Raw genomic sequence first — 55,638 nt, forward strand, 5'->3', positions numbered from 1 at the left:
GATCTTCGGGCCGACCGGGCGGATGGAGAACGGCCAGCGCCTCGTCCTCCTCAAGCAGATCCAGGCCTGGCGCGGCGACACCCACACGAGCGTGACGATCAAGCCCGTCATCGACCTCAACACCCCGTTGACCGCGCAGGGCTACGACATTCCCGACCGCATCCGCGAACAAGTGATCCTGCGCGACCGCACCTGCGTCTTCCCTGATTGCAGCCGACCCGCCCGGGGCTGCGACATCGATCATGTCGTCCCGTGGGACGAACACGCCGAAGCAGAGGGCAGACCCCAGCCCGGGCCGACCACGACGAGCAACCTCGCCGCGCTGTGCCGGTTCCACCACCGCCTCAAGACCCACTCTCCCTGGCGCTACGCCATGGTCGCGCCCGGGGTGTTCGAGTGGACGGCTCCCCACGGCCACCGCTACCGACGCGACCACACCGGCACCACCGAGCTCGACCCACCCGATCCACCCGGCATCCCACACCCCCGCCGACGATGACCCCGCCCCACACCCCGCCAGTCCCCACGATGGCGGGGACACAGGCGCGTCCTGCGCGCGGGCTCTCCCGTGCGGCAGACTCGGCGCATGTCCGCACAGCGACGCATCAGCAAGGCAGCATCCGGCAGACGCCAGCCGTGGCTGACCTTCTGGGGCGCGTCCGCGTGCGTCCTTGCCGTCTGTTTCCTCGCGGTGCTCCGGACGAGCGGCACCACCAGCGCCGGCCTGGTCCTACTGGGCGGCCCGATCGTCCTCGGCATCGCGGCGGCACTCTTCCACTCCACCCTGTCGCCAGTGCGCGACTCGGTCGCAGGAGCCGGCGACACGCGAGGCGCCTTCGAGAGTGGGGGCGTCGGCGACGCTGACGGCGGCGCCGGCGGCGGTGACAGCGCAGGGTGACGAGCACCCGGCGAGCGGCGGGGACGCGCGCCACCTCCGTGCGCAACGGCACATGGTCTAGACCACGACTAGGGTGCTGCCCATGGCGACCTCGACCTCGACCTCGGCAGAGCAGACCACCGTCCCCCGCTGGCGCATCATCGGCCCCGGACTCGTCGTCGCGGCGACAGGTGTCGGTGCCGCCGACCTGGTGGCGACGCTCATCGCGGGACAGAAGTTCGGCTACACCCTGCTGTGGTGCGTGGTCGTCGGCTGCCTGATGAAGATCGTGCTCGTCGAGGGCGCGGGACGCTACTCGCTCTCCACCGGGCGCACGATCTTCGAGGGCTGGCGCTCGCTCGGAGCGTGGACGACCTGGTACTTCGCGCCGTACATCGTGATCTGGGGCTTCGTCTACGGCGCCGCCGCGATGGCCGGGACGGGGCTCGCGCTCCAAGGGCTCCTCGGCGGGCTGTCGACGACCTGGTGGGGAATCTCCTCCGGCCTCCTCGGACTCGTGCTGGTGTGGAGCGGGCGCTACAACGTCTTCGAGAAGGTGCTCGCCGCCCTCGTCGGGATCATGTTCGTCACGATGGTCGGCGCGGCGCTGCTGACCACCCCCAACCTCGGCGAGGTGCTGACCGGCCTCGCCCCGCGCATCCCCGAGGACGGCCTCGTCAACACCCTCGCCCTCGCCGGCGGCGTCGGCGGCACGATCACCCTCGCCGCGTACGGCTACTGGTTGCGGGAGAAGGGCTGGAGCACCCCGCGCTACATGCGGGTCATGCGGATCGACAACTCCGTGGCCTACGTCGTCACCGGCATCTTCGTGCTCGCCACCCTGGTGGTCGGCGCCGAGCTGCTCTACTCCACCAGCGTCGCGATCGAGAGCGGCGACGCCGGCCTCCTCGACCTCGGCGCGGTGCTGCAGGACCGCTACGGACAGTGGGCCGGCAAGCTGTTCCTGCTGGGCTTCTGGGCCGCCGCGATGTCGTCGCTGGTCGGAGTCTGGAACGGCGTCAGCCTGATGTTCGCCGACTTCATGACCAACGTGACCGGCGGGGACGCGGCCGACGCCCGCGCCGGCGGCAAGTGGTACAGGGCCTACATCCTGTGGCTCACCTTCCCGCCGATGGTGATGATGTTCCTCGGCAAGCCGGTCTGGCTGATCCTCGCCTACGGCGTGCTCGGCGCATTCTTCATGCCGTTCCTCGCAGTCACCCTGCTCTGGCTGCTCAACACCGACCGCACCCCGGCGGAGTGGCGCAACAAGATCCACTCCAACGTGCTGATGGCGATCATCGCGCTCGCCTTCCTCGCGCTCTGCGTCAACGAGGTCCGCAAGGCCCTCGGCGGCGCCTGATCCTCACGCGCCCGTGGGGTGCCGGACCCACACGTTGGGCTCGACGTACGTCGCGGTCCCGTGCTCGGCGTCGCACATCACCGGCGCCAGCGCGCCCGGCACGACGACCGGGCCGGTCGTGTCGAACGGCAGCCCGGTCCACTCACGCCACTCCTCGACCGTCCCGGGGATGACCATCGAGCGGGGGCACACGCGGTCGATGCGGCCACCCGCACGCACGTGCACCCGCAGCCACGGGTCGACGGGCAGCCCGTCGTCGCGGGTGCGTCCGGCGTACGTCGCCATCGGCTCGTGGACGTCGCCCTTGCCGTTGGGCCGCACCGGCGCGAGCAGCTCGGAGAAACCGAGCCGTCCCGCGTTGTCGCGCAGCGCGGCGACGACCGTGCCCGACAGACCGGTCCCCTGCAGCCGCGGCTCGATGGCGATCTCCACCGCCGAGCAGGCGTCGGGCTGCCCACCCTGCAGCCTGGTCAGCAGGCCGCTGCGGATCGCGAAGTCCCACCCCGCGTCGGGCAGCTCGCCCTCAGGCAGCACGAACGGCACCGAGTGCGCCTTCGCGACCATCCGCCCCGACTCGTCGAGGCCGACCAGGACGTACTCGGCGAACTCCTCCAGCGAGGCGTAGTAGGAGTTGCCGATCGGGTCGTGCTTCATGAATTCCGGCCAGGTCGTCTCCATGTCCCAGAAGACGTCGATCAGCTTCGGTCGCTCCGCCAGCGTGACGAACTCCAGCTCCATGACGACCATTGTCGTCGGGGCTGCAACGGGTTTCAGAGCCGCTCGGCCACCCGCCGGGCCGCGACCTGCAGCACGTCCCACGCCGTCGCGAACGGAGGCGCGTAGGCGAGGTCCATCCAGGCGAGGTCGTCGACCGTGCCGCCGTGCCACAGCACGGCGGCCGCGGCGTCGATCCGCTTGCCGGCACCACGCCCGCCCACCACCTGCACCCCGAGCAGGCGCCGCGTGGTCCGGTCGGCCATCACCCAGAGGGTGATCGGCTCCGCCTCCGGCATGTAGCCGCTGGCCGTGCTGCCGTCGGTGACCACCACGACCGGCTCGAGCCCGGCCGCCTCGGCGTCGGCGCGCGAGAGCCCGGTCCGGGCGACCTCGAGGTGCACCTCGTCGTGGGAGAACCGCGTGATGGAGGTGTCGACCATGCCGTCGAAGGTCAGCGTGCCGCCGGCCAGGGAGTCGCCGAGCGCGCGGCCGTGCTTGGTGGCGTACGTCCCGAGCGGGCGGAACACCCACTGGTCGTCGAGGCGCCGGCGCACCTCGCAGCAGTCGCCCGCCGCCCACACGTGCTCGGCGACCCGCCCGTGCGGGTCGGGCCGCAGGGCGCCGTTGTCAGCCATCTCGAGACCGGAGCCGCGGAGGAACCCGGTGGCCGGACGCACACCGATCGCCAGCACCACGAGGTCGGCCTCCCGGCTGCCGCCGTCCCACCGCACTCCCGTCACGCGGTCGCCGTCGGTGTCGAGGCCGGTGACCTCCACGCCCAGGACGACCTCGGCGCCGGCGTCGCACAGCGCGAGGTCGACCCGCTCGGCCATCTCGTCCTCGAGCATCGACATGCCGCGCCCGCGCGTCAGCACCGTGACGCCGAACCCGTGGCGCATCGCCGCCTCGGCGACCTCGACGCCGACGTAGCCCGCGCCCACGACCACGACGTGGGCGCCGTCACCGGCCTCGGCGAACCGCTCGACCCAGGCCGCGCCGTCGTCGAGCGTCTTCACGACCCCGACCCCGGCGTACGTCGTGCCGTCCGGCCGCAGCGCCCAGTCGGGCACCACCGCGGGCGCGCCCGTGGCCACGACCAGCTCGTCGTAGTCGATCGTCTCGCCGTCGGCGGTGGTGACCGTACGCCCGGGCAGGTCGGCGGCGACGACCTCCACCCCGAGCCGCAGGTCGATCCCGGCCTCCCGGTGCGCCTCCGCGCTGCGGGCGACGAGCTCGTCGCCGCCGTCGACGTCGCCCGCCATCCAGTAGGGGATGCCGCAGGCGCTGTAGGACGTGTGGGTGCCGCGGTCGAGCACCGTGATCGCGAGCTCGCGCCCCGTGCGCCGCGCGGTCCGCAGCGCCTGGTGCGCCGCCGACATGCCGGCGGCGTCCGCGCCGACGACCACGACCCTGGTCACCGTGCCGGGCCCGCTCACTCCTCGGTCTGCTTCGCCCACAGGTTGACCCCCGAGTCCACGGCGTGGCGGTCGATCTCGGCGAGCTCGTCGTCGGTCAGCGGTGGACCGGAGAGGGCGTCGAGGTTCGTGTCGAGCTGCTCCACGCTCGAGGCACCGATCACCGCGCTGGTCACGCGCTCGTCGCGCAGCACCCACTGGAGGGCGAGCTGCGCGAGCTCCTGCCCGCGCGCCTCGGCGACGCGGTTCAGCGCCCGCACCCGCTCCAGCGTCTCGTCGTCGAGTCCGGCGAGCGTGGAGTCGGCGCGCGCGGCGCGCGAGTCCTGCGGCACGCCGGCGAGGTAGCGGTCGGTCAGCAGGCCCTGCGCGAGCGCGGTGAACGCGATGCAGCCCATCCCCTGCTGCTCGAGCTCGTCGAGCAGCCCGCCCTCGATCCACCGGTTGAGCATCGAGTAGGACGGTTGGTGGATCAGCAGCGGTGTGCCGAGGTCGCGCGCGATGTCGGCCGCCTGCCGGGTCCGCTCCGGGGAGTAGGACGAGATGCCGACGTAGAGCGCGCGTCCCGACCGCACCGCTGTGTCGAGCGCCCCCATCGTCTCCTCGAGCGGCGTGTCGGGGTCGAAGCGGTGGCTGTAGAAGATGTCGACGTAGTCGAGGCCGAGGCGCTCGAGCGACTGGTCGAGGGAGGCCAGGACGTACTTCCGCGACCCGCCGCCCTGCCCGTACGGTCCGGGCCACATGTCGTAGCCCGCCTTGGTCGAGATGACGAGCTCGTCCCGGTGCGGCTTGAAGTCGTCCGCGAGGTAGCGGCCGAAGTTCTCCTCGGCGCGGCCGTAGGGCGGCCCGTAGTTGTTGGCGAGGTCGAAGTGGGTGACCCCCCGGTCGAAGGCGCGCCGCAGGATCGCGCGCTGCGTCTCCTCGGGCCGGTCGGTGCCGAAGTTCTGCCAGAGCCCCAGCGACAGCGCGGGGAGCCGGAGCCCGCTGCGGCCGCAGGTCCGGTAGTGCATGCCCGTCCCGGCGTCGTACCTGTTCTCAGCTGCTGCGTAGGCCATGGCCCCCATCCTGCCCGGTCCGCGGTGGGCGGCGGTGGGCGGCGGTGGGGACCGGTGCGTACGGTGGACGGGTGGCAGGTCGCGTCGTCGTCGCACTGGCCGCGGCACTGGCCGCGGTGGCGACGGCCTGCGCCGCTGAGCAGCCGCCCCGGGCGGAGCCGGCGGCCGCGCCCGTCGAACGCCGGACGACCGACGCCCCCGCCGCGGCCGAGCCCACCGAGTCGGTGACCCCGGAGCCGGCGGCCCCCGAGCCGCGACGCTCGTTCGTCACCATCCCGGCGATCGGGCTGCGCGACTTTCCCGTGGTCCGCTACCGCGGGTCGCCCGACGACGCGCCGGGCACCGCGCTGCAGAACGCCGGCGACATGGCCTCGCCCCGAGGGCCGGGCGGCGGCGTCGGGCCCGGGGAGGTCGGCAACCACATCGTCACCGGTCACCGCCTGACCGGCACCGCCCCGTTGCGCGACTCCCCGTCGCTGCGTCGCGGCGACCGCATCCAGGTGCGCACGGGAGGCACCGTGTACGTCTACGAGGTGCGCCGCACCCGCTGGACGTCCTTCCGGCAGCCGGCGTCGCTGCGCGCCCAGAGCGCCGAGGTGCCCGGCCGCCCGGGCCGGACCGCCACGCGGGCGATGATCACCCTGTCGACCTGCGCGACGCCCGAGGACCACGCCGACGGCAACTACTGGTCGGACGAGTTCGACAACCCCGAGCACCGCATCGACAAGATCGGCGTGCTCGTCGCGACGCGTCCGGCCTGAGCCGCGCCGTACGTCCGGGCTCAGGCGCGGCGCGTCTCCAGCACCCGGAAGCCCTTGCTGCTCGCGAGTCGCTCGGTGGGCCAGCCCTGCTCCCCCAGCCAGCGCTGGAGCGAGTCGGCGCCGAGGTTCTTGCCGACCACCATCACCATCCGCCCGCCCGGGGCGAGCCGCGGCAGCCAGGTGAGCAGCAGCTCGTGCAGCGCCTCCTTGCCGATCCGGATCGGCGGGTTGGACCAGATCTCGTCGAAGACCTGGTCGCTGGGCACCTGCTCGGGCAGGCACGCCACGAAGCGTGAGCCGACGCCCGCGGCCCGGGCGTTGTCGTTGGCGAGCAGCAGGGCGCGCTCGTTGACGTCGACCGCCGTCACGTTGGACAGCGGGACCGCCTTCGCGATGGCGAGCCCGATCACGCCGTAGCCACACCCGAGGTCGAGGAACTGGCCCTGCACCGGGGGCTCCAGCTCCTTGAACAGCACGGCCGTCGCGTGGTCGAGGTGCCCGCGGCTGAACACGCCCGACCCGGTCTCGAGGCGCAGCTCGTGTCCCCACAGGTCAGCGGTGAACGACTCGCGCTCGAAGGGGACGGCGGGGTCGGCGGAGAAGTAGTGCTCAGGCATCGATCGCCTCTCGTCGGGCTCGGGCTCGCTCGGCCTGCGCGGCCAGCTCGTCGTCGTCGGGGTAGCCGACCTCCTCCAGGGTGAGGCCGTGGGCGTGCACGACCCGCACGCCCTGGTCGCGTCGCCGCCCGGCCATGACCTCGGCCGGCCAGGACGTCGGCCGACGCCCCTCGCCGACCGCGATCAGGCAGCCGACGAGCGCGCGCACCATGTTGTGGCAGAACGCGTCGGCGCGCACCGTGCCGACGACCAGCCCCGCGTCGTCGCGCCTCCACGCGAGGTCGAGCAGCGTGCGGACGGTGGTCGCGCCCTCGCGCTGCTTGCAGAAGGACGCGAAGTCCTGGAGACCCACCAGCGGCGCCGACGCCTCGTTCATCGCCGCGAGGTCGAGACGGCGTGGCCAGGTGAGGACGTGGCCGCGCACGAGCGGGTCGGCCAGCTCCTGGGCGTCCGCGATCCGGTAGGCGTAGCGCCGCCAGGTCGCCGAGAAGCGGGCGTCGAACCCGGCTGGCGCCTCGACCACGCGGCGTACGCGCACGTCGGGCGGCAGGATCCCGTCGACGCGGCGGGCCAGGGCGTCCAGCGGGGGGTCGCTGGACCGGCCGGCCGACGCCGCCACGACCTCGGCGTCCACGTCGAGGTGCGCGACCTGCCCCCGCGCGTGCACGCCCGCGTCCGTACGCCCGGCGACCGTCACCCGCACCTCGGGCAGCCGCAGCGCGGTGGCCAGCGCCGCCTCGATCGTGCCCTGCACCGTGCGGCGGCCTGGCTGCGCTGCCCAGCCGGAGAAGTCGGCGCCGTCGTAGGCACAGTCGATCCGCAGGCGCACGCAGCGATCCTAGGCGCACGCATTGTTCAACCAGATGGTTGACAAGACGGACGCACGCGACCTAGGTTGATCAACCAATCAGTTGAAGAAGGTGCACTCCGTGACCGACCAGCTCTCCCGGGTCTTCGCCGCTCTCGCCGACCCGACCCGCCGCGACATGGTCGCGCGCCTCACCGAGGCCGACCACACGGTCAACGAGCTGGCGGCCCCGTACGACGTCAGCGTCCAGGCCGTCTCCAAGCACGTGAAGGTGCTCGAGGAGGCCGGGCTGGTGTCGCGGAGCCGGGAGGCGCAGCGTCGCCCCGTGCACCTGGAAGCCGAGGTGTTCGACCTCATGACGAAGTGGATCGAGCGCTACCGCCGCCGGGCCGAGGAGCGCTACGCGGCGCTCGACGCCGTGCTCGCGCGGATGCAGGACGAGGACGGCCCCAGCCGCACCGACCAGGAAGGAACCGCATCATGACCACCACGCAGGACCCGCAGACCCGCTACCCCGAGGCCGCGATCATCGCCGACGACCGCGTGCCCGCCATCCACATCTGGCGCGACTTCACCGCCAGCCCCGCCCAGGTCTTCCGGGCGCACACCGACCCCGACCTGTTCGCCCAGTGGATCGGTCCCGACGGCATCGGGGCCGAGGTCACCCACTGGGACGCCCGCGACGGCGGCAGCTGGAGCTACACCGCGCGTGGCACCGACGGGCGCGAGGACTTCGAGACCTCGTTCCGCGGCTGTTTCCACACCGTGCGGCAGGACCGCATCGTCCAGACCTTCACCTGGGACGGGATGCCCGACGGGGTGGCGCTGGAGACCCTGACCTTCGAGGACCTCGGCGACGGGCACACCCGGCTGCACGCGGTCAGCCTCTGCGACTCGTTCGAGGACCGCGACGCCTGGCTGCGCAGCGGGATGGAGGACGGCATCAACGACGGCTACGCGGCGATCGACCGGATGGTCGCCGACGGCACGATCCGATGACCCTCCCCGACGACCCGGGCGCTCGCCACCGCGAGGTCGCCGGCGAGATGTCCCGGCTCGTCGCCGGAACGCCGGACTGGTCGGCACCCACCCCCGTCGCGGGCTGGACCGCGCGCGACGTCGTCGACCACCTCGTCACCTGGTTCCCCGGGTTCCTGTCCGCCGGGGGCGTCCACCTCGCCCCGGGCGTGCCCGCCGCCGAGGACCCCGTCGCCGCCTGGCAGCACCAGGCCGACGCCGTCCAGTCCCTCGTCGAGGACCGCGGCGCTGAGGACTTCACCCACCCCCACCTCGGCACCCAGCCCCTCGCGACGGCCGTCGACCGGTTCTACACCTCCGACGTCTTCATGCACTCCTGGGACCTCGCCCGAGCGGGCGGGCAGGAGCCCCGGCTCGACGAGGACCTCGCCGCCGACCTGCTCCGCGGGATGACGGCGATGGAGGACGCCCTGCGCGGCTCGGGGCACTACGGCCCCGCCGTGCCCGTGGCCGCCGACGCCCCCGTCGTCGACCGGCTGATGGGCTTCATCGGACGCGATACCGCCTGGCGACCTGTGCCCTGAGCCATGTCCCTCGAGGCGGCTACGGTGGCTCGATGAGGTACGTGGTGTACGGAGCGGGCGCGGTCGGCGGAGTCATCGGGGCCCACCTGCACGGCGCCGGCAGCCCCGTGACCCTCGTCGCCCGCGGCGCGCACCTCGCCGCCATCCGGGAGCACGGTCTGACGCTCGACGCGGGCGATGGCCGGCACCGCATCGACGCTGCGGCCACCGACAGCGCCGGAGACATCGACTGGACCGAGGACACCGTGGTGCTGCTGGCGGTGAAGTCGCACCAGACCGGCGCAGCGCTGGCCGACCTGCGCACCCACGCCCCGGGCGACGTACGTGTCGTGTGCGCCACCAACGGGATCGCCGCCGAGACCGCGACACTGCGCCTCTTCGCCCGGACGTACGCCCTGTGCGTGATGCTCCCGGCCACCCACCTCGAGCCGGGCGTCGTGGTCGCAGGCTGCCACCCCACCCCGGCGATCCTCGACGTCGGGCGGTTCCCGGGCGGCACCGACGCCACCACGGCGGCGGTGGCGGCCGACCTGCGCGCCGCGGGGATCGACTCGCTCGAACGCACCGACATCATGGCGATGAAGCGGCGCAAGCTGGTGATGAACCTCGGCAACGGGGTGGACGCCTCGTTCGCCCCCGGTACCGCCGCGGACGAGCTCGTGCGGCTCGCCCAGGAGGAGGGCGAGCGGGTGCTGGCCGCCGCGGGCGTCACCCTCGTCAGCGCCGAGGAGGACCGCGAGCGCCGGGGCTCCGTCCTGCGCCGGCGCCCCGACCTCGAGCGCGGCGGCGGGTCGACGTGGCAGAGCCTCGCCCGCGCCACCGGCGACTCCGAGATCGACTACCTCGCCGGGGAGATCGTGCTGCAGGGCCGACTGCTGGGTGTCCCGACCCCGGTCAACGAGTCGGTCGTCGCCGCGACCCGCGCCCTGGCGTACGCCGCGGGCCCGCCGCGCAGCCTGGACGCCGACGCGGTCCTGCGCTCCCTCTGACCCCGGACACGCACGAAGGCCCGCCACCCCAGCGGGGTGACGGGCCTGCGTGGCCGGCCTGGGATCAGGCCTTGGTGTCGTCCGACTCCTCGGCAGCCTCGGCGGCGGCCTCGTGCTCGGCGGCAGCGGCCTCGTGCTCCTCGGCAGCGGCCTCGTGCTCCTCGGCGGCGGCCTCGTGCTCGGCGGCGGCGGCCTCGTGCTCGGCGGCAGCGTCCTCGGCGGTGGTGTCCTCGACCTCGGTCTCCTCGGCAGCCGGCGCCGGAGCGGCAGCAGCCTCGGTCTTCTTGGTCGACGGCGCCTTGGGGCTGTAGGCCTCGGTCACCAGCTCGATGACCGCCATGGGGGCGTTGTCGCCCTTGCGGGGGCCGATCTTGGTGATGCGGGTGTAGCCACCGGGACGCTCGGCGAAGGTCGGCGCGATCTCGGTGAACAGCGTGTGCACGACCGACTTGTCGCGGATGGTCTTGAGGACCTCACGACGGTTGTGCAGGTCGCCGCGCTTGGCCTTGGTGATCAGCTTCTCCGCGACCGGGCGCAGCATGCGCGCGCGGGTCTCGGTGGTGGTGATCCGGCCGTGCTCGAACAGGGCGGTGGCCAGGTTCGACAGCATCAGGCGCTGGTGGGCCGGGCTGCCGCCGAGGCGGGGGCCCTTCTTGGGCTTGGGCATGTGGTGCCTTCCTTCTCTCGGGCCGTGTCAGGTACCCGGGTAGACGACCGGCGGGCGCCGGTCGGTTTGTCAGAGCTGCTCGTCCTCGATGAACGCGTCGTCGTCATCGTCGCCGTAGGCGGCGAGGGCGGCGTGCGGGTCGAAGCCCGGAGCGCTGTCCTTGAGCGAGAGGCCCATCTCGACGAGCTTGGCCTTCACCTCGTCGATCGACTTCGCGCCGAAGTTGCGGATGTCGAGCAGGTCCTGCTCGGAGCGGGAGATGAGCTCACCCACGGTGTGGATGCCCTCGCGCTTGAGGCAGTTGTAGCTGCGGACGGTGAGCTGCAGGTCCTCGACCGGGAGGGCGAGGTCGGCGGCGAGCTGCTCGTCGACGGGCGACGGGCCGATGTCGATGCCCTCCGCCTCGACGTTGAGCTCACGCGCCAGGCCGAAGAGCTCGACGAGCGTCTTGCCGGCCGAGGCGATCGCGTCGCGGGGGCGGATCGACGGCTTGGTCTCGACGTCGATGACGAGCTTGTCGAAGTCGGTGCGCTGCTCGACTCGGGTGGCCTCGACCTTGTAGGTCACCTTCAGCACCGGGCTGTAGATCGAGTCGACCGGCATGCGGCCGATCTCGTTGTCCGCGCCCTTGTTCTGCACCGAGGAGACGTAGCCGCGGCCGCGCTCGACGACCAGCTCCATCTCCAGCTTGCCCTTGTCGGACAGCGTGGCGATCTTGAGCTCGGGGTTGTGCACCTCGACACCGGCGGGCGGGGTGATGTCGGCGGCGGTGACGTCACCGGCACCCGACTTGCGCAGGTACATCACGACCGGCTCGTCGTGCTCGGAGGAGACGACGATGCCCTTGAGGTTGAGGATGATCTCGGTCATGTCCTCGGTGACGCCCTCGATGGTCGAGAACTCGTGGAGGACGGAGTCGACCTTGATGCTGGTGACCGAGGCACCCGGGATCGAGCTGAGGAGCGTACGACGCAGCGAGTTGCCGAGCGTGTAGCCGAAGCCGGGCTCGAGGGGCTCGATGACGAACCGCGAACGGAACTCGTCGACGGTCTCTTCCGTGAGGGTCGGGCGCTGAGCGATAAGCACGGAGTTTTTCCTTTCCGGATCCACCCACTATTTGACGGATCCGAACCTGATGAGGTTGGCGGAGAAGAAGGAATGGGGCTGCGCCGACGGCCACCGGGTCACGGTGGCCGCCGGCGATGGATCACTTCTTGGAGTAGAACTCCACGATCAGCTGCTCCTGGACCGGGACGTCGATCTGCGCGCGGACCGGGACCTGGTGCACGAGGATGCGCATCCGCGAGGGGATGACCTCCATCCACGCGGGGACGACGCGCTCGCCGTGGGTCTCACGGGCCACGATCAGCGGGGTCATCTCGAGCGACTTCTCGCGCACGTCGATGATGTCGTGGTCGGTGACCTGGAAGGACGGGATGTCGACCTTCTTGCCGTTGACCAGGAAGTGGCCGTGCACGACGAGCTGGCGGGCCTGGCGGCGCGTACGGGCGAAGCCGGCGCGGTAGACCACGTTGTCGAGGCGGCACTCGAGGAGCTGCAGGAGGTTGTCGCCGGTCTTGCCCTGGCGACGGCTGGCCTCCTTGTAGTAGCGGACGAACTGCTTCTCCATCACGCCGTAGGTGAAGCGAGCCTTCTGCTTCTCACGAAGCTGCAGGAGGTACTCGGACTCCTTGATGCGACCGCGGCCGTGCTGGCCGGGGGCGTACGGACGCTTCTCGAAGGCAGCGTCGCCGCCGACGAGGTCGACACCGAGACGGCGCGACTTGCGGGTCATGGGACCGGTGTAGCGGGCCATGTTTCAGTCTCTCTTTCTCAGTCTCGGGTCAGACGCGGCGGCGCTTGGGCGGCCGGCATCCGTTGTGCGGGGTGGGCGTGACGTCCTGGATGGTGCCGACCTCGAGGCCGATGGCACCCAGCGACCGGATGGCGGTCTCACGACCCGAGCCCGGACCCTTGACGAAGACGTCGATCTTCTTCATGCCGTGGTCCATGGCGCGTCGGCCGGCGGCCTCGGCTGCCATCTGGGCGGCGAAGGGGGTGGACTTGCGCGAGCCCTTGAAGCCGACGGTGCCGGCAGAGGCCCACGAGATCACCGCACCGGTCGGGTCGGTGATCGTGACGATGGTGTTGTTGAACGTGCTCTTGATGTGGGCTTCGCCCTGAGCGATGTTCTTCTTCTCCTTGCGGCGCACCTTGGTCGCGCGGCTCTTGGGAGGCATTCAGTAACTCCTGAGTTTCTGGTCTGGAAGCTTCGTGGAGGAAGAGGTCAGTGAGACGCCGTGAGGCGTGCGATCACTTGGCCTTCTTCTTGCCGGCGACGGTGCGCTTGGGGCCCTTGCGGGTGCGCGCGTTGGTCTTGGTGCGCTGACCGCGGACCGGGAGGCCCATGCGGTGGCGACGACCCTGGTAGCTGCCGATCTCGATCTTGCGGCGGATGTCCGCCTGGACCTCACGGCGGAGGTCACCCTCGATCTTGAAGTTGGCTTCGATCTCGTCGCGAAGCTTGACCAGCTCCTCGTCACCGAGCGTGTGGACCCGGGCGTTCGGGTCGACGCCGGTGGCGGCCAGGAGCTGCTGGGCGCGGGTACGGCCGATGCCGTAGATGTAGGTGAGAGCGACCTCGATGCGCTTGTCGCGCGGGAGGTCAACACCAACGAGGCGTGCCATGTGGCGGTTTCCTTGTCTGTTCTCGCATCGGTTTCGGTTCGTGTCGCGTCCCATCCCGCCTCGGGTGGGCTCCGGCCGGTGCTCCGGAGGTGACTTCGGCCCAGGCGGTGCCTGGCCTAGCGATCACGTTGTGGGTGTTTCAGGTGTCGGTCCTGCTCAACCCTGCCGCTGCTTGTGGCGGGGGTTCTCGCAGATGACCATGACCCGGCCGTGACGGCGGATGACCTTGCACTTGTCACAGATGGGCTTGACGCTCGGGTTGACCTTCATGTCAACGATTCCTTGCTGCTCGGCTGGATTACTTGTAGCGGTAGACGATCCGACCCCGGGTGAGGTCGTACGGCGAGAGCTCCACCACGACCCGGTCCTCGGGGAGGATCCGGATGTAGTGCTGTCGCATCTTGCCGCTGATGTGCGCGAGCACCTTGTGCCCGTTGGCCAGCTCCACACGGAACATGGCGTTGGGAAGGGCCTCCACGACGGTGCCCTCGATCTCGATCACGCCTTCTTTCTTCGGCATGTCCTCCACAATCTGTTGTCTGTTGCCTACCGTGGCCCGGGAACCGCCCGACCCCTGCGGACAGGGGCTCGGTGGACCTCGTGAGGCGTCTCCGAGGTCCTCATCCCCGGGCACACGGGCGACCGCCGCAGGGCGATCACACGAGGTCCGGGCAGCCGCGAGGCACCACGAAGCACAGCCCACGTTGGGCCGACGCACCAGTTTAGTCAGGCGTACGCCGAGAACGCCAATCAGCACGGCGGCGGAGGCGGGTCGCCGCCGACGCGACACGCCCGGCAACGGGGGCCGGGCCGCTGGTGGGGTCCGCGGCCTCCTCGGCGGAGGGTGAGGCACCGCGGGCGGGAGACGTACGGCGGAACGAGCGCAGGCTGACCGCGGCCCGGGCGCGCTGCCAACGGCCCACCTCCTGCGACATGGCCCGGCGCTCCGCGTCGACCGACTCCCAGAAGGTCGCCGCGGCCGTCACCTCCGGCACCCCCGGCCCGAAGACGAAGCTGTCGGCTCGTCGAGCGAGCGAGGTGGCCTGCCGCGAGACGATGCCCGCCGACTGCTCGCGCCGGGTCACGGTCGGACCGAGCGGCACGACCTGGCCGAGGTCGCGGGCATGGTCGACGAGCTCGCGCCAGGCACCGACGAAGCGCGCGGACGGCGAGTCGGCGCTGCGGCGACGGTGCCGTCGCCACGCCTTCAGGCCGATGACCGCGCCCAGCAGCAGGGCGACGAGCAGGAGCGGACCGCCGACGTAGGTCAGCACGACGCCCACCCACCCGGGCACGCCCGGGATGAGTCCCTCCTCCTCGTCGTCGGCCTCCTTGCGCTTGGTCTTGCGCTCCTTGAGGTCGGCGTCGCTCTGCTCCCCGGCGTCGGACGGCGGCGGGATCGGGTTGGGCGGCGGGATGACGGTGCCGGACATCGGCGTGTTGGTCTCGGGCACCTGGTCCGCAGGCGGGGTGGTCGACATGAACCTCTCGGTCGGCAGCGTCTTCCACGAGCCGTCGGCGGCACGCAGCTCCACCCAGGCCTGCACGTCCTTGCCGGTGACGCGGCCGCCCTCCGGCACCACCGCGCCGAGCACGACTCGTGCCGGGACGCCGATGTCGTTGGCGATCAGGGCCATGGTGGCGGCGTACTGCTCGTCGTTGCCCACGATCTGGGGAGCGTTCACGAACTCGTCCGACAGCCGCCAGACGCTGTGGCCCGCGACGTAGATGCGCTCGGTGCGACCGATGCCGTCGGAGTACTTGCCCTCGGAGCGCAGGTGCTCGGCCGCGGCCAGCACCCGGTCCATCGGGTCGGCACCCGCCTTCTCGGTCCACTTCTCGGCGGGGCCCTGGATGAACGCGGCGCCTTGGGGCAGCGGCGCCAGGTCGGAGGACCCGACGGTGTCCTCCCCCAGCTCGTCGTCCGGCTCGACGGCGGTGAACGAGTAGCGGTCGCCCGGCTGCATGCCGCTCGGCACGACCGCGGTGGAGGTCGCGAGGTTGTAGCGGAAGATCTCGGCCTTCGCGCGCGCGTCGCCGGTCTCGAAGCGCATCGACCGGAGCGCACCGACCGTGGGCAGCCAGACGCCGCTCCACCCCTCCCCGAGCGTGACTGTTGCGTCGACCTCGGTGCCCTCCACCGGGTTGTCGATCGTCGAGGACACTCGCTGGAAGGAGTCGTCGGCCGGGCCGGGCAACGCGTTGTCCGTGGCCCCCCAGACCATCCCGTCGTAGCGGTCCATCGTGGCGAACCGGACCCGGGTGTCGGCCGGGACGCCCTCGATGTCGAGCAGCGTCTTGTCGTAGACGTTGGCCGGGTCGTCCTTGCCCTTGAGGTCGACGTACTTGCGGAACCCCGCCAGCGGCGACGGGTAGCGACCGATGTCGAACGGCGGCTCGACCCAGTTGCGGGCGACGGTGCGCTCGGCGTCGTCGTCGGCGAACAGCGCACTGGCCGGGTGGGCGAGTGCGGCGGCGAGACCGAGCATCGCGACCGCCCCGGCCGCGCGGGTCCAGGACCTGCTGCCACCCTGCACGGTCGCGCTGGCCCGGCGGGCCCGGATCGCCAGCCACGCGAGCGCGAGGCCTGCGAAGACCGACCCTTGCACGAGCAGGGACTGCGGGTGTCGCACCCCGAGCAGGATCACCCCGCAGAGCACCACCGTCATCCCGGCCACCGGCAGCACCGCGGCCAGCCACGCGCGGCGTACGGGGAGGTGCGCGAGCGCGAGGCCGACCATTCCGGCCAGCATGCCGCTCAGCCACGGGAGGACGAGCAACGGTCCGTCGCCGTCGACGGGAGGCAGCGTGGTGAGGAGGTCCTTCCAGCCGAAGATCGCCTGGTCGGCCACGCGGGCCAGCGTCGTCCCGCCGGGCAGGGCGTACGCGTCGCCCAGCGAGCGCAGGGTGAGGGGTCCCCCGAGCAGGAAGAACAGGACCAGGCAGATCACCACGGCCGAGATGACCGGCCAGCCCGCCGCCCTGGTGAGATGGGTGACGACCACCGCGATCACGGCCCCGACCATCCCGACCACGAGGTAGGCCGTGCCGGTGAACGAGGTGCCGAAGGCGCTCAGGGCCACGCCCGTGAGTGCGAGGGTGAAGGCGATGTCGATCCACGAGTGCCTGTCGGGCACTAGGGCATGGGGACGTACGCGCGTGCGGGTGCTCGTGGTGGAAGCGCGGGACGGGGTTTCTCTCATCGGACGCTCCACCGCAGGAGGCCGCCGAGGTCCTCCTTGGCGGCGAGGTGCAGGACCGGCAGGCCGCCGGTCTCGGTGACGCGGCTGGTGCCGGCGGGGTCGACGACGATGCCGAACCGGCGCACCTCGGGCGGGAAGGCCGCCGCCGAGCGGAGCATGTCGGTGAAGGCCGACTCGCTGCCGCCGACGAGGAAGACGAGGCTCGTGTCGGGGGCCAGCACGCTGGCCTGGCGCCCGGAGTCGACGAGCCCGCGGTCGCCGAAGTCGGCTCGGCAGACCGCGTCGAGGGCGAGGTGACCGTCGGAGCCGGTCGAGGCGTGGCTGCCGCAGACGAACGACACGTCGAACTCGTCGAGCACGGCGCGCACCGCGATGGACGCCGCGACCGCCATCGCGGTCTCGAAGTCCTCGGGGTCGGCCCACGACGCGAGCCGGTCGTCGACCACGATCGTGGCGTGGCTGCGCCGCGTGTCGAGGTACTGGCGCACCAGCAGCGCCGACTCGCCGGTGGAGGCCATCACCTTGGCCGAGGACCGCCAGTGGATGTGGCGCAGGTCGTCGCCGGGGACGTACTCGCGCAGCGCGTGGAAGGCCAGGTCGCTCTGGCTGACGGCGTCGGTGGAGACACCCTCGAGGTCGCGCAGCAGGCCCGCGCCGAGCGACTCCATCGGCACGAGGTGCGGACGCACCAGCACCTCGCGCACCGGGGTCCACACCACGTCGCGCGAGAAGATGCCGACCGGGTCTCCGCGACGGGTCATGGCCGGTCCGACCGCGATCACCCCGCGCCGCTCGGTGCGGATCGTGAAGGACTCCTCGTGGACGGCGCCGGGGGCGAGCGAGCTGATGCCGTAGCGGTGGACGGCGGACCCGACGGGGACCTCCAGGGTGGTCGGGACGAGCCGCGAGGAGGCGCGGTTGACGACGACGACGCCGGCCGCCACCGACTCCCCCGCCGCGACCCGCTCGGGCTGCAGCCGCAGGTCGACCGACACCGAGGTGCGCCCCAGGAGGAACGGCAGGGCGAGCACGACCAGCGCCAGGCACGCTGCGCCGAGGACCGCGAGCTCGCGCCACTGCGTGAGCGTGGCGACCAGGAGCGCGCCCAGGCCCAGTGCGAGGACCAGCCAGCCGATCGGCTTGACGACCTCGAGCGCGTCGTTCAAACGCTGCCTCATCGGTGTGGTCAGGCCCCCACGCGGTCGGTCGGCGGAGCGACGGAGTCGAGCAGCCGCGAGATCACGGTGTGGACGTCGACCCCGCTGAACTGCGCCTCGGCGTCCAGCAGCAGTCGGTGCGAGAGCACCGGCTCGGCGAGGTCCTTGATGTCGTCGGGCACGACGTGGTCGCGGCCGTCGGCGGCCGCCCACGTCTTCGCGACACGGACGAACGCCAGGCACCCACGCGCGGACAGCCCGAGCTTGACGTGCGGCTGTCGGCGGGACTCCTCGGCGAGCTCGGCGACGTAGCCGACCACGGCGGGGTCGACGTAGACCTCGTCGGCGAGCCCGCTCATCTGCGCGATCGTGGCCGCGGTGATGACCGGCGTGACCAGCGCGGCGCGGTCGCGGACCGCAGCGTTGTTGAGCAGCTCCACGGTGGCCTGGCGGTCGGGGTAGCCGACGGACGTCTTCATCAGGAAGCGGTCCAGCTGCGCCTCGGGCAGGCGGTAGGTGCCGGCCTGCTCGATCGGGTTCTGGGTGGCGATCACCAGGAACGGCTTGCCGACCGGGTGGGCGACGCCGTCGACGGTGACGCGTCCCTCCTCCATCACCTCGAGCAGCGCCGACTGGGTCTTGGGCGAGGCCCGGTTGATCTCGTCGGCGAGCACGATCGTGTGGAAGATCGGGCCGGGGTGGAACTCGAAGGTGCCCTTGTGCTGGTCGTAGACCGTCACGCCGGTGACGTCGGAGGGCAGCAGGTCGGGGGTGAACTGGATGCGCGCGTGGCTGCCCTGGACGGTGTTGGCGAGCGCCCGGGCGAGCATCGTCTTGCCGGTGCCCGGGAAGTCCTCCAGCAGGACGTGGCCCTCGGACAGCAGGCAGGTCAGCGCCAGCCGTACGACATGGCGCTTGCCGAGGACGGCCTTCTCCATGTTGTCGGTGAGCTGGTCGAAGGTGGACTTGAACCACTCGGCCTGTTCGTGGCTGATCGTCATGCTGCTCCTGTCACGGGTGGTTGAGCGGGGTCTGCGCTAGTCCGACGGCCAGGCGAAGGTGGAGGCTGCTTCCTTGCCGTAAAAGCCGGTCCCCTTGCAGAAGACCGTGACCGTCCCCGAGGGGTAGTACCAGCTGGTCTCCTCGGTGACGGACCCGAAGAACGTCGCGTTGAAGCTGTAGGTCTTGCTCCAGTTGGGGAAGCCGTTGTTGGCGTTGTTGCTCACCGCGCAGGTGAAGGGCTCGAAGAAGCCGGAGGCGGTGAAGTTGACGAAACCGCAGGTGGCCACCTCGCACGGGTAGTCCTTGTTGTCCCAACAGTTGTTCTGCGGTTCGTTGTCAGCGTCGTTGCACTTGGCGCCGCGCGACGCCGACACGCCGGGGGGTGGCGCGTCGCTCCTCGCGTCGTCCCTCGCATAGTCGCTGCCGCGGTTGCCGGGAGAAATGTCCTCGAGCCACAGCTCGAGCCGTACGTCCTGCGCGAAGTCGTCGGCGACGACCGTGATGGGTTGGCTGAAGGACCCGACGGACGTGAGGTCGATGAACTGGTCGGCACCACCGTTGACCTGATAGCGCAGCCGAGCGGCATCCCCGTTGCTCGAGCCCCTCGCCGTCCATGTCAGGTTCCGGCCGTTCACCGTGGGGTTGTCGAGGTCGTCGAGCATGTTGGTGAGCGGTCCGTAGGTCTGCACGCTCTGCGTGCCGCTCAGGGTGCACCCGGCCGGCGCCTTCTCGTTGCACACGCGCAGCTGCACCGGGTAGGGCTGCTCGTTGCTGGGCACCTGGATCCGGGTCGTGTGCGTGCCGGTCCGCTGGGCGAACGTCTCGACCGCGATGCCGCCCACCAGGATCTCGACGCGGCTCGTCTCGCCGCGCGAGTCCGGCACCGTGTACTGGACCTCGGCCTCCTGGCTCGCACCCGTGGCATAGGACCGGAAGGGTCCCCAGGCGGCCGGCCGGCCGACGGCTTCGATCGAGGCGCCCTCGCTCGGCTGCGACCGGTTCCCCGGCTCGCCGACGGGCTGGTTGGCGGCGACGACCCGGTAGGTGTAGACGAGCCCGTCGTAGGGCACGCCGGTGTGGGTGCAGGTCAGGGACGCGGTCCGCTGGCAGCCGGGGACGATCCCCGACTCCGCGCCGTTGCTGTAGGTGACGTTGTAGACGGTGGGGCCCGGCCCCTCGGGGGAGACCGCCTGCCACGCGATCCGCACGCTGGTCTGGTTGGCGCCCGACTCGAGGTCGGTCAGCGTCGGAGCCGGCGGGGGCGGGGGCGTGCCGAGGGGTTGCATCTCCGGCGACAGCCGAGCCGGCGAGTAGCCGACGATGTTCTGCGCCTTGATGGAGAACACGTACTTCTCGTTGTTGTCGAGCCCGGTGGCCACGAAGCTGGTCGAGTCGCCCGACACGACGGTCTGCCCCCCGACCCAGGTGACCGTGTAGTCGAGGATCCGCGAGGTCTGGGTGGAGGGCTTGTCCCACGCCACCGTGATTCGTCCGTCGCCGCGGTCGGCCATCCGGATGTTCTGCACCCGCCCGGGCGCCGTGTCGGCCTGGGCCGAGCGGGACAGCTCGCTCCACTCGCTGCCGCCGACCCGGTTGACCGCCTGGACCCGGAAGCTGTAGCGCCCACCGGTCCGCAGCTTGCGGAACACGCACTCGTTGGTGTCGCAGCGCTGGGTCGTGCCCCTGCGCTCCTCACGCACCACGTAGTGGGTGATCGGCGCGCCGCCGTCGTCGTCCGGGGGCCTCCACGACATCTTGATGGCACCCACCTCGCCCTGCGTCTGGTAGGGCCGTGGCTCGCCGGGCTGGCTGGGGGTGCCGATCACCTGGAACTGGATGCTGCCGTCAGCGGTCCGCGAGGGTGGGGGGTCGGCGGACGACACGTCGCTGACCACCAGCCTGAAGCTGGCCCGGACGCCGCGCGTGTCACGCTCCGCGGTGAGCGTGAGCCGACTGCCGTCTGCCGTTGCGCGGATCCCGGGGTTCGCGCCGGTGTTGCGGACCGACACGATGTTCGGGCTGGGGTTCGACACGCCGGACTGGAGGTAGGCCCCGATGTCGTAGCTTCGGCTCTGGCCCGCCTCCATCGTCTCCACCCTGATCGGCAGCAGCCGCGGCGGGGGAGCCTGCGCGAGGCGGAACCGCACCTCCTGGGCGTTGCTCTCGCCGGCGCGGACCGTCAGCACGGCCTCGCCGCCCTGAGTGGCGCTCTCGTCGGCGACCACCGGGACGACCGAGCCCACGACGGACCCCACGGCGACCCCGTCGACGGGCTGGCTCCACTCGGCCGAGTAGTCCAGGCCCGCAGCGTCACGGGGATCGACGGTGAACACCTTGCAGAAGGTCGCGATGTCGAGGTCGAAACGCTGCCCGGCGGCCATGGGCACCACCGTGGAGGGGCACTCGAGGCTGGGTGAGTCGTCGCCGACCTGCACCGGGATCGACAACAGGGCGGTCACGCCGTCCGCCGTCGTCGTGGTGTCCTCGTTGCCGCTCGCGTCCTGCGCCGTCGTGACCTCGACGAGGACCGCACCGGGGCCGCGGAAGTCGGCCGGGGCGGTCAGGGAGAAGCGGTTGTCCCCGTCCGGGCCCACGGTCAGCCTGGTGGGCGAGGCCGACCAAGAACGCCGCCCGGACGCGAGCCGTACGTCGGCGCCGTCGGGCGCGGCGACGTAGTCGGAGAGACGCCCCGTCGTGCTGTCGCCCGAGTCGAGCTCGATGAGGGCGTCGGGCAGGACGTAGGGCAGACCGTTGCCGGTCGGCGGGACGTAGACCGAGGCCACCGCGACCGCGCCGTCGGAGTCGCGCACCTCGAAGGGAAGCACCTTGGGGGAGGTCCCCCGGTCGACTCGTACCTCCGAGCCGCCGCCGACCACACGCGCCGACGGGTCGCCCGAGACGTCGGTGACCTCCAGGTCGTCGGCGTCGCCGTCGGGGTCGTAGGCCCCCTCGAGGACGTCGACCACGACGCTGCCGCTGTCGTCCGCGCGGCCGAAGGCGTCGTAGACGACAGGCGGGTTGTTGTGGTCGGCCACCGTCGTCAGGGTCATCGTCGCGCGGGACTCGTCGAGGCCGTTGGTCACGCGGTAGACCACGACGACCGGCGCATCGCCGGTCTGCTCCGGTGCCGTGACCGTCACCAGGTTGGTCCTCGGGTCGAGGCTCGCCCCGTCCGGGGCGTCGAGCAGCTCCACCTCCACGGCGTCGCCGGAGGCGATGAAGTCATTGGCCAGCGGGTCGAACGTCGCGGTGCGTCCGGGCGCCACCGTCAGCCGGTCCTCGACCGCGAGCGGCGGCTGGGGCTGCCCCGGCTGCACGACGGCGACGCGCACGGTGCCCGTGGCGAACGCCCCCTGCGCGTCGACGACCGAGTAGCTGAACTCGTCGGTCCCGACCGTGCGCGGGTAGGCCTGGTACTCGAGGAAGTTGCCGCCGTAGGCGGTGATGCGGCCGAGCCGGGGCGCGGAGGTGATGCCCGTGACCGTGACGGGGTCGCCGTTGCGGTCCACCCCCACCCCGGGGACGCGGATCTTCACGGAGTCCCCGGAGACGACCCGGCCCTCGAGCGTCGGGGGCTCTGGCGGGTCGTTGGGGTCGTCGGCCGGCACGACCGTGACCTTCAGCGTCCCGGACGCCCGCTTGCCCTCGAGGTTCTGGGCGACGTAGGTGATGGTGTAGGTGTCCCGCTCCTCGATCCGCTCCGGCGCGACATAGCGAACCACTCGCCCGGAGACGAAGGCCCTGCCGACGTCACCGGTGACGTCGATCGGCGCCGTGACGTCGAGCTGACCCGGGGTCCTGCTGCCGACGAGGTCGTTGAGCAGGGTGAGACGGTCACCGGCCGGCGAGACGTCGTTGTCGAGCACCGGGGCCGACACCGACGCCCCCGCCCGCACCACGACCTTGTCCGAGACGGTGACCGGCGTGTTGTCGGCCGGCGCGGGACGCTGGGTGACGACCACCTCACCACGTACGCCGTTGCTGGTGCCGTTGCTGATGGTGTAGGCGACCGTCTGGGTGGCCGGAGCGAGGTCGGGGCGGGTCGCGGAGATCCGGAGCCACCGCCCGTCGACGATCGCCACGTCGAGCTGGTCGCCGCGGTCCGCGACGGCACGCTGGACGACGAGCAGTCCGCCCGCGGGATCGAGGTCGTTGGCGAGGACGTCGACGATGCCGGGCGCCTGGCCGAAGACGGTGAGGGTGTCGGGCATCGCGACCGGCTCGGCGGCACGCTTGGGGGGCGGCTTGACGTCGACGCGGATCGTGCCCTGGTCGAGCGGCGCGTTGCCGTAGCCGGCGTCGTAGCTGAGGAAGTAGGTGCCCGCGCGGTCGCCGGTGAAGGTCAGCTGCCCGGAGTCGAGGTCGGAGACGACCTTGGAGCCGGGCTGCTGCGGCACCTTGCCGCCCAGGCTCAGCTCGGCGTCGGGGTCGTTGGGGTCCGAGCCCGGCAGGTCGTTGAGCAGCGGGCGGATCTTGATCGGCTTGCCGACCTCGCCGCGCACCACGTCGGGCTGGGCGCTGGGGGCGAACGCCTTCTGGTCCTTGGGCGCCTGGACCTGGAAGGTCATCGACCTGCGGACCGCGCCGGAGCGGCCGTCGGTGACGGCGAAGTCCACCTTGACCAGCTGTTGGCCGTCGGCGGGACCGGTCGGGGCGGTGAAGCGGATCCGGCCGTCGGCGGTGGTCCGGGCCCGGGCGCCCGACTCCTCCCCGCCGACCGCCTCGGCGGAGTCGAGCAGGAGCGTGTCACCGTCGCTGTCGTCGCGCCAGTCGGACAGCACGGGCACCGAGAGCGCGCCGCCGTGCGGCACCTTGTAGGTGGGCTTCTCGTAGCCCTCACGCAGCGTGGGGGGTTCGTTCTGCTCGGCTCCGCGCACCTCGATGTCGACGGCGGCGTTCGCCGAGAGGCCGTTGCGACCGTCGTCGATGTAGTAGTCGAAGGTGGCCGGTCGGGCGTCGTCGGGCATCTGCAGCACGAGGGTCTGCCCGTCGGGGCTGATCTCGACCCGGGCACCTCCCGCCGGCTGCTCGACGTCGACGATGCTGAGCAGCCGACCCTGCGGGGCCGAGTCGTTGTCGAGCGGGTGCAGCACCGTGGTGCGACCGGCACGGACGCCGTAGGAGTCGGGCTTCGCGCGGGGCGGGCGCCTGTCGGCGTCGCTCTGGTTCTCGTTCTCCTTGTCCTCGTCGTCGTCCTTCTTCTTCTTCGACGTGAACGCGTCCCAGTTGTCGATCCTGGCCGGCTTGTCCTCCTGGACGTCCCACACCGTGCCGCTGTTGGCGTCGTTGAGCACGATCTCGCCGCGGTTGACGCGGAAGGCCAGGCTGGTGGCGTTGCCGGTGAGGTCGCGCTCGTTGACCTCCTGCGAGCCGCACTGGACCGCCACGGCCCCGAGGCCGCCCGACCAGGCACCGAAGACGCAGGCGCCGAGGCGGACGGGCTCGGCCGGAGCGCCCGAGCTGTCGGAGACCGACGTGGTCTCGCCCGACTCCAGGTCGACGCTGAGGAGGCCGTCCGGTGCACCGACGAGCACGGCGTCGTACGCCGGTCCGGCCTGCTGCAGCACGCTGCCCGGGGGGACGGACACGGTCGCTCCGTCGACCACGCTCAGCACACCGGCGTCGGCGTCCAGCGTGACGACCCGGTCCCCCACCGTGGTGACGTGGGAGACGACGCCCGCGTCACCCGGGAGGTCCTGCACCACCGGCTCGGCGAAGGAGGTGGCACGGGGCGCGAGCGTCGTGACCGACCGCTCCTCCGTCGAGGTCACCACCACGGTGCCGTCGAGGCCGACGGCGAGGGCAGCCCCCTCGCCCGTCTCGGCCAGGGGCTCGGCCTGTCGGTCGACGGCGGTCACCACGGGCTTGCCGACCTGGCTGTCGTAGCGCACGGCCCAGACCTCGCCGGTCTCGGCGTCGGCGGCGGCCAGCGTCCCGCCGGCCATCCGCACGTCGCCGTTGACCGGGACCGCGGCCGAGCCACCGTCCTGGGCCTCGAGCCTGCTGGTCTCGATCGACTGGCCGCGAGCGGCGTTGCGGTCGAGGACGACGACCGCGGCACCGTCCTGCACCACGTCGAGGCGCGCCTTGCCGCCCTCACCGGGGACGACGCCGTCGAGCTGGTTGATCGGCTTGTTGAGCCGCCCCGACCAGCCGAGCTTGCCGTTGACCACCCAGACGCCGCCGTCGTTGAGCTCGGCCTCGTGCTTCTTGTAGCCCTCGGCGGAGAGGGCGTACGTCACGACAGCGACGCTCGCGACCGTCAGGGCGAGGCCGGATGCGATGCCCACCCGGTGACGACGCAGAGCAGTCGTACGTCCCACGCAAGCCCCCCTTGGCCCCACGGATGGCGTGCGCCCACCGCAGCCACCCACAGGAGGGTATGTATGTCGCGGAGGTTCCGACAAGTTTCCGACAAATCCTGACCATGTGCGCCGGACTGGTCCCATGGGTGATGATGGAGCGGTGGGCGTGTACGAGGGGAGCCGACGTTGATCGTGGAAGCGCGGTACGCCAGGGGGTCTGGCGTGCTCGTCGGCAGTGGCGCCCACTGGGTGCTGCTCACCGACCCCGGCGACGAGCAGGTCGTGCAGGAGATCTGGGACGCGCTGGCGACGGCAGGCACCGGGGTGCTCGAGCGGGTGACGGCGATCGCGGAGAGGGCGTTCGGCGGTGACCCGCCCGCACTCGTGGCCGTCGACTTCAGCGCCGGTGCGTCCTCGACGCTCTCGCGCGGTGCCGGTCACGTACGCCTCGCCGGTCCGTCGCGGGTGCTGAGCCTGGACGGCGGGACCGGTCCCACGGACCAGCCGCCCACGCGGCGCCTGGTCGGCGGGGCGGTCGCGGCCGCCCGCGTCGAGCTGACCCCGGTGTCCGCGCGCACCGCCCCGGCTCCCACGCCCCGGGCACGGGAGGTGGCCGCGCCGCCGGCGTCGGCCGCCCTCATCGACGGCATCCCGGAGGCCATCCTGGCCGCCAAGGGGCCCGACGGCCCGCCCCCGCGCGCCCGTGTGCGTCGGCCAGCGGCGGACACCGGCTCGCTGATGGACACCTCCGAGCCCGATCCGCTCCTGGTGCAGCGGATCGAGGAGGGCGCGCACACCACGATCCGGCCCACCTCGGACCCGCACCGCGCTCCCGACCCGGACGACCACCACGACCACGACGACCACGACGGGGCGACGACCATGCGCCCGGCCCACCTCGCGCAGGGCACCACGCCCACCGTTCTGGCGGTCAGCTGCCCCCTCGGCCACCTGACTCCCCCGGTCTCCCCCCAGTGCCGGGTGTGCCACCAGCGGGTGGCGCCGCAGGAGCCGCGCCGGGTGGACCGTCCGGTCCTGGGCGGGCTGCGCCTGCCCACCGGCGAGGTCGTGCCGCTCGACCGCGGCGTGGTGATCGGGCGCAAGCCCGCGCCGCCCACCGACAGCAGCGACTGGCCGCACCTGGTCCACCTGCCCTCCGACCACTCGTTCGTCTCGCGGCGGCACCTGCAGGTCGAGCTCGACGGGTGGGACGTCGTGGCCCGCGACCTCGACAGCCGCGGTGGCACCACCATCGCACCGCCCGGCCGCGACCCCGAGCGCATGCGCCCCGGGGACGCCTACGTCCTGGAGCCGGGCACCGTCCTGGACCTGGCCCACGTGTACGCGGTCCGCTTCGAGACGGGGGCGGTCACCCGGTGAGCGCTCCCTCCATCCCGGGGTTCGCGTTCATCGAGCACCTGGGCAGCGGCGGCTTCGCCGACGTGTTCCTCTACGAGCAGCAGTGGCCGCGACAGCGCGTCGCCGTCAAGGTCGTACGCCCCGACGTGCCGCTGACCGACCGCGAGAAGTACCTGTTCACCGCCGAGGCCAACTCGATGGCACGGCTGGCCGACCACCCCTACATCGTCTCGGTGATCACAGCCGGCGTGACAGCGGAGGGTGGCCGGCCGTTCCTCGTGATGCGCTACTGCCCTCCACCGGACCTCGGCGTGCGGGTGCGCTCCCACCCGATGGCCCCCGTCGACGCGGTCTCCACCGGCATCAAGCTCGCGAGCGCGATCGAGACCGCCCACCGCTCCGGCATCCTCCACCGCGACATCAAGCCGAGCAACGTCCTCGTCACGACCTACCACGAGCCGGCCCTGACCGACTTCGGCATCGCCGGGCACGTGGCGGACGTCGACGGCGACAACGACGTCCGCATCTCCTACCCGTGGTCCCCGCCCGAGCTCCTCGACGGAAGCTCCAACGGATCGGTGGCCTCCGACGTCTACTCACTGGGCGCCACCATCTGGCACCTGCTGGTCGGACGCTCGCCGTTCTCCATCCCGTCGGGCGACAACTCGACGCGGGCGCTGAGCGCGCGGATCCTGCACGCCGCTCCCCCGGCGACGCAGCGCCCCGACGTCCCGCCCGCGCTCGACCGGCTGCTCCAGCAGTGCCTGGCCAAGCGACCCGAGCACCGTCCGGCGAGCGCGCTCGAGCTGGCTCGCGCGCTCCAGCGGATCGAGTCCGCGGCCGGGTGGGCGCGTACGGCGGTGGCGGTCGAGGGTGACCGCCCCGACGCGTCCGTCACGGCACCCGGGGTCCCCGAGGCCCCTGAGGACGCGACTGCGATGAAGCCGGTGACGGTCATCTCGGCCAGCGGTCCGCGCCGCATCGCTCCCCAGGACGCCGCGCCCGTGGTCGACCCCGACGTCGAGGAGCCCGCCGCGCGGTCGGGCCTGGTGTGGGCCGGCGTCGGCGTGGCCGTCCTGGCGGTGCTCGTGGGCGTCCTCGTCCTCGGTGACAAGCGCGAGGAGGACCCGGGCGTCGTGGTCCCCACGACCTCCCAGACACCGGACCCGGTCGTGCCCGACGTGCTGACCGAGGCGGTGGCGCTCACCGGCAGCCGGACCCCCCGGGGGGTCCTGTTCGAGTGGCGCGCGCCGGTCCCGGTCGAGCCGGGCGACTCGTTCACCTGGTTCCGCGACGACACCGGCACGTTCGGCAGCACCGAGCGCCGGCGACTGCTCGTACGCACGGATGCGTCCGTGTGCCTCGACGTGCGGATGAACCGCGGTTCGGACAGCTCTCCCCGGGCCAGCCAGTGCGTGTCCTGACCTCCCCTCGGTGAGGAGGTCAGGACACGGGGCGTCGGTCAGTCGTCCTGGAAGTCGCGGCGCGGGCCGGAGCGCGCGTCCTGCTCCTCGGCCGACATGCGGCTCGAGGCCCACAGCGACAGCACCGCGGTGATCGCCAGCGTCGCGACGATGACCACCAGCGAGAGCCAGATCGGGATCTCCAGCCAGGCGTAGTCGAGGTGCTCGCCGCCGTTGATGAACGGCAGCTCGTTCTCGTGGAGCGCGTGGAAGAAGAGCTTCACGCCGATGAACGCCAGCAGGAACGCCAGTCCGTAGGACAGGTAGACCAGGCGCTGGAGCAGGCCGCCGATGAGGAAGTAGAGCTGGCGCAGGCCCATGAGCGCGAAGATGTTGGCCGTGAGCACCAGGTAGGGCTCCTTGGTGATGCCGAAGATCGCCGGGATCGAGTCGAGGGCGAACAGGAGATCGGTCGTGCCGAGGGTCAGGATCACGATGAACATCGGCGTGATCATCTTCTTGGCGCCCTCGCCGGTGATGACCAGCTGCTTGCCGTGCCACTCCGAGGTCGCCGGGAAGCGGCGCTCGACGAAGGCGACGAGCTTGTTCTCCTCGAACTCGTCCTCGTCCTCGTCCTCGGCGCCCTCCTTGGCCAGCTTGAACGCCGTGTAGACCAGGAACAGGCCGAACAGGTAGAAGATCCAGCTGAAGTTGCTGATCGCCGCCGCGCCGACCGCGATGAAGATCGCGCGCATGACCAGCGCCATCACGATGCCGATCATCAGGGCGTACTGCTGGAGCTCACGCGGCACCGCGAACTTCGCCATGATGATGATGAAGATGAAGAGGTTGTCGATCGACAGCGAGTACTCGACCAGCCAGCCCGAGAAGAACTCCAGCGCGGGCGTCCCGCCGGAGGTGTACCAGACGCCGAGGCCGAAGAGCACGGCCATGCCGACGTAGATCGAGAGGTAGGTCGCGCACTCCTTCATGCTCGGCTCGTGCGGGCGGCGGCCGACGACGGCGAGGTCGAAGGTGAAGATCGCGATGGTCACCACGGCGGTGGCGATCCAGACCCAGGTGGGGACGTCCACTCTGTTGCTCCTAGCAATGAGGCGAGTACGGTGCCCGCGCGCAGCGCACGGGCGCCGGAGGTCTCTTCCGCCCGCCGGCCTGCGGCGAACCAGTGGCACCGGGCGTCGCTCGCGCGCACGCCGTACTGACGACACCACTGCCGGGGAATACTCCCCTCCAACCGCGTCAGTCTGTCACGCCCCCTCGGGCGGACGTGAATCCGACGTCAGCGTCCGCCGAATGGGACGCCGAGCTCGGCGAGCCGGGACTCACCGCCGTCGACGGCGGTGAGCACCCAGGCGCCGCGGTCGGTCAGGGTGAAGGTGTGCTCGAAGTGCGCGGCGAAGGATCCGTCGACGGTCGCCACGGTCCACTCGTCCTCGAGCAGGTCGGTGTGCTTGCTGCCGAGGGTGACCATCGGCTCCACGGCGAGCGCGAGACCCTCGACGAGGGTCGGGCCACGGCCGCGACGGCCCACGTTGGGGACGTTGGGCGGCATGTGCATCTCGGTGCCGATGCCGTGCCCGGTGTAGTCCTCGAGGATCCCGTAGCGACCCTGGCCACGGACGTACGTCTCGACCGCGTGGCTGATGTCGGTGACCCGACCGCCGAGGCGGGCGGCAGCCATGCCGCGCCACAACGACTCCTCGGTCACCCGCAGCAGCTCCACCACGTCGGCGGCCACCTCCCCCACGGGGACCGTGATCGCCGCGTCGCCGTGCCAGCCCTCCACGATCGCGCCGCAGTCGATGGAGATCACGTCGCCCTCGGCCAGGACCCGCGGGCCCGGGATCCCGTGGACGACCTCCTCGTTGACCGAGGCGCAGATCGTCGCCGGGAACGGCGGGTGGCTGTAGCCCTTGAAGGACGGCACACCGCCGTGGTCGCGGATGTTGGTCTCCGCCAGCGTGTCGAGCTCGACCGTCGAGACCCCGGGACGCACCGCGGCCCGCAGCAGCTCGAGGGTCTCGCCCACGAGCCGACCGGCGACCCGCATGAGGTCGATCTGCTCGGGCGTCTTGATCTCGATGCCCCGGTCGCGGAAGCCCACGGGACCGCTCAGCTCCGCGGGATCTCGTCGAGAGCGGCGAAGATGCGGGCCGTCACGTCGTCGACCTCACCCATCCCGTCGACCTCGACGAGGAGTCCGCGCTCGCGGTAGACGTCGATCAGCGGGGCGGTCTGCTCGAGGTAGACCTCCTGCCGGCGCCGGATGACGTCCTCGGTGTCGTCGGCCCGGCCGTCGGTCTGCGCACGCTGCAGCAGGCGCTGCACGAGCTCCTCGGAGTCGACCGTCAGCACGACGACGGCGTCGAGCTTGTGGCCGGTGAACCCGATCATCCCGTCGAGCTCGGTGACCTGGGCCAGCGTCCTCGGATAACCGTCGAGGAGGAAGCCGGTCGCGGCGTCGTCCTCGTCGATGCGGTTGCGCACCATGTGGTTGGTGACCTCGTCGGGGACGTACTCACCGGCGTCCATGTAGCGCTTGGCCTCGACGCCGAGGGGGGTCCCCTGCGAGACGTTGGCGCGGAAGATGTCGCCGGTCGAGATCGCCGGGATGCCGAAGTGGTCGGCCACGAAGCGGGCCTGCGTGCCCTTGCCCGCACCGGGCGGGCCCATGAGGATGAGTCTCATCTACTTCAGGAATCCTTCGTAGTTGCGCTGCTGGAGCTGGCTCTCGATCTGCTTCACCGTGTCGAGCGCGACACCGACCATGATGAGGATCGAGGTGCCGCCGAACGGGAAGTTCTGGTTGGCCTGGATCATCGCGAAGGCGACGAGCGGGACCAGCGAGATCAGTCCGAGGTAGAGCGCTCCGGGGAACGTGATGCGGGACAGGACGTAGGACAGGTAGTCCTCGGTCGGCTTGCCCGCCCGGATCCCGGGGATGAAGCCGCCGTACTTCTTCATGTTGTCCGCCACCTCGACAGGGTTGAAGGTGATCGAGACGTAGAAGTAGGTGAAGAAGATGATGAGGGCGAAGTAGGTCGCCATGTAGAGCGGGTGGTCTCCGCCGACGAGGTAGGTGCCGATGAAGTCCAGCACCGGGTTCTGGCTCTCCGGGTTGAACTGCACCGCCATGGCCGGCAGGTAGAGCAGCGACGAGGCGAAGATGACCGGGATGATGCCGGCCTGGTTGACCTTGAGCGGGATGTAGGTCGAGTTGCCGCCGAACATCTTGCGTCCGACCATGCGGCGGGCGTACTGCACCGGGATGCGCCGCTGGGCCTGCTCGATGAAGATGACGCCGGCGACGAGGATCAGGCCGACCACCATGACGATGGAGAAGGTCAGCCAGCCCTGCGAGGTCTGGACGCTCCACAGCGACGCCGGGAAGGTCGCGACGACCTGCGTGAAGATGAGGATCGACATGCCGTTGCCGATGCCGCGGTCGGTGATGAGCTCACCTAGCCACATGATGACGGCGGTGCCGGCGGTCATTGTGATGACCATGACCAGGAACGTCGAGGTGCCGTTGTCGTGCAGCAGGTCGCGGGTGCAGCCCTGGAGCAGGGCGCCGTTGCGGGCGAGCGCCACGATGCCGGTGGCCTGGAGGACCGCCAGACCCAGCGTCAGGTAGCGCGTGTACTGGGTGATCTTGGCCTGCCCGGCCTGCCCCTCCTTCTTCAGCGCCTCGAGCCGTGGGATCACCACGACGAGCAGCTGCAGGATGATGGAGGCCGTGATGTACGGCATGATCCCCAGCGCGAAGATGGTGAGCTGGAGCAGCGCACCGCCCGAGAAGAGGTTGATCAGGCTGTAGAGCCCGCCCTCCTCCAGCTGATCGATGCACGCCTGCACGTTCGCGACGTTCACACCGGGGGTGGGAACCTGCGAGCCGAGGCGGAAGATCGTGATGATCAGCAGGACGAACAGCAGCTTGCGCCGCAGGTCCGGAGTACGGAAAGCGTTGGCGAACGCGCCTAGCACTGGTTCCTCTTTCGTATGGGTGCCCGGCCAGGATCGGCGGGCGGACGAGAAACCCTCAGCGTCGTACGGCGGAGGGCCCGGGGAAGCCTAACAGTCGGGGTTCGACCCGCTCGAAGACATCGGGGGGTGGAACGACGAAGGCCCGGCCGCCAGTTCCCACTGGGCGGCCAGGCCTTCACCGGATGTACGCGGACGCGTGGCCTCAGGCCACGGTCACGGAGCCACCCGCGGCCTCGATCTTCTCCTTGGCGGAGGACGAGAACGCGTTGGCGGTGACCTGGACGGCGACGGAGATGTCGCCCTGGCCCAGGACCTTGACGGGCTGGTTCTTGCGAACCGCGCCCTTGGTGACCAGGTCCTCGACGGTGACGGTGCCACCCTCGGGGAACAGCTCGCCGAGACGGTCGAGGTTGACGACCTGGAACTCCACGCGGAAGGGGTTCTTGAAGCCCTTCAGCTTGGGCAGGCGCATGTGGATCGGCATCTGGCCACCCTCGAAGGCGACCGGCACCTGGTAGCGCGCCTTGGTGCCCTTGGTACCGCGGCCGGCCGTCTTGCCCTTGGAGCCCTCACCGCGACCCACGCGGGTCTTGGCGGTCTTGGCACCCGGAGCGGGACGCAAGTGGTGCAGCTTGAGCGTCATGTCACTCCACCTCCTCGAACGTCACCAGGTGACGGACGGTGTTGATCATGCCCCGGATCTCCGGGCGGTCTTCCTTCACGACGACGTCGCCGATCCGCTTGAGACCGAGCGAACGCAGCGTCTCGCGCTGGTTGGCCTTCAGGCCGACCAGGCCGCGCTTCTGCTGGACCTTGAGCTGTGCCATCAGGACTGCACCCCCACGGTCTCGTTCTGGCCCTCGGCGCGCGCCTTGAGGATCGCGGCCGGGGTGACGTCCTCGACCCGCATGCCGCGGCGAGCGGCCACGGCCTCGGGCTCCTCGAGCATCCGCAGCGCCTCGACCGTCGCGTGCACGATGTTGATCTGGTTGGACGAGCCGAGCGACTTGCTCAGCACGTCGTGGATGCCGGCGCACTCGAGCACCGCGCGCACCGGGCCACCGGCGATCACACCGGTACCGGGGGCGGCGGGACGCAGCAGGACGACGCCCGCTGCCTTCTCGCCCTGCACCGGGTGCGGGATGGTGCCCTGGATGCGGGGGACCTTGAAGAAGTGCTTCTTGGCCTCCTCGACACCCTTGGCGATCGCCGCGGGAACTTCCTTCGCCTTGCCGTAGCCGACGCCGACCAGACCTTCACCGTCGCCGACGATCACGAGGGCGGTGAAGCTGAAGCGACGACCACCCTTCACGACCTTGGCGACTCGGTTGATCGCCACGACGCGCTCGATGTAGGCGGTCTTGTCAGCCTGGTTGCGACCGTTGTCGCGTCCGCGACGGTCACCAGACTGGCGCTCGCCACCGCGCTGTCCGCGCTGGGCTCCGCTCATGAGACTTGCTCCTTAATCATGAATTCTTGCGTGTGTCGTGCGATCAGAACTGGAGGCCGCCCTCACGGGCGGCGTCAGCCAGGGCCGCGATGCGACCGTGGTACTTGTTGCCGGCGCGGTCGAAGACGACGTCCTCGATGCCAGCGGCCTTCGCACGCGACGCCACGAGCTCGCCGACCAGCTTGGCCTTGGCGGTCTTGTCGCCGTCGGTGCCCCGCACGTCGGCCTCCATCGTGGAGGCGTAGGCGAGGGTGGCACCCTGCAGGTCGTCGACGACCTGCACCGAGAGGTGCTTGGCCGACTTGGTGACCACCAGGCGCGGGCGCTCGGCGGTGCCGTTGATGCGCTTGCGGCCTCGCGCCTGACGGCGCAGGCGGGCACGGACGCGGTTCGCGGTGTGCTTGTTGTTGCTCAGCGAGATCGCCATGTCACTTACCGGCCTTTCCGACCTTGCGGCGGATGTGCTCGCCGGCGTAGCGCACGCCCTTGCCCTTGTAGGGCTCGGGCTTGCGGAGCTTGCGGATGTTGGCCGCAACCTCTCCGACGAGCTGCTTGTCGATGCCGACGACACCGAGCTTTGTCGGGCCCTCGACGGTGAAGGTGATGCCCTCGGGGGCGTCGAAGATGATCGGGTGCGAGTAGCCGAGCTGGAACTCCAGCTGCGTCGGGCCCTTGGGCAGCACGCGGTAACCCACGCCGACGATCTCGAGCTTCTTCTCGTAGCCCTCGGTGACGCCCACCACCATGTTGTTGATGAGCGTGCGGGTCAGGCCGTGGAGCGAGCGGCTGTTGCGCTCGTCGTCGGGACGCGTGACCTCGAGGACGCCGTCCTCGCCCTTGGCGACCGTGATCGGCGAGGCGATGGTGTGCGACAGGGTGCCCTTGGGGCCCTTGACGGTCACCAGCGAGTCGTCGATCGCGACGTCGACACCGGACGGGACCGCGATGGGGAGCTTGCCAATGCGCGACATGCTTCTCTCTCTTCCTGGTCTCAGATGGTCCGGGTCACCAGACGTAGGCGAGGACTTCGCCGCCCACGCCCTTCTGGTTCGCCTGGCGGTCGGTCAACAGGCCCTGCGACGTCGAGATGATCGCGACGCCGAGGCCACCGAGGACCTTGGGCAGGTTGGTGTGCTTGGCGTAGACGCGCAGGCCGGGCTTGCTGATGCGGCGGACACCCGCGATCGAGCGCTCCCGGTTGCGGCCGTACTTGAGCGTCACCGTCAGCGTCTTGCCGACGGCGGGCTCGCCCTCGGCGGTCACGTTGTCGGCGACGTCGTAGGAGGTGATGTAGCCCTCCTGCTTGAGGATCTCCGCGAGGCCGGCCTTCATCTTGCTGTAGGGCATCGACACCACGTCGTGGTACGCCTGGTTGGCGTTGCGCAGACGCGTGAGCATGTCTGCGATCGGGTCAGTCATCGTCATGATGTGGTTCTTTCTCGTCGTGGTTTCGAGCGGCTCGCGGCCGCCCGACCTTCAACGTGTGTGAGGGAATTACCAGGAGGACTTGGTGACGCCGGGGAGCTCGCCGCGGTGGGCCATCTCCCGCAGGCAGATGCGGCACAGGCCGAACTTGCGGTAGACGGCCTTCGGGCGGCCGCAGCGCTGGCAGCGGGTGTAGCCGCGGACAGCGAACTTCGGCTTGCGAGCGGCCTTGACCTTGAGAGCAGTCTTCGCCATGTCAGTTCTCCTTGAACGGGAAGCCGAGCTGCTTGAGCAGCGCACGGCCCTCGTCGTCGTTGGTGGCGGTGGTCACCACGGTGATGTCCATGCCGCGCGACCGGTCGATCTTGTCCTGGTTGATCTCGTGGAACATGACCTGCTCGGTGAGACCGAAGGTGTAGTTGCCGCGCCCGTCGAACTGCTTGGGCGAGAGGCCGCGGAAGTCGCGGATGCGGGGCAGCGCCAGGGACAGCAGGCGGTCCAGGAACTCCCACATGCGGTCGCCGCGCAGCGTGACGTGCGCACCGATCGGCATGCCCTCGCGCAGCTTGAACTGCGCGATCGACTTGCGGGCCTTGGTCACGGCGGGCTTCTGGCCCGTGATCGCGGTGAGGTCGCGGATCGCGCCCTCGATCAGCTTGGAGTCGCGAGCAGCCTCGCCGACACCCATGTTGACCACGATCTTGGTCAGACCGGGGACCTGCATGATGTTGGCGATGTCGAACTCCGAGCGCAGCGCGGGGACGATCTCCTCGCGGTAGCGCGCCTTGAGCCGCGGAATCTCAGTGGTCTGGGTCTCGGCCATCTCAGATCTCCTTGCCGGTCTTGCGGGACACGCGGACCGACCGGGTGGCGGTGTAGGTCGAGCCGTCGGGACGGCGCTTGGTGACCTCGTCGCGGCGGAAGCCGACGCGCGTGACGCCGTCGTCCTCGACGAGCATCACGTTGGAGACGTGGATGGGCGCCTCGCGGGTGATGATGCCGCCGGTGGTGTTGGTCTGCTGCACGGACTTGGTGTGGCGCTTGACGAGGTTGACGCCCTCGACGATCACCCGCTCCTCCTCGCGGAGGACCGAGATGACCTTGCCCTGGGCACCCTTGTCCTTGCCAGCGATCACCTTGACGGTGTCGCCCTTCTTGATGTTCATGTTCTTACCCATCTCTCACAGCACCTCCGGGGCGAGCGAGATGATCTTCATGAAGCGCTTCTCGCGCAGCTCGCGGCCCACGGGGCCGAAGATGCGCGTGCCGCGCGGCTCGCCGTCGTTCTTGAGGATGACGGCGGCGTTCTCGTCGAAGCGGATGTAGGAACCGTCGGCGCGGCGACGCTCCTTGACGGTGCGTACGACCACGGCCTTGACGACGTCGCCCTTCTTGACGTTGCCACCGGGGATCGCGTCCTTGACGGTGGCGACGATGACGTCACCGATGCCGGCGTAGCGACGGCCAGAGCCACCGAGAACACGGATGCAGAGGATCTCCTTCGCACCGGTGTTGTCGGCGACCTTGAGTCGCGACTCCTGCTGGATCATTGATTTCTCCTGGTTGTCGAGCTGGTTCTCGCACCCTCACCGGGGAGCGAGCCTGGCCGAACTGATGTGTGGAAATGTGGAGCTCGAGGCCGGGAGCCTCAGGTCACTTGGCCTTCTCGAGGACCTCGATGAGGCGCCAGCGCTTGGTGGCGGACAGCGGGCGGGTCTCCATGATCAGGACCCGGTCGCCGATGCCGCACTGGTTGGTCTCGTCGTGGGCCTTGAGCCGCGACGTCTTGCGCATGACCTTGCCGTAGAGGGCGTGCTTCACACGGTCCTCGACGGCGACGACGATGGTCTTGTCCATCTTGTCGCTCACGACGAGGCCCTCACGGACCTTGCGCTGGTTGCGCTCGCCGGTCTGGGTCGCAGTGTTCTCGCTCATGCCTTCGCCTCTTCCTCGGTGCCCGGGGTGGTGCGGATGCCGAGCTCGCGCTCGCGCACCACGGTGTAGATCCGGGCGATGTCCTTCTTGACCACGCGGAGTCGACCGTTGCTCTCCAGCTGGCCGGTGGCCGCCTGGAAGCGGAGGTTGAACAGCTCCTCCTTGGCCTCGCGGAGCTTGGCCTCCAGCTCGGTGGCGTTGAGCTCGTCGAGCTCGTGGGCGTTCAGCTTGGTAGCCATCAGAATTCACCGGCCTCACGGGAGATGAACCGGCACTTCATCGGGAGCTTGTGCATCGCGCGGCGCATGGCCTCGCGGGCAGTGGTCTCGTCGACGCCGGAGAGTTCGAACATGACGCGGCCGGGCTTGACGTTGGCAACCCACCACTCGGGGGAGCCCTTGCCGGAACCCATGCGGGTCTCGGCCGGCTTCTTGGTCAGCGGGCGGTCCGGGTAGATGTTGATCCAGACCTTTCCGCCACGCTTGATGTGACGGGTCATGGCGATACGGGCCGACTCGATCTGTCGGTTGGTCACGTAGTGACCCTCGACCGCCTGGATGCCGAAGTCACCGAAGGCCAGCGTGGTGCCGCCCTTGGCGACGCCACGGCGCTTGGGGTGGTGCTGCTTGCGGTGCTTGACGCGACGGGGCATCAACATGAGGTCAGGCCTCCTGTCCGGTGCTCGGTGCAGCCTCGCCCGCGGGGGCCGCTGAGGTCTCAGCGGGGGCCTCGGTGCGAGGAGCGCGGTCGCCGCGCGAGCCACGGCTCGGGCGGTCGCCGCCACGGGTGTTGGGACGGCCACCGCGGCCGGGAGCGCCGGCGCGGGCGGCCTGCTGGGCCTGGCGCTCGGCACGGGTGCCGGCGACCTCGCCCTTGTAGATCCAGACCTTGACGCCGATGCGACCGAAGGTGGTCTTGGCCTCGTAGAAGCCGTAGTCGATGTCGGCGCGGAGCGTGTGCAGGGGCACGCGTCCCTCGCGGTAGAACTCCGTGCGCGACATCTCGGCGCCGTTGAGACGACCCGAGCACTGGATCCGGATGCCCTTGGCACCCGAGCGCATCGAGGTCTGCATCGCCTTGCGCATGGCGCGACGGAACTGCACGCGGCCCGCGAGCTGCTCGGCGACACCCTGGGCGACCAGCTGTGCGTCGATCTCGGGCTGCTTGACCTCGAGGATGTTCAGCTGCACCTGCTTGCCGGTGAGCTTCTCGAGCTCGCCGCGGATGCGGTCGGCCTCGGCGCCGCGGCGACCGATGACGATGCCGGGACGCGCGGTGTGGATGTCCACACGGACGCGGTCACGGGTGCGCTCGATCTCGACCTTGGCGATGCCGGCCCGCTCCATGCCCTTGGAGAGCAGCTTGCGGATGGCGACGTCCTCACCGACGTACGACTTGTAGAGCTTGTCGGCGTACCAACGGCTCTTGTGGTCGGTGGAGATGCCCAGGCGGAAGCCGTTCGGGTTGATCTTCTGGCCCATCAGGCACCCTTTCCGTTCTTACCCTTGGGGTTGGTCAGCGCGTCGGCCGGCTGCACCGCGAGGGTGATGTGGCTGGTGCGCTTGTTGATGCGGGTCGCACGGCCCTGGGCACGCGGACGCCAACGCTTCATCGTCGGGCCCTCGTCCACCATGGCGACGGAGAGCACCAGGTCGGCCCGGTTGAGGCCCTCGGTGGTCTCGGCGTTGGCGACGGCGCTCTCCAGCACCTTGTAGACGGTCTCGGAGGCGGCCTGCGGCGCGAACTGCAGCAGGGTCAGGGCCTCATCGACCTGGAGGCCGCGCACCATGTCGACGACACGGCGGGCCTTCATCGGGGTGATCCGCACGTAGCGTGCGCTGGCGAACGCGCCCGGCTGGTCGCCGAGCAGCGACTCGCGGCGCGCACTGGTGCGGCTGCGCTCGGTGGTGCTCATCGACGGCGTCCCTTCCGGTCTTCCTTGACGTGCCCGCGGTAGGTGCGGGTGGGGGCGAACTCCCCGAGCTTGTGGCCGACCATGGAGTCGGTCACGAAGACGGGGACGTGCTTGCGACCGTCGTGCACGGCGATGGTGTGGCCGATCATGTCGGGCACGATCATCGACCGGCGCGACCAGGTCTTGATGACGTTGTGGGTGCCCTTCTCGTTCTCGGCGTCCACCTTCTTCTGAAGGTGGTCGTCGATGAAGGGGCCCTTCTTCAGGCTGCGAGGCATGTCGGTTACTTCCTACCCTTGCCGGACTTGCGACGACGGATGATCTGGGAGTCGCTGGCCTTGCGCTTGCGCGTACGGCCCTCGGGCTTGCCCCAGGGGGAGACGGGGTGACGACCACCGGACGTCTTGCCCTCACCACCACCGTGCGGGTGGTCCACCGGGTTCATGACCACACCGCGGACGGTCGGGCGGACGCCCTTCCACCGCATGCGGCCGGCCTTGCCCCAGTTGATGTTGGACTGCTCGGCGTTGCCGACCTCGCCGATCGTGGCGCGGCAGCGCACGTCGACGAAGCGCATCTCGCCCGAGGGCATGCGCAGCGTGGCGCGGCTTCCCTCGCGGGCGACCAGCTGGGCGGAGTTGCCGGCCGAGCGGGCGATCTTCGCGCCGCCGCCCGGACGCAGCTCCACGCAGTGGATGGTCGTACCGACCGGGATGTTGCGCAGCGGCAGGTTGTTGCCGGGCTTGATGTCGGCGTTGGGGCCGGACTCGACCGCGGTGCCCTGCGTCAGGCCCTTGGGCGCCACGATGTAGCGCTTCTCGCCGTCGGCGTAGTGCAGCAGCGCGATGCGCGCGGTGCGGTTGGGGTCGTACTCGATGTGAGCGACCTTGGCCGGGACGCCGTCCTTGTCGTAGCGACGGAAGTCGATGACGCGGTAGGCGCGCTTGTGACCGCCACCCTTGTGCCGGGTGGTGATGCGGCCCTGGTTGTTGCGGCCACCGTTCTTGGGCAGCGGGCGCGTCAGCGACTTCTCGGGCGTGGACCGGGTGATCTCGACGAAGTCGGCCACCGACGAGCCACGACGGCCCGGGGTGGTCGGCTTGTACTTGCGGATAGCCATATCAGTTCCTAGTCAGGAGCCCGGTCAGGAGACCGGACCTCCGAAGATGTCGATGCGGTGGCCCTCGGCGAGGCTGACGATCGCGCGCTTGGTGTTGGGACGCTTGCCCATGCCGTAGCGGGTGCGACGCGTCTTGCCCTGACGGTTGATCGTGTTGACCGAGGTGACCTTGACGCCGAAGACCTTCTCGACCGCGATCTTGATCTCGGTCTTGTTGGCGTCCGGGTGGACGATGAAGGTGTACTTGTTGGCGTCGAGCAGGCCGTAGCTCTTCTCCGACACGACCGGCGCGATCAGCACGTCGCGGTGGTCCTTGTGCAGGGTGCTCACTTGTCGCTCTCCTTCGCGTCGGCGCGGGTCAGGCCGGCAGCCTCGGCGTCCTCGGCGGACTTGAACCAGAAGTCGCCGCCGGAGACGTCGTAGCCGGCGTCGCCCTCGACGAGGTAGGTGCCGGACTGGAGGCCCTGGACCTCGTGGCCCTTGGGGTTCTTGCCGCTCTTGAGCGGGGCCTTCGCGCCGGCCGGGAGGGCGGGCTCGTCGGCGACCTGCTCGGTCGCGGCGGTCTTCTCGGCCTTGGCGGCCGGGGCGACGGAGCCACCCACGAAGGCGTCGTAGGCACCCTTGGTGAAGACCACGTCGTCAGCGGCCAGCACGTCGTAGGTGTTGAGCTGGTCGACGGCGACGATGTGGACCTCGGGCGCGTTGCGCAGCGAGAGCCAGGTGATCGCGTCGGAGCGCTCGAGCACCACGAGGTAGCCCACGCGGTCCGTCAGCGACGTCAGCGAGGCCAGCGCGGCCTTGGTGGAGGGCTTGTCGCCCGACACCAGTCCGTCGACCACGTGGACGCGGTCGTTGCGAGCCCGGTCGGAGAGGGCACCACGCAGGGCGGCGGCCTTCATCTTCTTGGGGGTGCGCTGGTCGTAGCTGCGCGGCTGCGGGCCGTGGACGGTGCCACCGCCGGCGAACTGCGGGGCGCGGGTCGAGCCCTGACGGGCGCGGCCGGTGCCCTTCTGCTTGTAGGGCTTGCGACCACCACCGCGGACCTCGCCGCGGGTCTTGGTGGCGTGCGTGCCCTGGCGCGCAGCGGCCTGCTGGGCCACGACGACCTGGTGGATCAGGGGAATGTTGACCTCGACGTCGAAGATCTCGGCGGGGAGGTCGACCTTGACGGTCTTGACAGCCATGCTCAGGCCTCCTGCGTCTTCTTGGCGGCCGAGCGGAGGACGACGAGCCCGTTCTTGGGGCCGGGGACGGCACCCTTGACCAGGATCAGGCCCTTCTCGGCGTCGACGGCGTGCACCGTCAGGTTCTGGGTGGTGACCGTGTCGTTGCCCATGCGGCCCGACATGCGGGTGCCCTTGAACACGCGACCCGGCGTGGCGCAGGCGCCGATGGAGCCCGGCTTGCGGTGGTTGCGGTGCGCACCGTGCGAGGCGGAGACGCCGGAGAAGCCGTGACGCTTCATCGTTCCGGCGAAGCCCTTGCCCTTGCTGGTGCCGGTGACGTCGATCTCCTCGCCGGCGGCGAAGGTGTCGACCCCGAGCTCCTGGCCCACGGTGTAGGAGGAGGCGTCGGCGGTGCGGATCTCGGCCACGTGGCGGCGCGGCGTCACGCCGGCCTTGGTGAAATGACCGGCCTCGGGGGAGTTCACCTTCCGGGCCTCGATCTCGCCGAAGCCGATCTGGATGGCGTTGTAGCCGTCCACCTCGGGCTGGCGGACCTGGGTCACGACGTTGGTCGCGGCCGCGATCACGGTGACGGGGACGACCTTGTTGTTCTCGTCCCAGAGCTGGGTCATGCCGAGCTTGGTGCCCAGCAGCCCCTTCGCGTTGCGTTCGAAAGTCTTAGCCATGTCGTCGCCTCAGAGCTTGATCTCGATGTCGACACCGGCAGGCAGGTCGAGACGCATCAGCGAGTCGACGGTCTTCGGCGTCGGGTCGATGATGTCGATCAGGCGCTTGTGCGTGCGCATCTCGAAGTGCTCGCGGGAGTCCTTGTACTTGTGGGGCGAACGGATGACGCAGTACACGTTCTTCTCGGTCGGCAGCGGCACAGGGCCGGCGACCTTCGCACCCGTACGGGTGACGGTGTCCACGATCTTCCGCGCCGAGGTGTCGATCACCTCGTGGTCATAGGCCTTGAGCCTGATGCGGATCTTCTGTCCCGCCATAGGTCCGTGTCCTCTTCGATCTCGTACGCCTGGTCTGGTTTCGGCTTCCGGCCCCTGGTGGGCGGGCGCCGCCTGTCTCTCCTCCACCCCCCGACCCCCGCGGTCGGGCGTGTCGCGCTGGTTACTCGTGACACGACCCCGTGGGGAAGCGGTGTTTCTCTGGGTGGCACCCGCCGGTCGGCGGATCTGGTCGGGTCTCCGACCACCATGTGGTCCGGTGCGGTGCACGCAGGACGACTGGTTCGATCAAGGAGACGCGATTCAGAAGTCAAGGTGTGCCGCACCCCGGCGACCCGCCGGAGCAACCGGAACATCTTGGCAGACCGCGCGCGCCCACGCCAAATCGGGCTGGCCGGGCGGCCGCGACCGCGGACCTCAGGCCCCGGGGAGGCCGGTCGCGTGGTCCATCAGGCGCCGCCCGATCCGCGTCACCCGGCCCGAGACCGGGTCGGCGAGGAGCTCCCACCCGTGGCCGGAGCGACCTGCCACGAAGGGTACGCCGGCCGCCCGCGCCAGCGCGCGGGCCCGGCGGAAGGCGTCCCGGCCGTCGCTCGGCGCCATCACCACGAGGCCCTCGGGCGGCAGGTCGGCGGCGAGGAGGGCCAGGTCGACGCCCTCCCACGCGGCCGGGCCGGAGACGTCGGCCCACGCCTCGACGTCGGCCCCCTGCGCCGCAGCGATCACCGTCAGGGAGCCGCCCATCGACGCGCCCAGCAGGACCACCCGGTCCGCGCCGACGTCCTCCCGGGCCAGCGCGACGGCCGCGGCGACCTCGTTGAGCGGGTCGACGTCCTCCTCCGGCGTGCACGTCGAGCCGCCGTACCCGCACGGGTTGACGAGGAGGGAGGTGAGACCGACCTCGGCGGCCGCCGCGCTCGCCCACCGTCCCCAGCCGCACAGCCCGCTGGTCTGCGGCAGCAGCACGGCGACCGTGTCGTTGGCCGGCGGTCCGACGAGCGCGGCCTCGAGCTCTCCGCCGGTCCGGCCGGTGAGCGCCACGGCCTCGAGGTCGGCCTCGTCGGGGACCGCGGACAGGCAGCGCTCACGCAGGGCCGCTGTGGCGTCACCCGGTGCAGCCGACGAGGTGGTGGAGGCCGTCGACCGCGCCTCGTCGCCTCGCGGGGAGGTGCAGCCGGCGGCCAGCAGGGCGAGGGCGGCCGCAGCCGTCGCTCCCCCGCGTCGTCGGACCCCTCGCACCCGACGAGGATAGGCGCCGCCTCGCGGCGCTGACGTCCGACGGTCGCGGGCCCACCCTGCCGACACGACGGTCGACAGCGCGCACTCAGGGGACTTCGACGACGCGGCCGCCAGCGAGACCCGGTTCCGGAGGGGTGGGTGAGACACCTTCCGGACGTCAGAAACGTGGCTCACGCACCGCTCGAGGGTGTCTCAGGCGCGGCGGCGGTAGCAGAAGTCGGCGATGTCGCGCCCGACGTCGAGACCCTTGCGCTCGAACCGGGTGAGCGGACGCTCCTCCCACCGCTCGACGCGCCCGCCCTCGAGGGTCGGCTCCGCGTCGAGGACCTCCTGCATCTGGTCGGCGTAGTCCGCCCAGTCGGTGGCCAGGCGCCAGGCTCCTCCCGGCACCAGGCGCGAGGACGCGAGGGCGGCGTTGGCCGGGTTGACCAGGCGGCGCTTGCGGTGCTTGGTCTTGCGCCACGGGTCGGGGAAGAAGGTCCAGATCTCGGCGAGGCTGCCCGGAGCGATGAGGTGCTCCAGCGACCAGACCGCGTCGACCGAGCAGAACCGGACGTTGTCGGCGCCCGCCTCCGCCACCCGCCACAGCGAGTCCGCGACCCCGGGGCGCCACACCTCGAGGGCGAGCACGTTGTGGTCAGGGCGGGCCGCGGAGAGCACCGCCGTGGCCTCGCCGATGCCGGGTCCGATCTCGAGGACCAGCGGCGCCTCGCGCCCGAACCACTCGGCCAGCGAGAAGTCCGGCCGGTCGACCGCCTCGTCGGGGATCACCCAGTCGGCGTGGTGGGCCGCCCACGACTCGGCCTGCCGCGGGGTGAACCGGCTGCCGCGTCGCGAGTAGGTCAGGACCTCGCGCATGCGGCGCCCGTCCTCGGTCAGCTTGAGGTGCGGGCGGGCGGGACGTACGTCGTTCACCCGGCCATCCTCCCCCGGCCGGCCGGGAGAGGTCACATCGTCAGAGGCGCTCGAGCGCCCCCGTGAGCACCGACCGCAGCCGCTGCTCGATGTCGTCGAACTCGGGCTGGCCGATGATCAGCGGCGGCGCGAGCTGGATGACCGGGTCGCCGCGGTCGTCGGCGCGGCAGTAGAGCCCGGCCTCGTACAGCGCGCCGGAGAGGTAGCCGCGCAGCAGCCGCTCGGACTCGGCCTCGTCGAAGGTCTCCTTGGTCTCGCGGTCCTTGACCAGCTCGATGCCGTAGAAGTAGCCGTGGCCACGGACGTCGCCGACGATCGGGATGTCGAGCAGCTTCTCCAGGGTCGCGCGGAAGGCGGGCGCGTTGCGCTGGACGTGGTCGGTGAGGCCCTCGCGCTCGAAGATGTCGAGGTTGGCCAGCGCCACCGCGGACGAGACCGGGTGGCCGCCGAACGTGTAGCCGTGGGCGTACGCGGTCGTGCCGGTCCTGAACGGCTCGAAGAGCCGGTCACTGGCGATCATCGCGCCGATCGGCGAGTAGCCGGAGGTCATGCCCTTGGCGCAGGTGATGATGTCGGGCTGGTAGCCGAACTCGGTGGCACCGAACATCTCCCCCACCCGGCCGAACGCGCAGATGACCTCGTCGGAGACGAGCAGGACGTCGTGCTCGTCGCAGATCTCGCGGACGCGCTCGAAGTATCCCGGGGGCGGCGGGAAGCAGCCGCCCGCGTTCTGCACGGGCTCGAGGAAGACCGCGGCGACGGTGTCGGCGCCCTCGAACTCGATGGCCTCCCCGATCCGGTCGGCGGCCCAGCGACCGAAGGCCTTCTCGTCGTCGCCGACGTACTCGGGGCGGCGGTAGAAGTTGGTGTTGGGCACCTTGTGCGCGCCGGGGACCAGTGGCTCGAACATCTCCTTCAGCGGCGGGATGCCGGTGATGGACAGGGCGCCCTGCGGCGTGCCGTGGTAGGCGACCGCACGCGAGATGACCTTGTGCTTGTTGGGCTTGCCGGTGAGCTTGAAGTACTGCTTGGCGAGCTTCCACGCCGACTCCACGGCCTCGCCACCGCCGGTGGTGAAGAAGACCCGGTTGAGGTCACCGGGAGCCATCGCGGCGATGCGGTCGGCGAGCTCGACCGCACGGGGGTGCGCGAACGACCAGAGCGGGAAGAACGCCAGCTCCTTGGCCTGCTTCGCCGCCGCCTCCGCCAGCTCCTCGCGGCCGTGGCCGACCTGGACGACGAACAGCCCGGCGAGGCCGTCGATGTACTCGCGGCCGTGGCTGTCCCAGATCTTGTGGCCCTCGCCGCGGACGATCAGCGGCATCTCGCCGCCCTTCTCGTACGTCGAGTGCCGGGTGAAGTGCAGCCACAGGTGGTCGCGACCGGCGGCCTGGTAGTCGAAGGACGCGTCGTGGCTCGAGGCGGTGTGGAGGCTCATCGTGTTCCCCAGTTGTAGTGCTGCTTGTTGAGCTTGAGGTAGACGAAGGTCTCGGAGGAGACCACGCCGTCGAGCTCGCGGACCTGACGGATGACGTCGAGCAGGTGCGGGTCGTCCTCGCACACCACCTCGACGAGGAGGTCGAAGCTGCCGGCGGTGGTGACGACGTAGTCCACCTCGGACACCTGCGCGAGCCGGTCGCCGACCTTCATCGGGTCGCCCTCGGTGCGGACGCCGATCATGGCCTGGCGGGTGAAGCCGACCTGGGTCGGGTCCGTCACCGCGACGACCTGCATCACCTCGGAGTCGAGCAGCTTCTGCACCCGCGCCCGGGCGGCGGCCTCGGACAGCCCGACCGCCTTCGCGATCGCGGCGTACGAGATCCGGCCGTCCTCCTGGAGCAGCTCGATGATCCGCTTCGCGGTCGCGTCGAGCTTCACGGTTGCCTCGCTCATGGGGGACATCGTGGACGGCCCGGGCGCGGGTTTGCAAGTCGCCCGGCGCGGAATCCGCGTTTCAGGCCAGTCAATTCTGCGATTCCCGCACATTTTTTTGGCGAAGGCTATGGAGATTGGCCCGGGTCGCGTCCTACTCTCCCTTCACCGCACCCGACCGGGAGGACACCCGTGACCAGCCCACGTACGCTGCGCAACTTCATCGGCGGCACCTCTGTGGAGGCCGACGCCGGAGCGATGAGCGACGTCGTCAACCCCGCCACGGGCCAGGTCGTGGCCCGCGCCCCGATCAGCGGGGCCGAGGAGGTCGACGCCGCCTACGCGGCGGCGGAGACGGCGTTCGGCGAATGGGGGCGGACCACCCCGAGCGAGCGGCAGCAGGCACTGCTCCAGGTCGCCGACGCCATCGAGGCGCACGCCGAGGAGCTGATCGCCCTCGAGTCGGAGAACACCGGGAAGATCAAGGCGCTCACCGCGAGCGAGGAGATCCCGCCGATGGTCGACCAGCTCCGGTTCTTCGCCGGCGCGGCACGGGTCCTGGAGGGCAAGGCGGCCGGTGAGTACATGGCCGGCCACACCTCGTGGATCCGCCGCGAGCCCATCGGCGTGGTCGGCCAGGTGACGCCCTGGAACTACCCGCTTCTGATGGCGGTGTGGAAGATCGGGCCCGCCCTCGCAGCCGGCAACACCGTGGTCCTCAAGCCGAGCGACACCACGCCCGAGAGCACGCTGCGCCTCGCCGAGCTCGCCTCGCCGTTCCTGCCGGCCGGGACGCTCAACGTCGTCACCGGCGACCGGGAGACCGGCCGCCGCCTCGTCGAGCACCGCACGCCCGGGCTCGTGGCCATCACCGGCTCGGTGCGCGCCGGCGCCGAGGTGGCTGCCAGCGCGGCACCCCAGGTCAAGCGCGTGCACCTCGAGCTCGGCGGCAAGGCCCCCGTGGTCGTGTTCGACGACGCCGACATCGAGGCCGCGGTCGAGGGCATCGCCGTGGCGGGCTACTTCAACGCGGGCCAGGACTGCACCGCGGCGACCCGCGTGCTCGCGGGCCCGGGCATCTACGACGACTTCGTCGCCGCCCTGTCCGACTACGCCCGGAGCTCGGCCCCGGTGGGCCTGCCCGACGACGAGGACGCCCTCTTCGGCCCGGTCAACAACGCGCGTCAGCTCGCGCACGTCAGCGGGTTCATCGACAACCTGCCCGCGCACGCGACCGTGTCGGCCGGCGGCAACCGGCGTACGGACCTGGGCGACGGCTACTTCCTCGAGCCCACCGTGCTCTCGGGCCTGCAGCAGGACGACGCCGCGATCCAGAACGAGATCTTCGGCCCTGTCATCACCGTGCAGCGCTTCACCGACGAGGCCGAGGCGGTCCGGTGGGCCAACGGCGTCGACTACGGCCTGGCGTCGTCGGTGTGGACCAAGGACTTCGGGCGCGCGATGCGGATGTCGAGGGCGCTCGACTTCGGCTGCGTGTGGATCAACACCCACATCCCGCTGGTCGCGGAGATGCCGCACGGCGGCTACAAGAAGTCCGGCTACGGCAAGGACCTGTCGATGTACGGGTTCGAGGACTACACCCGCATCAAGCACGTCATGGCCAACATCAACAGCTGACACGGTTCGACGAGAGGCATTCCGATGACGCAGTTCACAGGTCGCGCAGGCCGCCCCCTGTCCCCCGGCGCTGCTGCGGTGCTCGACGGCATGGGTCCGCGACTCAGCCGCCGGGCACTGCTCGGCACCGGCGCAGCAGCCGCGGCCGCCATGGCCCTCGCGAGCTGCGCCCCACCGGAGCCTCCCACCGGTGGCGCTCCCGAGCTGAAGCTCCCCGAGGACCTCTCCGACCAGGAGAAGATCGTCAACTGGGCCAACTGGACGGCCTACCTCGACGTCAACGAGAAGACCGGGAAGTACCCCACCCTCGAGGCGTTCATGAAGCAGACCGGCATCGAGGTCGCCTACAGCGAGGACATCGAGGACAACGACTCCTACTTCGCCAAGGTCGGCCCGCAGCTGCGAGCCGGTCAGAGCATCGACCGCGACATCATCACGATGACCGACTGGATGTCCGCGCGGATCATCCGCGAGCAGCTCTGCCAGCCCCTCGAGCTGGCCCAGATGCCCAACGTCGTCTCCAACCTCCTGCAGCCGCTCAAGGACGTGCCGTTCGACCCGGGCCGCAACTACTCCGTGACCTGGCAGAGCGGCTTCGCCGGCATCGGCTACAACAAGGACAAGGTGGGACGGGAGCTGAAGTCGCTCGACGACCTGTGGGCCGAGGACCTCAAGGGCCGCGTCGTGGTGCTCTCCGAGTACCGCGACACCGCGGCCCTGGTCATGCAGTCGCAGGGCGTCGACATCACCAGCGGCTGGGGCAAGGCGGAGTTCGAGAAGGCCGTCGAGCTCATCGAGCAGAAGATCGAGGACGGCTACATCCGCAAGGTCAAGGGCAACTCCTACCTCGAGGACCTGACCAGCGGCAACGCACTGGCCGGCATCACGTGGAGCGGCGACATCTTCATCCTCGCCTACGACACCGGGGACCCCGCCTGGACCTTCGCGATCCCCGAGTCCGGCGGGACGCTGTGGTCCGACAACCTGATGGTGCCCATCACCTCCACCCACCGGCGGAACGCCCAGACCCTGATCGACTACTACTACGACCCCGCCGTGGCGGCCGAGGTGGCTGCGTACGTCAACTACGTGTGTCCTGTCGAGGGCGCCCAGGCCGAGATGGAGAAGATCGACCCCGAGCTCGCCCAGAGCCCCTGGATCTTCCCCACGGCCGAGTTCATCGCGGACAACAACATCCAGACCTTCCGGGCGCTGGAGCCCGAGGAGGACATCGAGTACGCGGACCTGTGGTCCAGCCGCGTGATGGGGAACTGACGTGGCCGGTGTCCGTGAGGCCCGCGGAGACCTGCATCTCGAGGGAGTGACCAAGACGTTCGGCGACTTCGTCGCCGTCGACGACCTCACCCTGCACGTGCCGCGGAACTCGTTCTTCGCGCTGCTCGGTCCGTCGGGGTGCGGCAAGACCACCACCCTGCGGATGGTCGCCGGGCTCGAGCAGCCCACCACGGGCCGGGTGCTCATCGGTGACACCGACCTCACCGGGTCGCGACCCTACGAGCGACCGGTCAACACCGTGTTCCAGTCCTACGCGCTCTTCCCGCACCTCACCATCCGCGACAACGTCGCCTTCGGCCCGAAGCGCCGCAAGGAGAAGGACGCCGCCCAGCGGGCCGAGGACGCCCTCGAGCTGGTGCAGATGACCCAGTTCGCCGGACGCAAGCCCGCCCAGCTCTCCGGCGGCCAGCAGCAGCGCGTCGCCCTGGCGCGTGCGCTGGTCAACCACCCGGAGGTGCTCCTCCTCGACGAGCCGCTCGGCGCTCTCGACCTCAAGCTCCGGCGGGAGATGCAGGTCGAGCTCAAGCGGATCCAGACCGAGGTGGGCCTCACCTTCATCCACGTCACCCACGACCAGGAGGAGGCCATGACCATGGCCGACACCGTCGCGGTGATGAACAAGGGCCGCATCGAGCAGCTCGGCCCCCCGTCCGAGCTCTACGACCTCCCACGCACCCGCTTCGTGGCCAACTTCCTCGGCCAGGCCAACACCGGGGTCGGCGCCATCGAGGGCATCGACGGCGAGCACCTCGTCGCCGACGTGCTCGGCACGAAGGTGAAGATCCTCAAGGACCGCTCGCAGGTGCACGAGGGCGAGGTGCTCTTCGGCGTACGTCCCGAGAAGGTCACCGTCTCGCGCACGCAGCCCGCCGGCGTCGGGAACGACGTCAAGGGCACCGTGCGGGACGTGTCGTTCCTCGGGGTCGCCACGAGCTACCTCGTCGACATGCCCAGCGGGACGACGTGGAGCTGCTACGAGCAGAACCTCGACGTCGAGCCGCTCGACCTCCGTCCCGGCGACGAGGTCTGGCTGACGTGGAACCCCGGCCACGCCTTCGGGGTGTCCCCCGAGGAGGCGTGACCCGATGAGTGCGCTCGCCCACGTCACCACCGACCCGGCCGCCTCGACCGCGCAGGGGCCGCGGGCCACCGGGCGGAGCCGGACGGCGTACCTCCTGCTCCTCCCCGGCGTGCTGTGGCTGGGCGTGTTCTTCCTCCTGCCGCTGGTGCAGCTCGCGGCAGTGAGCCTGCAGAGCCGCTACCCCGGCTTCCCCGGCTACTACTACCCCGACCTCAACTTCGCCAACTACGCCGCCGCCCTCACCGACTACGCGCCCCACTTCGCCCGCTCGTTCCTCTACGCGGGGCTCGCGACCCTGCTCGCGTTCCTGATCTCCTACCCCCTGGCATACGCGATGGCGTTCAAGGCCGGGCGCTGGCGCAACCTGATGCTGATCTGCGTCATCGCGCCGTTCTTCACCTCGTTCATCCTCCGCACGTTCGCGTGGTCGCAGATCCTGGCCGACGAGGGCTGGGTGGTCGGGGTGCTGAGCTTCCTCAACCTGCTGCCCGGCGGGAGCATCATCAACACCCCGGTCGCCGTCGTGGCCGGCCTCACCTACAACTTCCTGCCCTTCATGGTGCTGCCGATCTACGCCTCGCTCGAACGCGCCGACCCGCGCGTGATCGAGGCGGGGGGCGACCTCTACGCCAACGGCTTCACGACGTTCCGCACGGTGACGCTGCCGATGTCGATGCCCGGCGTGCTCGCCGGCACGCTGCTGACCTTCATCCCCGCGGCCGGCGACTTCGTCAACATGGAGCTGCTCGGTCCCCAGCGCGGGAAGATGGTCGGAAACGTCATCAACGACCAGTTCCTCGCCGTCCCAGGCGGCTACCCCGTGGCGGCGGCCCTGTCGTTCACCCTGATGGCCGCGATCCTGGCGATGGTCTTCCTCTACGTACGCCGCTTCGGCACCGAGGAGCTGGTGTGACATGGCCGCGATGACCCCCACCACCCCGACGTCGTCCACCGCCGCGTCCGGTCCGGCCCAGCGGCCCTCGGCGGCGAGACGGGCCCGTCTCTGGCTGGCGAACCACTTCGCCGTGATCGCCGCGATCCTGGTCCTGCTCTACCTGTTCCTGCCGGTCGCCTACACGTTCGCGTTCTCGTTCAACGACCACGGGCGCAGCAACATCGTGTGGCAGGGCTTTACCTGGGAGCACTGGCAGGACCCCTGCGGCGTCCCCGGGGTGTGCGAGTCACTCGTGACGTCGTTGCAGGTGGGAGTCATCTCCACCGTCGTCGCCACCGTGCTCGGCACGCTGATGGCGCTGGCGATGGTGCGCTACCGCTTCCGGGGCCGGTCCGCGAGCAACCTGCTGATCTTCGTGCCCATGGCCACTCCGGAGATCGTGATGGGAGCGGCGCTGCTGACGATCTTCGTGCAGGGCTTCTCCAACATCGGCATCTCCCTCGGGTTCGGCACGATCGTCTTCGCCCACATCATGTTCTGCCTGAGCTTCGTGGTGGTGACCGTGAAGGCGCGCCTGCAGTCGCTCGACCCGCGCATCGAGGAGGCCGCGCAGGACCTCTACGCCGGCCCGCTGCAGACCTTCTGGTCGGTCACGTTCCCGCTGATCCTGCCCGGCATCGCAGGCGCGGCGATGCTCGCCTTCTCGCTGTCGTTCGACGACTTCATCATCACCAACTTCGTCTCCGGCAACGAGAGCACCTTCCCCAAGTTCGTCTACGTCGCCTCGCGTCGCGGCATCCCGGCCGAGGCCAACGTCATCGGCTTCTCGATGTTCGTCATCGCCGTGCTCCTCGTGGTCGGCGCGCAGGTCGTGAGCTCGATGCGAGCCTCGAGGTACAAGAGCTGACCGCGCCCGCGGCCAGGCGAGTCCACCCAAGTCCACGCAAGCACAGGGAGAGAGAACGAGTGCCTGAACCCATGCGCGTCCTGATGGTCGGGGCGGGCGGCGTCGGCGACGCCGCCGCCCGGATCGCCGTCGAGCGCGACTACTTCGAGGCGTGGGTGGTGGCCGACTACGACCTCGCGCGCGCCGAGCGCACCGTCGACGCGGCGCGCGGGCGGCGTACGGACGAGCGGCGCTTCTCGGCCGCGCAGGTCGACGCCTCCGACGCCGACGCCGTTGCTGCGCTGGCGCGCGAGGTCCGTGCCACCCACGTGCTCAACGCGGTCGACCCGCGATTCGTGATGCCGATCTTCACCGGCGCCCTGGCCGCGGGTGCCGACTACCTCGACATGGCGATGAGCCTCTCGGTCCGCCACCCCGACGCACCGTACGAGAAGGTCGGGGTCAAGCTCGGCGACGAGCAGTTCGCGATGGCTGGCGAGTGGGAGGCGGCCGGCCGGCTGGCCCTGCTCGGCATCGGTGTCGAGCCCGGGCTCTCCGACGTCTTCGCCCGGTACGCCGCCGACGAGCTCTTCGACCACATCGAGGAGCTCGGCACGCGCGACGGCGCCAACCTCGTCATCCGCGACGACGACGGCAACGAGGTGTTCGCGCCGGGGTTCTCGATGTGGACGATCATCGAGGAGTGCCTCAACCCGCCGGTGGTGTGGGAGCGGGCGCGCGGTGGGGGCGAGCTGGAGGCGGGCTTCTTCACGCTGCCGCCGTTCTCGGAGCCCGAGGTCTTCGACTTCCCCGAGGGAATCGGCCCGGTCGAGTGCGTGCACGTCGAGCACGAGGAGGTGCTCCTGATGCCGCGCTGGGTCGACGCGGAGCGGGTGACCTTCAAGTACGGCCTCGGCGAGGAGATGATCGGCATCCTGCGCACCCTCCACACCCTGGGCCTGGACTCGACCGAGCCGGTCACCGTCAAGGGCGTCGAGGTCTCGCCGCGCGACGTCGTCGCCGCCTGCCTGCCCGACCCCGCGACCATCGGGCCCCGGATGGAGGGCAAGACCTGCGCAGGGCTCTGGGTCACCGGCACCGGCAAGGACGGCGCGCCCCGCTCGACGTACCTCTACCACGTGGTCGACAACGCCGACTCGATGCGCGACTACGGCGCGCAGTGCGTGGTCTGGCAGACCGCGCTCAACCCCGTCGTCGCGCTCGAGCTGCTGGCCGACGGCACGTGGAAGGGCAGCGGGGTGCTCGGGCCCGAGGCGCTGCCACCGAAGCCGTTCCTCGACCTGCTCGCCGCGCCGAAGCCCGAGGGGTACGGATCACCGTGGGGGATGGAGGAGAAGTCATGAGCCTGTCGCAGGAGAGGATCCTCGCCACCGAGATCCCCGGCCCGCGTTCGCGCGAGCTCCAGGCCCGCAAGGTCGCCGCGGTCTCCGCCGGCGTGGGGACGACGCTGCCGGTCTACGTCGAGCGGGCCGGCGGCGGGATCCTGCGCGACGTCGACGGCAACCAGCTCATCGACTTCGGCTCCGGCATCGCGGTGACGACCGTCGGGAACGCCGCGCCCCGCGTCGTCGAGGCCGTGCAGCGCCAGGTCGCGGACTTCACCCACACCTGCTTCATGGTGACGCCCTACGAGGAGTACGTCGCGGTCTGCGAGAAGCTCGCCGAGCTCACGCCGGGCGCGCACGAGAAGCGGTCCGCGCTGTTCAACTCCGGCGCGGAGGCCGTGGAGAACGCGGTCAAGGTGGCCCGGCACCACACCGGGCGCGACGCGATCGTCGTCTTCGACCACGCCTACCACGGCCGGACGAACCTCACGATGGCGCTGACCGCGAAGAACATGCCCTACAAGCACCGGTTCGGGCCGTTCGCCGGCGAGGTCTACCGGGCACCCATGGCCTACCCCTACCGGTGGCCGGGCGGGCCGGAGAAGTGCGCCGAGGAGGCCTTCGACGCCTTCGTGACCACGGTCCACACCCAGGTCGGGGAGGACAACTGCGCGGCCGTGCTCATCGAGCCGATCCAGGGCGAGGGCGGCTTCATCGTGCCGCCGCCGGGGTGGCTGGCACGCGTCGCCGAGTGGTGCCGCGAGCAGGGCATCCTGCTCATCGCCGACGAGATCCAGACCGGGTTCGCCCGGACCGGCGACTGGTTCGCCTGCGACCACGAGGGCGTCGTGCCCGACCTGATCACCACGGCCAAGGGCATGGCGGGAGGACTGCCTCTGGCTGCCGTCACCGGGCGCGCCGAGGTGATGGACTCCGTCCACGCCGGCGGCCTCGGCGGCACGTACGGCGGCAACCCGGTCGCGTGTGCCTCCGCCCTCGCCGCCATCGAGACGATGCAGGCAGAGGACCTGCGGGCCCGCGCCCGCGAGATCGAGGCGGTCTTCGTGCCACGGCTGCGCGCGCTCGCCGAGCGGCACCCCGACCGGGTCGGCGACGTCCGCGGCCGCGGCGCGATGCTGGCCGTCGAGCTCGTCAGCGACGGCCACGGTCGTACGCCCGACGCCGCGCTCGCCGGCCAGGTGCACCGGGCCTGCTCGGCGCAGGGACTCGTCACGCTGACCTGCGGCACCTTCGGCAACGTGTTCCGGTTCCTCCCACCGCTCGCGATCGGCGACGACCTGCTCGCCGAGGGACTCGACCTGTTCGAGGCCGCGTTCGACGCGGCGGTGGGTGGCAAGGTGGAGTGATGGCGACCCAGAACCGGACCGAGACCGTGATCGAGACCGTCCCCACCCGGCTGCTCGTCGACGGCGCGTGGATCGACGCCACCGGCGGAGGCACCTTCGAGGTGACCAACCCCGCCACCGGCGACGTCCTGACCCGCGTCGCCGACGCCACGCCGGCCGACGGCGACCGGGCGCTCGCTGCCGCGGCGGCCGCCCAGCGCGAGTGGGCACGCACCGAGCCGCGCGTACGGGGCGAGGTCCTGCGCTCCGCGTTCGAGCTGCTCACCGAGCGGGCCGACGACTTCGCCCGCCTGATGACGCTCGAGATGGGCAAGGCGCTGCCCGAGGCGAGGGGCGAGGTCACCTACGGCGCCGAGTTCTTCCGGTGGTTCTCCGAGGAGGCGGTGCGCATCCACGGCCGCTACTCCCCCGCCCCGGCAGGCAACACCCGGCTGATCACCATGAAGGGCCCCGTGGGCCCGACGCTCATGATCACGCCGTGGAACTTCCCGCTCGCGATGGGCACCCGCAAGATCGGCCCGGCCATCGCCGCCGGCTGCACGATGGTGGTCAAGCCGGCCGCCGAGACCCCGCTCACGATGCTCGCGCTCGCCGCGCTGCTCGAGGAGGTCGGCCTGCCGCCGGGCGTGCTCAACGTGCTCACCACGACGGACTCCGGCGGGCTGTGCGAGCCGCTCATCCGCGACGCGCGCCTGCGCAAGCTCACCTTCACCGGGTCGACCGCCGTCGGCAAGGTGCTCGTCGCCCAGGCCTCCGACCAGCTGCTGCGGGTCTCGATGGAGCTCGGCGGCAACGCGCCCTTCATCGTCTTCGAGGACGCCGACCTCGACGCGGCCGTCGACGGCGCGATGCTGGCCAAGATGCGCAACATCGGCGAGGCCTGCACGTCGGCCAACCGGTTCCTCGTCCACGAGTCCGTCGCCGAGGAGTTCTCGACCCGGATGGCCGCACGGATGGACTCACTGACGGTCGGGGACGGCACGCAGGACGGCGTCGACGTCGGGCCCCTCATCACCGACAAGGCCCGTGCCGGCGTGCACGAGCTCGTCTCGGACGCCGTCGCCGGCGGCGCCCGGACCCTCACCGGTGGCGAGGTGCCCGAGGGGCCGGGCCACTTCTACCCGCCGACCGTCCTGGTCGACGTGCCTGCCTCGGCCCGGGTCTTCCGCGAGGAGATCTT

63 protein-coding genes (1 of these 63 only partly in view) are annotated in these 55,638 nt (G+C 70.6%); 18 read left to right on the forward strand and 45 right to left on the reverse strand.

All coding sequences use genetic code 11. The annotated features are described in order from the left end of the window. From IE200_RS04435 to IE200_RS04445, 3 genes are all read left to right on the forward strand, one after another. A partial coding sequence (locus IE200_RS04435) for an HNH endonuclease signature motif containing protein (RefSeq protein WP_191278179.1) occupies positions 1-499 on the forward strand: 499 nt, incomplete at its 5' end. Between the two features lie 87 nt (positions 500-586). Continuing rightward, positions 587-898 (forward strand): hypothetical protein, encoded by a 312-nt coding sequence (locus tag IE200_RS04440; protein ID WP_191278180.1) that lies wholly within the window; start codon positions 587-589, stop codon positions 896-898. 82 nt (positions 899-980) lie between these two features. Further along, positions 981-2,240 carry an Nramp family divalent metal transporter gene (locus tag IE200_RS04445; RefSeq protein ID WP_191278181.1) on the forward strand — a complete coding sequence of 420 codons (1,260 nt, stop codon included), beginning with the start codon at positions 981-983 and terminating at the stop codon, positions 2,238-2,240. Between the two features lie 3 nt (positions 2,241-2,243). Here the strand turns inward: IE200_RS04445 and IE200_RS04450 are convergent, their stop codons facing one another. The 3 genes from IE200_RS04450 to mgrA are packed head-to-tail and all read right to left on the reverse strand — an operon-like array spanning position 2,244 to position 5,424. Next, positions 2,244-2,978 (reverse strand): N-acetyltransferase, encoded by a 735-nt coding sequence (locus IE200_RS04450; protein ID WP_191278182.1) that lies wholly within the window; start codon positions 2,976-2,978, stop codon positions 2,244-2,246. A gap of 32 nt (positions 2,979-3,010) precedes the next feature. Next, positions 3,011-4,414 (reverse strand): FAD-dependent oxidoreductase, encoded by a 1,404-nt coding sequence (locus tag IE200_RS04455; protein WP_229856109.1) that lies wholly within the window; start codon positions 4,412-4,414, stop codon positions 3,011-3,013. Next, positions 4,390-5,424 carry an L-glyceraldehyde 3-phosphate reductase gene (gene mgrA, locus IE200_RS04460; RefSeq protein ID WP_191278183.1) on the reverse strand — a complete coding sequence of 345 codons (1,035 nt, stop codon included), beginning with the start codon at positions 5,422-5,424 and terminating at the stop codon, positions 4,390-4,392. The genes IE200_RS04455 and mgrA overlap by 25 nt, the downstream gene beginning before the upstream one ends. A 71-nt stretch (positions 5,425-5,495) precedes the next feature. Here mgrA and IE200_RS04465 point away from each other — a divergent pair, with 71 nt between their 5' ends. Further along, positions 5,496-6,185, forward strand: coding sequence for a sortase domain-containing protein (locus tag IE200_RS04465; RefSeq protein ID WP_229856112.1), 690 nt, complete (start codon positions 5,496-5,498; stop codon positions 6,183-6,185). Positions 6,186-6,205: 20 nt separating this feature from the next. Here the strand turns inward: IE200_RS04465 and IE200_RS04470 are convergent, their stop codons facing one another. Both IE200_RS04470 and truA read right to left on the reverse strand, forming a co-directional pair. After that, positions 6,206-6,802 (reverse strand): class I SAM-dependent methyltransferase, encoded by a 597-nt coding sequence (locus tag IE200_RS04470; protein ID WP_191278184.1) that lies wholly within the window; start codon positions 6,800-6,802, stop codon positions 6,206-6,208. Then, positions 6,795-7,631, reverse strand: a complete 837-nt coding sequence (gene truA / locus IE200_RS04475) for a tRNA pseudouridine(38-40) synthase TruA (RefSeq protein WP_191278185.1) — start codon at positions 7,629-7,631, stop codon at positions 6,795-6,797. Before truA ends, IE200_RS04470 begins: the two co-directional genes overlap by 8 nt. A gap of 100 nt (positions 7,632-7,731) precedes the next feature. Here truA and IE200_RS04480 point away from each other — a divergent pair, with 100 nt between their 5' ends. The 4 genes from IE200_RS04480 to IE200_RS04495 are packed head-to-tail and all read left to right on the forward strand — an operon-like array spanning position 7,732 to position 10,161. Continuing rightward, positions 7,732-8,094 carry an ArsR/SmtB family transcription factor gene (locus IE200_RS04480; RefSeq protein ID WP_191278186.1) on the forward strand — a complete coding sequence of 121 codons (363 nt, stop codon included), beginning with the start codon at positions 7,732-7,734 and terminating at the stop codon, positions 8,092-8,094. Next, positions 8,091-8,609: an SRPBCC domain-containing protein gene (locus tag IE200_RS04485; protein WP_191278187.1), complete on the forward strand. Its 519-nt coding sequence runs from the start codon at positions 8,091-8,093 to the stop codon at positions 8,607-8,609. The genes IE200_RS04480 and IE200_RS04485 overlap by 4 nt, the downstream gene beginning before the upstream one ends. Further along, complete coding sequence (locus IE200_RS04490; RefSeq protein WP_191278188.1) at positions 8,606-9,172, forward strand: TIGR03086 family metal-binding protein; 567 nt, start codon at positions 8,606-8,608, stop codon at positions 9,170-9,172. The genes IE200_RS04485 and IE200_RS04490 overlap by 4 nt, the downstream gene beginning before the upstream one ends. Before the next feature lie 32 nt (positions 9,173-9,204). Next, complete coding sequence (locus tag IE200_RS04495) at positions 9,205-10,161, forward strand: ketopantoate reductase family protein (protein ID WP_191278189.1); 957 nt, start codon at positions 9,205-9,207, stop codon at positions 10,159-10,161. A gap of 64 nt (positions 10,162-10,225) precedes the next feature. Here IE200_RS04495 and rplQ read toward each other — a convergent pair whose 3' ends face one another. From rplQ to IE200_RS04550, 11 genes are all read right to left on the reverse strand, one after another. Further along, positions 10,226-10,828, reverse strand: a complete 603-nt coding sequence (gene rplQ, locus IE200_RS04500) for a 50S ribosomal protein L17 (protein ID WP_191278190.1) — start codon at positions 10,826-10,828, stop codon at positions 10,226-10,228. 69 nt (positions 10,829-10,897) lie between these two features. Beyond that, entirely contained in the window at positions 10,898-11,914 is a 1,017-nt protein-coding gene (locus IE200_RS04505) for a DNA-directed RNA polymerase subunit alpha (protein ID WP_121141540.1), read from the reverse strand. Between the two features lie 121 nt (positions 11,915-12,035). Further along, positions 12,036-12,644 (reverse strand): 30S ribosomal protein S4, encoded by a 609-nt coding sequence (gene rpsD / locus IE200_RS04510; RefSeq protein ID WP_191278191.1) that lies wholly within the window; start codon positions 12,642-12,644, stop codon positions 12,036-12,038. 28 nt (positions 12,645-12,672) lie between these two features. Beyond that, positions 12,673-13,068: a 30S ribosomal protein S11 gene (gene rpsK / locus IE200_RS04515; RefSeq protein WP_010831742.1), complete on the reverse strand. Its 396-nt coding sequence runs from the start codon at positions 13,066-13,068 to the stop codon at positions 12,673-12,675. A 73-nt stretch (positions 13,069-13,141) separates the two neighbouring features. Beyond that, on the reverse strand, positions 13,142-13,516 hold the full coding sequence (gene rpsM / locus IE200_RS04520; protein WP_116570804.1) for a 30S ribosomal protein S13: 375 nt from the start codon (positions 13,514-13,516) through the stop codon (positions 13,142-13,144). 156 nt (positions 13,517-13,672) lie between these two features. Further along, positions 13,673-13,786, reverse strand: a complete 114-nt coding sequence (rpmJ, locus tag IE200_RS04525) for a 50S ribosomal protein L36 (protein WP_004008316.1) — start codon at positions 13,784-13,786, stop codon at positions 13,673-13,675. A 28-nt stretch (positions 13,787-13,814) separates the two neighbouring features. Beyond that, entirely contained in the window at positions 13,815-14,036 is a 222-nt protein-coding gene (gene infA / locus IE200_RS04530; RefSeq protein ID WP_056599768.1) for a translation initiation factor IF-1, read from the reverse strand. A gap of 202 nt (positions 14,037-14,238) precedes the next feature. Then, a complete protein-coding gene (locus IE200_RS04535) occupies positions 14,239-16,653 on the reverse strand; it encodes a transglutaminase-like domain-containing protein (protein ID WP_191278192.1) in 2,415 nt (804 codons plus the stop codon). Between the two features lie 62 nt (positions 16,654-16,715). Continuing rightward, the gene (locus tag IE200_RS04540) at positions 16,716-17,897 is read right to left on the reverse strand and encodes a DUF58 domain-containing protein (protein WP_191278193.1); all 1,182 of its coding nucleotides are present in this window, start codon (positions 17,895-17,897) and stop codon (positions 16,716-16,718) included. An 8-nt stretch (positions 17,898-17,905) separates the two neighbouring features. Next, on the reverse strand, positions 17,906-18,877 hold the full coding sequence (locus tag IE200_RS04545; protein ID WP_191278194.1) for an AAA family ATPase: 972 nt from the start codon (positions 18,875-18,877) through the stop codon (positions 17,906-17,908). 36 nt (positions 18,878-18,913) lie between these two features. Continuing rightward, positions 18,914-25,201: an Ig-like domain-containing protein gene (locus IE200_RS04550; RefSeq protein ID WP_191278195.1), complete on the reverse strand. Its 6,288-nt coding sequence runs from the start codon at positions 25,199-25,201 to the stop codon at positions 18,914-18,916. Between the two features lie 204 nt (positions 25,202-25,405). Between IE200_RS04550 and IE200_RS04555 the strand changes: the two genes are divergently transcribed. Beyond that, a complete protein-coding gene (locus tag IE200_RS04555; RefSeq protein ID WP_191278196.1) occupies positions 25,406-26,563 on the forward strand; it encodes an FHA domain-containing protein in 1,158 nt (385 codons plus the stop codon). Beyond that, positions 26,560-27,966 (forward strand): serine/threonine-protein kinase, encoded by a 1,407-nt coding sequence (locus IE200_RS04560; RefSeq protein ID WP_191278197.1) that lies wholly within the window; start codon positions 26,560-26,562, stop codon positions 27,964-27,966. Before IE200_RS04555 ends, IE200_RS04560 begins: the two co-directional genes overlap by 4 nt. A 38-nt stretch (positions 27,967-28,004) precedes the next feature. Here the strand turns inward: IE200_RS04560 and IE200_RS04565 are convergent, their stop codons facing one another. From IE200_RS04565 to IE200_RS04705, 29 genes are all read right to left on the reverse strand, one after another. Beyond that, complete coding sequence (locus IE200_RS04565) at positions 28,005-29,039, reverse strand: TerC family protein (protein ID WP_191278198.1); 1,035 nt, start codon at positions 29,037-29,039, stop codon at positions 28,005-28,007. Between the two features lie 206 nt (positions 29,040-29,245). Next, the gene (gene map, locus IE200_RS04570) at positions 29,246-30,070 is read right to left on the reverse strand and encodes a type I methionyl aminopeptidase (RefSeq protein WP_191278199.1); all 825 of its coding nucleotides are present in this window, start codon (positions 30,068-30,070) and stop codon (positions 29,246-29,248) included. Between the two features lie 8 nt (positions 30,071-30,078). Then, entirely contained in the window at positions 30,079-30,654 is a 576-nt protein-coding gene (locus IE200_RS04575; protein WP_191278200.1) for an adenylate kinase, read from the reverse strand. Next, positions 30,655-31,950 carry a preprotein translocase subunit SecY gene (gene secY / locus IE200_RS04580; RefSeq protein ID WP_191278201.1) on the reverse strand — a complete coding sequence of 432 codons (1,296 nt, stop codon included), beginning with the start codon at positions 31,948-31,950 and terminating at the stop codon, positions 30,655-30,657. A 202-nt stretch (positions 31,951-32,152) separates the two neighbouring features. After that, complete coding sequence (gene rplO, locus IE200_RS04585; protein ID WP_191278202.1) at positions 32,153-32,593, reverse strand: 50S ribosomal protein L15; 441 nt, start codon at positions 32,591-32,593, stop codon at positions 32,153-32,155. Between the two features lies 1 nt (position 32,594). After that, entirely contained in the window at positions 32,595-32,777 is a 183-nt protein-coding gene (rpmD, locus tag IE200_RS04590; RefSeq protein ID WP_056599717.1) for a 50S ribosomal protein L30, read from the reverse strand. Continuing rightward, positions 32,777-33,400: a 30S ribosomal protein S5 gene (gene rpsE / locus IE200_RS04595; protein WP_191278203.1), complete on the reverse strand. Its 624-nt coding sequence runs from the start codon at positions 33,398-33,400 to the stop codon at positions 32,777-32,779. Before rpsE ends, rpmD begins: the two co-directional genes overlap by 1 nt. A 43-nt stretch (positions 33,401-33,443) precedes the next feature. Continuing rightward, positions 33,444-33,827, reverse strand: a complete 384-nt coding sequence (gene rplR / locus IE200_RS04600) for a 50S ribosomal protein L18 (RefSeq protein ID WP_191278204.1) — start codon at positions 33,825-33,827, stop codon at positions 33,444-33,446. Position 33,828: 1 nt separating this feature from the next. After that, complete coding sequence (gene rplF / locus IE200_RS04605; RefSeq protein ID WP_191278205.1) at positions 33,829-34,371, reverse strand: 50S ribosomal protein L6; 543 nt, start codon at positions 34,369-34,371, stop codon at positions 33,829-33,831. 34 nt (positions 34,372-34,405) lie between these two features. Beyond that, complete coding sequence (gene rpsH / locus IE200_RS04610) at positions 34,406-34,825, reverse strand: 30S ribosomal protein S8 (protein ID WP_191278206.1); 420 nt, start codon at positions 34,823-34,825, stop codon at positions 34,406-34,408. 69 nt (positions 34,826-34,894) lie between these two features. Beyond that, complete coding sequence (locus IE200_RS04615; protein WP_011757321.1) at positions 34,895-35,080, reverse strand: type Z 30S ribosomal protein S14; 186 nt, start codon at positions 35,078-35,080, stop codon at positions 34,895-34,897. Position 35,081: 1 nt separating this feature from the next. Next, complete coding sequence (rplE, locus tag IE200_RS04620; protein WP_191278207.1) at positions 35,082-35,648, reverse strand: 50S ribosomal protein L5; 567 nt, start codon at positions 35,646-35,648, stop codon at positions 35,082-35,084. A gap of 1 nt (position 35,649) precedes the next feature. After that, complete coding sequence (rplX, locus tag IE200_RS04625; protein ID WP_129453383.1) at positions 35,650-35,991, reverse strand: 50S ribosomal protein L24; 342 nt, start codon at positions 35,989-35,991, stop codon at positions 35,650-35,652. 15 nt (positions 35,992-36,006) lie between these two features. Continuing rightward, a complete protein-coding gene (rplN, locus tag IE200_RS04630; RefSeq protein ID WP_056599693.1) occupies positions 36,007-36,375 on the reverse strand; it encodes a 50S ribosomal protein L14 in 369 nt (122 codons plus the stop codon). Positions 36,376-36,478: 103 nt separating this feature from the next. Next, positions 36,479-36,760: a 30S ribosomal protein S17 gene (rpsQ, locus tag IE200_RS04635; protein WP_191278208.1), complete on the reverse strand. Its 282-nt coding sequence runs from the start codon at positions 36,758-36,760 to the stop codon at positions 36,479-36,481. Beyond that, positions 36,757-36,999 (reverse strand): 50S ribosomal protein L29, encoded by a 243-nt coding sequence (gene rpmC / locus IE200_RS04640; protein ID WP_229856113.1) that lies wholly within the window; start codon positions 36,997-36,999, stop codon positions 36,757-36,759. Before rpmC ends, rpsQ begins: the two co-directional genes overlap by 4 nt. Next, a complete protein-coding gene (gene rplP / locus IE200_RS04645; protein ID WP_129453380.1) occupies positions 36,999-37,418 on the reverse strand; it encodes a 50S ribosomal protein L16 in 420 nt (139 codons plus the stop codon). The genes rpmC and rplP overlap by 1 nt, the downstream gene beginning before the upstream one ends. A 4-nt stretch (positions 37,419-37,422) precedes the next feature. Then, on the reverse strand, positions 37,423-38,241 hold the full coding sequence (gene rpsC / locus IE200_RS04650) for a 30S ribosomal protein S3 (RefSeq protein ID WP_191278209.1): 819 nt from the start codon (positions 38,239-38,241) through the stop codon (positions 37,423-37,425). Next, a complete protein-coding gene (gene rplV / locus IE200_RS04655; protein ID WP_135838847.1) occupies positions 38,241-38,675 on the reverse strand; it encodes a 50S ribosomal protein L22 in 435 nt (144 codons plus the stop codon). Before rplV ends, rpsC begins: the two co-directional genes overlap by 1 nt. Continuing rightward, the gene (gene rpsS, locus IE200_RS04660) at positions 38,672-38,953 is read right to left on the reverse strand and encodes a 30S ribosomal protein S19 (RefSeq protein WP_129453377.1); all 282 of its coding nucleotides are present in this window, start codon (positions 38,951-38,953) and stop codon (positions 38,672-38,674) included. The genes rplV and rpsS overlap by 4 nt, the downstream gene beginning before the upstream one ends. Positions 38,954-38,958: 5 nt before the next feature. Then, on the reverse strand, positions 38,959-39,795 hold the full coding sequence (rplB, locus tag IE200_RS04665) for a 50S ribosomal protein L2 (protein WP_191278210.1): 837 nt from the start codon (positions 39,793-39,795) through the stop codon (positions 38,959-38,961). Between the two features lie 24 nt (positions 39,796-39,819). Next, positions 39,820-40,125 (reverse strand): 50S ribosomal protein L23, encoded by a 306-nt coding sequence (gene rplW / locus IE200_RS04670; RefSeq protein ID WP_129453375.1) that lies wholly within the window; start codon positions 40,123-40,125, stop codon positions 39,820-39,822. Further along, positions 40,122-40,979 carry a 50S ribosomal protein L4, sunset domain variant gene (gene rplD, locus IE200_RS04675; RefSeq protein WP_191278211.1) on the reverse strand — a complete coding sequence of 286 codons (858 nt, stop codon included), beginning with the start codon at positions 40,977-40,979 and terminating at the stop codon, positions 40,122-40,124. Before rplD ends, rplW begins: the two co-directional genes overlap by 4 nt. Positions 40,980-40,981: 2 nt before the next feature. Further along, a complete protein-coding gene (rplC, locus tag IE200_RS04680) occupies positions 40,982-41,647 on the reverse strand; it encodes a 50S ribosomal protein L3 (RefSeq protein ID WP_191278212.1) in 666 nt (221 codons plus the stop codon). Between the two features lie 9 nt (positions 41,648-41,656). Further along, the gene (rpsJ, locus tag IE200_RS04685; RefSeq protein ID WP_008360994.1) at positions 41,657-41,965 is read right to left on the reverse strand and encodes a 30S ribosomal protein S10; all 309 of its coding nucleotides are present in this window, start codon (positions 41,963-41,965) and stop codon (positions 41,657-41,659) included. Between the two features lie 375 nt (positions 41,966-42,340). Continuing rightward, entirely contained in the window at positions 42,341-43,162 is an 822-nt protein-coding gene (locus IE200_RS04690; protein WP_191278213.1) for an alpha/beta hydrolase family protein, read from the reverse strand. A gap of 192 nt (positions 43,163-43,354) precedes the next feature. Beyond that, on the reverse strand, positions 43,355-44,077 hold the full coding sequence (gene trmB / locus IE200_RS04695; protein ID WP_229856114.1) for a tRNA (guanine(46)-N(7))-methyltransferase TrmB: 723 nt from the start codon (positions 44,075-44,077) through the stop codon (positions 43,355-43,357). A 40-nt stretch (positions 44,078-44,117) separates the two neighbouring features. Beyond that, the gene (locus tag IE200_RS04700) at positions 44,118-45,515 is read right to left on the reverse strand and encodes an aspartate aminotransferase family protein (protein ID WP_191278214.1); all 1,398 of its coding nucleotides are present in this window, start codon (positions 45,513-45,515) and stop codon (positions 44,118-44,120) included. Beyond that, positions 45,512-45,970 carry an Lrp/AsnC family transcriptional regulator gene (locus IE200_RS04705; RefSeq protein ID WP_191278215.1) on the reverse strand — a complete coding sequence of 153 codons (459 nt, stop codon included), beginning with the start codon at positions 45,968-45,970 and terminating at the stop codon, positions 45,512-45,514. The genes IE200_RS04700 and IE200_RS04705 overlap by 4 nt, the downstream gene beginning before the upstream one ends. 171 nt (positions 45,971-46,141) lie before the next feature. Here IE200_RS04705 and IE200_RS04710 point away from each other — a divergent pair, with 171 nt between their 5' ends. The 8 genes from IE200_RS04710 to IE200_RS04745 all read left to right on the forward strand — a co-directional run. Next, entirely contained in the window at positions 46,142-47,587 is a 1,446-nt protein-coding gene (locus IE200_RS04710; RefSeq protein WP_191278216.1) for a gamma-aminobutyraldehyde dehydrogenase, read from the forward strand. A gap of 24 nt (positions 47,588-47,611) precedes the next feature. Beyond that, positions 47,612-48,862 (forward strand): ABC transporter substrate-binding protein, encoded by a 1,251-nt coding sequence (locus tag IE200_RS04715; RefSeq protein ID WP_191278217.1) that lies wholly within the window; start codon positions 47,612-47,614, stop codon positions 48,860-48,862. A 1-nt stretch (position 48,863) separates the two neighbouring features. After that, positions 48,864-49,964 (forward strand): ABC transporter ATP-binding protein, encoded by a 1,101-nt coding sequence (locus tag IE200_RS04720; RefSeq protein ID WP_191278218.1) that lies wholly within the window; start codon positions 48,864-48,866, stop codon positions 49,962-49,964. A gap of 4 nt (positions 49,965-49,968) precedes the next feature. Continuing rightward, entirely contained in the window at positions 49,969-50,877 is a 909-nt protein-coding gene (locus IE200_RS04725) for an ABC transporter permease (protein WP_191278219.1), read from the forward strand. Between the two features lies 1 nt (position 50,878). Next, complete coding sequence (locus IE200_RS04730; protein ID WP_229856115.1) at positions 50,879-51,766, forward strand: ABC transporter permease; 888 nt, start codon at positions 50,879-50,881, stop codon at positions 51,764-51,766. 71 nt (positions 51,767-51,837) lie between these two features. Then, positions 51,838-53,109 (forward strand): saccharopine dehydrogenase family protein, encoded by a 1,272-nt coding sequence (locus IE200_RS04735; RefSeq protein WP_191278220.1) that lies wholly within the window; start codon positions 51,838-51,840, stop codon positions 53,107-53,109. Continuing rightward, complete coding sequence (gene gabT, locus IE200_RS04740) at positions 53,106-54,458, forward strand: 4-aminobutyrate--2-oxoglutarate transaminase (protein WP_191278221.1); 1,353 nt, start codon at positions 53,106-53,108, stop codon at positions 54,456-54,458. The genes IE200_RS04735 and gabT overlap by 4 nt, the downstream gene beginning before the upstream one ends. Further along, on the forward strand, positions 54,458-55,638 hold the 5' portion of the coding sequence (locus IE200_RS04745) for an NAD-dependent succinate-semialdehyde dehydrogenase (RefSeq protein ID WP_191278222.1). It continues 286 nt past the right edge of the window; only the first 1,181 of its 1,467 coding nucleotides appear in the window; it begins with the start codon at positions 54,458-54,460; its stop codon lies off the right edge, out of view. Before gabT ends, IE200_RS04745 begins: the two co-directional genes overlap by 1 nt.

Source organism: Nocardioides flavus (ex Wang et al. 2016) (assembly GCF_014653115.1).
GTDB lineage: Bacteria > Actinomycetota > Actinomycetes > Propionibacteriales > Nocardioidaceae > Nocardioides > Nocardioides flavus.

Coding starts and splice junctions, on each gene's coding strand:
- IE200_RS04440 (WP_191278180.1), top strand. CDS start 587: ATGTCCGCACAGCGACGCATCAGCAAGGCAGCATCCGGCAGACGCCAG.
- IE200_RS04445 (WP_191278181.1), top strand. CDS start 981: ATGGCGACCTCGACCTCGACCTCGGCAGAGCAGACCACCGTCCCCCGC.
- IE200_RS04450 (WP_191278182.1), bottom strand. CDS start 2,978: ATGGAGCTGGAGTTCGTCACGCTGGCGGAGCGACCGAAGCTGATCGAC.
- mgrA (WP_191278183.1), bottom strand. CDS start 5,424: ATGGCCTACGCAGCAGCTGAGAACAGGTACGACGCCGGGACGGGCATG.
- IE200_RS04470 (WP_191278184.1), bottom strand. CDS start 6,802: ATGCCTGAGCACTACTTCTCCGCCGACCCCGCCGTCCCCTTCGAGCGC.
- IE200_RS04485 (WP_191278187.1), top strand. CDS start 8,091: ATGACCACCACGCAGGACCCGCAGACCCGCTACCCCGAGGCCGCGATC.
- IE200_RS04490 (WP_191278188.1), top strand. CDS start 8,606: ATGACCCTCCCCGACGACCCGGGCGCTCGCCACCGCGAGGTCGCCGGC.
- IE200_RS04495 (WP_191278189.1), top strand. CDS start 9,205: ATGAGGTACGTGGTGTACGGAGCGGGCGCGGTCGGCGGAGTCATCGGG.
- rplQ (WP_191278190.1), bottom strand. CDS start 10,828: ATGCCCAAGCCCAAGAAGGGCCCCCGCCTCGGCGGCAGCCCGGCCCAC.
- rpsD (WP_191278191.1), bottom strand. CDS start 12,644: ATGGCCCGCTACACCGGTCCCATGACCCGCAAGTCGCGCCGTCTCGGT.
- rpsK (WP_010831742.1), bottom strand. CDS start 13,068: ATGCCTCCCAAGAGCCGCGCGACCAAGGTGCGCCGCAAGGAGAAGAAG.
- rpsM (WP_116570804.1), bottom strand. CDS start 13,516: ATGGCACGCCTCGTTGGTGTTGACCTCCCGCGCGACAAGCGCATCGAG.
- rpmJ (WP_004008316.1), bottom strand. CDS start 13,786: ATGAAGGTCAACCCGAGCGTCAAGCCCATCTGTGACAAGTGCAAGGTC.
- infA (WP_056599768.1), bottom strand. CDS start 14,036: ATGCCGAAGAAAGAAGGCGTGATCGAGATCGAGGGCACCGTCGTGGAG.
- IE200_RS04540 (WP_191278193.1), bottom strand. CDS start 17,897: ATGAGGCAGCGTTTGAACGACGCGCTCGAGGTCGTCAAGCCGATCGGC.
- IE200_RS04545 (WP_191278194.1), bottom strand. CDS start 18,877: ATGACGATCAGCCACGAACAGGCCGAGTGGTTCAAGTCCACCTTCGAC.
- IE200_RS04575 (WP_191278200.1), bottom strand. CDS start 30,654: ATGAGACTCATCCTCATGGGCCCGCCCGGTGCGGGCAAGGGCACGCAG.
- rplO (WP_191278202.1), bottom strand. CDS start 32,593: ATGACGCTCAAGCTGCACCACTTGCGTCCCGCTCCGGGTGCCAAGACC.
- rpmD (WP_056599717.1), bottom strand. CDS start 32,777: ATGGCACAGCTCAAGGTCCAGCAGAAGCGCGGCCTGGTCGGCCTGAAG.
- rpsE (WP_191278203.1), bottom strand. CDS start 33,400: ATGAGCGGAGCCCAGCGCGGACAGCGCGGTGGCGAGCGCCAGTCTGGT.
- rplR (WP_191278204.1), bottom strand. CDS start 33,827: ATGGCGATCTCGCTGAGCAACAACAAGCACACCGCGAACCGCGTCCGT.
- rplF (WP_191278205.1), bottom strand. CDS start 34,371: ATGTCGCGCATTGGCAAGCTCCCCATCGCGGTCCCGTCCGGTGTCGAC.
- rpsH (WP_191278206.1), bottom strand. CDS start 34,825: ATGACGATGACTGACCCGATCGCAGACATGCTCACGCGTCTGCGCAAC.
- IE200_RS04615 (WP_011757321.1), bottom strand. CDS start 35,080: ATGGCGAAGACTGCTCTCAAGGTCAAGGCCGCTCGCAAGCCGAAGTTC.
- rplE (WP_191278207.1), bottom strand. CDS start 35,648: ATGGCCGAGACCCAGACCACTGAGATTCCGCGGCTCAAGGCGCGCTAC.
- rplX (WP_129453383.1), bottom strand. CDS start 35,991: ATGAACATCAAGAAGGGCGACACCGTCAAGGTGATCGCTGGCAAGGAC.
- rplN (WP_056599693.1), bottom strand. CDS start 36,375: ATGATCCAGCAGGAGTCGCGACTCAAGGTCGCCGACAACACCGGTGCG.
- rpsQ (WP_191278208.1), bottom strand. CDS start 36,760: ATGAGCGAGAACACTGCGACCCAGACCGGCGAGCGCAACCAGCGCAAG.
- rpmC (WP_229856113.1), bottom strand. CDS start 36,999: ATGGCTACCAAGCTGAACGCCCACGAGCTCGACGAGCTCAACGCCACC.
- rplP (WP_129453380.1), bottom strand. CDS start 37,418: ATGTTGATGCCCCGTCGCGTCAAGCACCGCAAGCAGCACCACCCCAAG.
- rpsC (WP_191278209.1), bottom strand. CDS start 38,241: ATGGGCCAGAAGATCAACCCGAACGGCTTCCGCCTGGGCATCTCCACC.
- rplV (WP_135838847.1), bottom strand. CDS start 38,675: ATGAGCACCACCGAGCGCAGCCGCACCAGTGCGCGCCGCGAGTCGCTG.
- rpsS (WP_129453377.1), bottom strand. CDS start 38,953: ATGCCTCGCAGCCTGAAGAAGGGCCCCTTCATCGACGACCACCTTCAG.
- rplB (WP_191278210.1), bottom strand. CDS start 39,795: ATGGCTATCCGCAAGTACAAGCCGACCACCCCGGGCCGTCGTGGCTCG.
- rplD (WP_191278211.1), bottom strand. CDS start 40,979: ATGGCTGTCAAGACCGTCAAGGTCGACCTCCCCGCCGAGATCTTCGAC.
- rplC (WP_191278212.1), bottom strand. CDS start 41,647: ATGGCTAAGACTTTCGAACGCAACGCGAAGGGGCTGCTGGGCACCAAG.
- rpsJ (WP_008360994.1), bottom strand. CDS start 41,965: ATGGCGGGACAGAAGATCCGCATCAGGCTCAAGGCCTATGACCACGAG.
- IE200_RS04700 (WP_191278214.1), bottom strand. CDS start 45,515: ATGAGCCTCCACACCGCCTCGAGCCACGACGCGTCCTTCGACTACCAG.
- IE200_RS04705 (WP_191278215.1), bottom strand. CDS start 45,970: ATGAGCGAGGCAACCGTGAAGCTCGACGCGACCGCGAAGCGGATCATC.
- IE200_RS04715 (WP_191278217.1), top strand. CDS start 47,612: ATGACGCAGTTCACAGGTCGCGCAGGCCGCCCCCTGTCCCCCGGCGCT.
- IE200_RS04725 (WP_191278219.1), top strand. CDS start 49,969: ATGAGTGCGCTCGCCCACGTCACCACCGACCCGGCCGCCTCGACCGCG.
- IE200_RS04730 (WP_229856115.1), top strand. CDS start 50,879: ATGGCCGCGATGACCCCCACCACCCCGACGTCGTCCACCGCCGCGTCC.
- IE200_RS04735 (WP_191278220.1), top strand. CDS start 51,838: ATGCGCGTCCTGATGGTCGGGGCGGGCGGCGTCGGCGACGCCGCCGCC.
- gabT (WP_191278221.1), top strand. CDS start 53,106: ATGAGCCTGTCGCAGGAGAGGATCCTCGCCACCGAGATCCCCGGCCCG.